A 57671-nucleotide genomic window follows, 5' to 3' on the forward strand; every position below is an offset into this window, starting at 1 on the left:
TCGAAAAGTTGAAGAGGTATTAAAAGAAAAAGTATTTTCTATGAAAAAGCCATATATATTTTCTTCTGCAACTCTTTCAGAAGGGAAATCTTTTGACTTTATCGCAAATAGTTTAGGGATTAATGATTATTTGTCACTATCTGTTGACTCTCCGTTTGATTATGAGGAGCAAATGAGTATTCAACTACTTACTGAAAAACATCAATCAAACAAATTTCTTAAAACCGTAGAAGAAATAAACAAAACAGGTGGACGTGCATTACTGTTATTTGCTAGTAATAAAGAATTAAAATGGTTTAAGAGAAAGTCAGAGGAGATTTCATGGGATTTCCCAATACTTTTTGAAGGTGATAAAGAAATTAGTTCACTAGTTAAAGATTTTCAAAGAAATGAACAGACAGTTCTTTGTGCAGTTCATTTGTGGGAAGGATTAGATATTCCAGGCCCGTCATTGTCCAATGTCATTATTTGGTCACTTCCTTACCCTCCAGATGACCCAGTTTTTGAAGCGAAAAAATCAGACAAACAAAATCCATTTAAAGAAGTGGATATACCTTATATGTTACTGAGGTTAAGGCAAGGGATTGGCAGATTAATACGTACAAACGGAGATAAGGGAATCATAACGATATTTCTTAATGATACCGATAACGATATAATCGAGCAAATTATAACTGTATTGCCTGTAACACCATTAAAAGGATAGCATATTAGCTATCCTTTTCTGATATACTTAAAAGCATTTATATGGTTAAAAAGCGATAAAGTAAGGAGGAGTAAAAATGAAGCAAACAGAACAAGAGTTTATCAATTACATAAAGAAAATGCAAAGTTATGAAGAAGCAATCAATGTTATGTATTGGGATATGCGTACAGGAGCACCAAGAAAGGGAATTGAACAACGTTCTGAAGTAATTGGGATGTTATCTACAGAAGCTTTTCAAATGCTAGTCTCAGACCAAATGAAAGATTACTTAGAAACGTTATCAGAGAAACATACATACGATTCTCTACAGGACATAACAAAAAAGGCTATCGACTTACTCAAGGAAGAATATCACAAGAAAAAAGTTATTCCACCTCAAGAATACAAAGATTATGTTATCCTCTGTTCAAAGGCTGAGTCTGTTTGGGAAGAGGCGAAAAATAAATCAGATTTCCAATTATTCGCTCCATACTTAAAGAAAATCATTGATTATAATAAACGGCTTATTTCATATTGGGGCTATTCAGGAAATAAATATGATGCATTATTAAATGAATATGAACCAGGTATGACTGTTAAGGAGCTAGACAAGGTTTTTGCTCAAGTAAGGGAAAGAATTGTCCCGCTTGTACAAGAGGTTTCGAATTCTACTTATCGGCCAAAAAATGAATTTTTATACGATTACTTTCCAAAAGCAGAGCAAAGAAAAATTAGTGAATACTTTCTGAATGAACTTGGATATGATTTTGAAGCAGGTAGATTAGATGAGACAGTTCACCCTTTCGAAATTACATTAAATCGTGGAGATGTTAGGGTAACGACAAAATATGATGAATATGACTTTCGCTCAGCAATATTTGGTACGATCCATGAAGGCGGTCATGCAATATATGAACAAAATATTTCAGCATTACTTGAAGGAACTTTTTTATGTAGTGGCACATCTATGGGGATTCATGAGTCACAATCGCTTTTTTATGAAAACTTTATAGGCAGAAGTAAACAATTTTGGAATCGTTATTACAAAACTTTACAGGATTCGTCTGTTACACAATTTGAACATGTTGAAACTGAACAATTTTATGAGGCTATAAATGAAGCAAAACCATCCTTAGTCCGGATCGAAGCTGATGAATTAACGTATATTCTGCATATCATTATTCGTTATGAAATCGAAAAAGCGTTGTTTAATGATGAGCTAACAGTTGAAGAATTACCAAAAGTTTGGAATGAGAAATACGAACAATATTTAGGGATTACACCCCCAAATGACGCAAAAGGTGTTTTACAAGATGTTCATTGGGCTGGAGGTAGTTTTGGTTATTTTCCTTCTTATGCATTAGGTTATATGTATGCAGCACAATTTAAACATGCGATGGAAAAGGATATAAATAAATTTACTCAACATATAGAAGAGGGTCGATTCGAAGTTATAAAAAATTGGCTTACAAAAAATATACACCAGTACGGGAAAACGAAAAAGCCATTAGAAATTTTACGAGATGTAACAGGTGAAGGTTTAAATGCTCAATATTTAATTGATTATTTAGAAGAAAAATATCGCCGTATATACAATCTATAATCCATATTAAATCGACTCTTTTAAATGATTATAGGCTAGCTGAGTTGATGCCAGACAACTGGAAGGTGTGACATGAGCAGCAGGATATTACATCGAGAATTATAAATAGCTGACGCACTGCCAATTGTCGTACACTTAGGACTGCACTTTATGGGATATAGAAAACAAGTAAAGCACATCGAATAAATCAATGATGACTTATCGTAGTAAAGGTAGATGACCCTAAGCGTATGAATTTGTCTTATGATTTGTTAGCAATCCAAAATAAATAACTGTCTCATAATATTACATTTCATCTTATTTGATAATATGTTTGCTTTCTTCTTCTTTATCTGTTATGATAAAGAAGAATTATTTTTGTTCGGTCTGTAAGGAAAGAATAAGTATTTAAACTTTTCGCCTTTGATATCTAATTGAGCAAGGATAGTAATACATTGTGGTTTAACCACACAGGAGGATACAAACATGCAACAAGGTACAGTAAAATGGTTTAACGCAGAAAAAGGTTTCGGATTTATCGAAGTAGAAGGTGGAGATGATGTATTCGTACATTTCTCAGCTATCCAAGGCGAAGGTTTTAAATCTTTAGACGAAGGTCAAAAAGTAACATTTGATGTTGAACAAGGTCAACGTGGACCACAAGCAACAAATGTAAACAAAGCATAATTTTTGAAAAAGAACCCTTTTATTGGGTTCTTTTTTTTTGCCTTTTTCTAGAATTTTGTAAATTTAGGCAAATATAAGAGTTATATACTTATTGTAATTTACATCCCATCATCAACTACGTATAATCATAATAGAATTACACATTCTTAAATATGGGAGCAAAGTGGGATGAGAGTAAAAGACGTAACGATAACAGGGGAAATAAATTTAAAAAAACTAATGGAGTTAGCTGAAATAGCTAATCAGTATGAATCAGATATCCACCTTGTTGGTGAGACGTTTAAAATTGATGCTAAAAGTTTAATGGGGTTATTAGCTTCAATTAGAACTGGTTTAAATGTTACGATTATGGTAAAAGGTGAGGATGAAGAATTGGCATTAAAAACAATAAAAACTTTATTAATGGCTTAATATGAAGGTGTTTTCTTATTTGAATCAATTTAACTGATTGGTTGAGCTGATTTCTAGACTCCTGTAACGTTGTAAACTGAGGGGTTAAAATAGCGGGGAGACTTACCCATTGACGTACAAACTATGGTGTAACATTGCAAAGTATAAGAAATCTCAATGAGCACCTGTATAGTCTATAATATGAGGAAGGTAATCTATATATTTGTTAGTCGCAGCGCCGAAGCTATGACTTTTAGCACTCCGACTCCTGCGATGATTAACATATAACTACAACTAAATATAAAGATACATTGTATACGTAAATAAACTGTCTTATGCTTTTAAAGTGAAAAACAGGGTCTAAAAAAAATAGGCCCTGTTAAATCATATATCAACCTTCTAAAATCCGTTCCTTTTGTTCAATATACTCTTCTTCTGAGAGAATCCCTAAATCAGCGAGTTCTTTTAGCTTCTTTAGTTTTTCGAAATTATCAACGGCTGAATTTACACGTTGACCTTTGATAAAATGTATTTGTTCGTCGATAGTCGTTTTTAATTCTAGAGCAATTTCTCTTTCACTTTTAGAGAATTCAATTGTATTGTTTATTTTTTCACGTTTATCTTCATTTTTCCCACAATCAATAATGAGTGAGCCTGTTGTAGCTAAACCAGGTTGTTTTAAAATAATGTCCTCAATGTTTTTATAATGGATTAGTTTTACCTTGTTAAACTTTCCAAACAACCCATGATGAATAACTTCAATACTGCTTTGATATAAATAGATGGTTGTTTTACTTCCTTTTTTAAAAATAAATTCTTTAAATGCTAACTCGGCCATGCTAATCCCCTCTTCTATCAAAAATACTCACGATAATTTGTTTTCCATTTCCTCTTATTTTACATAAAATCCTTAAAAATGTTAAGAAGAGAATAAAAAAATAATCGTTTTTGTCGTATTTTGATTTTTTATTAAAATAATTGTCATGAAAACAATAAACTTATTACACACATATATAGTAGTGATTACGAGTTTATAAAGGATAGTATTTATTTAGAAAGCCATACTAAGATTATAAATTAGGCTGTCCATAAATAAAAAATCGAATAATGAGGTGCATATATGAATATTATTCGCTCAATTAGTAGTTGGAATGCAGGTAGGATTGAAAAAAAAATAAACGAAATGAAAGATATAGGGAACTGTCCTGATTGCAAAGGTAATGGGTTTATCACTACTATCGCCAGTTATTATACTCCGAGTTTTGATTTACTTTATGATTGTCCTGGATGCAATGGTACTGGTCAATATTCAGAGTGGGAAATGCAGCAAAATCCTATGTGAATTTTTCACATCATATTGTTCAATTTTTGGAAAGTTTAGTTGACGGATAATTTAAAACTGCATGTACAGAATAATATTGCTTTATCAAATGTAAGGGGGAGATAAAAATGAAGTGGCAAAAATTTTTACTTTCAAAATTACAGGAACGACAAGATAAAAACATTGCCCTTGCAGTAGATACCTCAACTAATCCAAAGAATATAGAGTTGATTCAAAATATTGTAAAGCTGTTTAATGAGGTATGTCCCGAAGCAATGTTAGTACAAGCGGATTTTAAAATTAGAAGTATTACTTCCATAAAGGAAAACAAAATAAAATACTTTAGCCATGGGAAATCTTCATATACAGATGTATTAGAATGGGCCGAGAATGAGAATATAGATTCTTTATTTTATATTACAGATGTGACGGGCTACTTTTACGATGAGTTAACATTTGATAGAGAAGTTTTTTGGTTGGTCCCTGACGAATTTTTGCCAAAGGTACCATTTGGCAAAGCTATACGTGTAGCATAAAGATTAATGTAAAAGCTGATATTAAATATCAGCTTTTACAAGGGGTCTACTAATGTAATAAAAAGATTGCCTTTATTTTCAATCTTAATAGGAATTGTTAATGGGCATTCGTACTGTTCCACATCCATTGTAACGATCATTGGAGTTGATATATCTGTATTAAGACCATGATTCGATAGCAGAGTGGCAATGTTCCCTGTCAACATATTTGCAAATTCACCAATAAAAGAATCAAGTAATTCGCCTGTTACAGGCATACCAAATAATCCTTCACCAATAAAACTATAGACAGGAAGTTCACCTTGAATTGTTATTGAACCTTTACATGCTCCACTTAAATTAATTTTAACTGCACGTAATGATGCATAATCAGGAACTTTCGCTGTAATTTCCCCGATTGAATAAGGAACATTAAGTATCATTTTTATTGATGTCATTGTTCCGTCTAATAAATACTTTTTCACATCATCTCTCATCGTCTTAACTAGTTCCTCCAGCCTATTGTTGTTACTTAATAATAGCATAAAACGAGTCATATGAAATATTCTTTTTTATAGAAAAGAGTTGGAAATAGGTTAATAAATAAAATAGAACTTTACAAGAATTAGCTATTATGAAGGAGATTCTTCGGTTGGATTAGGATATATATAACTGATGGTAATAGGTTTATAAACCAACTTGTTAATTGTTCCTGTAATATGAGGGCGAGTATTTCCATTATTTATCAATGAATCTATTATTTAAGTAAGGTATAATAAAGGTGCACAACAACAACTCCATAAAAACGTCGGTCTTTCCCCATTTTTAGGGAAAGGCTTTTTCTTTTTGGGGATTATTCATATGAAATGCGGCGATTATTGCTGACTATTTGTATTGATATGACCTGAGGTTTGTCGTTTCGTGCCACTTTAACTTCCATTCACTTCGTTAATAATAAGTCATATAATTGCAAATAAAACAGAAACGACAGTAGAGTTAAGGCTTTGAAATCTCTTTTTGTAAAATAATTGGATAACATTTCTTGATATAGGTCAAATTATCTATAGAGGTGACGATATGGCATTTATTGTTTCAGTTGGTAGAGCTTTGCCGAAGTATGAATATCTTCAAGAAAATGTAAAACAATTTATAAAGGAGAATTTTAGAAGTGGCTTTAAAGATATCGATCGGCTATTACCGGTATTTGATAATGGCGGGATTTTGGAAAGACAATTTGTAAAACCAATTGAATGGTATAAAACAGAACATACATTTGAAGAAAAAAACAATACATATATCGAGGTAGCAACTGAATTAGGAGTTAAAGCAATTGATAATTGTTTAAATAATAGTAACATCTTGAATCAACCTATAGAAATATCTGAAATTGATGCCATTTTTTTTGTTAGTAGTACAGGTGTTTCAACACCTAGTATTGACGCGAAAATTATGAACCGTCTACCGTTTAAGGAAACGACAAAGCGAATCCCAATTTGGGGATTAGGGTGTGCAGGTGGTGCGTCTGGGATATCAAGAGCCTTTGAATATTGTAGAGCATATCCTGAGTCATACGTTCTTATTGTAACTGTTGAACTATGTAGCTTAACTTTTCAATTAAGTGATACTAGTAAAAGCAACCTAATCGGGACATCGTTGTTTTCAGATGGTGTTGCATGTACTTGTATAGCTGGAAAGGATGCGCAATTACATAATAAGTTAAGATTCTCAACTTTGCCACTTGTAAAAAGTACGGGATCATCGTTTATGAAAGATTCGGAAGATATAATGGGATGGAATATAAAAAATGAAGGGTTTCATGTTGTTTTTTCAAGAGATATCCCTTCACTAATTACAAAATGGCTTCGTCCACAAGTGATAAAAATGTTAAAAGAGCAAGGCCTAGAGCTAAATGATATTGGCTATTTTTTAGCACATCCAGGTGGTAAGAAAATTTTAGAAGCATATAAAAATGGATTGGACTTTAAAGATAAACATCTTCAAATTTCTGAAGAGGTGTTAAGAAATCATGGCAATATGTCATCAGTCACTGTTATGTATGTGATACAAGAGTATTTAGAACGAGAGGTAGGTTTAGCTGGAGAATTAGGTATAATCGCGGCCCTTGGTCCCGGATTTTCTTCCGAAATGATTCTGATTGAATGGAGGGCTGTTACTTGATTTTTACAATTGTTTTTATCATTTTATTATTAGAAAGAATATCTGAATTAATGATAGCTAAACGAAATGAGAAGTGGATGTTAAGACATGGAGCTGTAGAATTTGGCACTGAACACTATGGTGTGATTGTCGCTCATCATTGCATGTTTTTAATGTGCTTTGCACTTGAAGTCTTATATTTTGATAAATCAATTTCACAATTTTGGATGATTATTGTACCGATTTTATTAATAGCACAGTTTATCCGTTATTGGGCAATCTTATCACTCGGCAATTACTGGAATACAAAAGTAATAATTATTCCTGGTACATATATTGAGGTGAAAGGTCCGTACAAATTTTTAAAACATCCCAATTATTTAATCGTAATAATTGAGATTTTGTTTATACCATTATTATTTAAAGCATATGCCACGGCAATTGTGTTTTCGATACTAAACTTCATTGTAATCGAGACAAGGATACGGGTAGAGGAAGAGGCGTTAGAGCTGTATCCAAATTATCATGAACTATTTTTTAATAAGTCGAGATTTGTTCCGAAACTTGCCAATCGACTAACAAATCACAGAGATACCGACTGACGTATATGAAACAGACTAAGTACATTGGTGTACCTGATGCTGACTCTCATTTTTGGAAAGTTTACATCAACTCATATGAAATACATAGTGGAGCAATTGATGGAAAGAAGATTTTTGAAAAATCTATTTTCTTTTGTTGAAAATGATTATCATTGATGGTAAACTAAAATCAATGAAAAACATTCTCAACTAATACCATGGAGGGCTACTTCATATGACAATGTTATTTGTAGGGTGTACCGTTGTCACATATAGTATAATAATTGGTTATATTTTAAAGAATATAAATGCTAATAAAGCATAAATGATGTCCACATTGTGGGCTTTTTTTGTGCTGTTTTTTTCCACATTGTCAATCTAGTTATATACCTATAGTATAATACGAATAATTTGTTTGATTTTTCCTGTATTTAACACATACAAATCTGAGAATAAATACAATAAATATGTTTAGGATAGTAAAATTTTAAAAGATTCTGTAAAATGAAACTGTAATAGCAATGAAAAGGGGAGTATTAATGACTGCTACTGTGAAAACAGACATTTTAATACAAAGGTTAATCACACTTCATCAACAGATAAATAACGAAGAAGATAAAGCAAAATTAGTAGAGTTAGTGTTAAAGTATCATCAAGAAAAACTATATATCGCATTTGCTGGCCATTTTTCTGCCGGGAAATCTTCTATGATTAATGCTTTGTTAGATGAACAGGTTTTACCTACAAGTCCAATACCAACTAGTGCAAACCTAGTATTATTAGAAAACGGAAAACCTAAAGTTCAGCTATATTCTACAAATAAGGAAATCATTGAACTTAATGATCACTATTCGATGGAACATATAAAAGAATTTTGTAAACAGGGTGATATTGAAAGAATATCAATCCAAAAGCCGTATGACCATTTAAGTAAAAATGTTGTCGTAATGGATACACCCGGTATAGATTCAACGGATGCAGCTCATAAGCTGTCTACTGAATCAATGCTACATATCGCAGACTTAATTTTTTATGTAACAGATTATAATCATGTCCAATCAGAAGAGAACTTTTCGTTTATTTCTGAAATGAAAGAAAAAAATAAACTTATTTTTCTTATCGTTAATCAAATAGATAAACATAATGAAAGCGAACTTCCATTTCAATCCTTTAAAACAGAAATTATTGAATCTTTTGCGAAAATTGGATTAGATGACGAGGATATATTTTTTACAACTCTTAAAAAGATATCAAATGACGAAAATCAATTGCAAGAGATAAAGGAAATAATAAACCGCTTTATCGATGAAAAAGAACAACACTTAGATAAGAATGTAACATTATCTATGAAGCATGTCGTATTGGATCATTTAGAGCAATACAAAAGTGAATTACAACTTACGGATATTAACAAGTCAGATGTGCAGCTAAATATGAATGACTTGTTAGAGCAGAAAAGAAACGTCATAAGAGAAATTGACGATGAAAAGAAAAGGGCAATAGAATTAGAACAAGGTATAGTAAATAAAGTCTCAGCAATTCTAAAAAGCTCAAATATTATTCCATTTGAAACTAGGGAAAAAGCAAGTTTATTCATCGAAGCTTGTGATCCAACTTATAAAGTGGGCTTTCTTTTTTCAAAAGCAAAAACTGAACAAGAGCGTGAAAGACGAAAACAAGATTTATTTCAATCTTTGCAAAGCAATGTTGAAACACAGATAGTTTGGCATTTAACTCCACTTTTAAAAGAGTATATCGATAATTATGAAATTACAAATGTAACGATTATTCAGAAAGCACAAGAATTTTCATTTCAATTATCTGAAGATATTTTAAATGAGACATTAAAACCTGGAGCATCATTTAATAATCAGTACGTCTTAACGTATTCTTCAGATATTAGTGAGCTAATTAAACGGAAAGTGAAACAGAAAGTAATGGAAATTTTTGAAGAGATTATAGAAGCGATAGTAAGCAAAAAATCGTCTATTCTTCCATTATTAGAGGAGAAACAACAAAAAATCGAACAGGAACTATTAGCAGTGGAATATCTGTCTAACAATATAAGAGAATACGAAGTTTATGAGAAATCTATGTTAAGCGTATTAGAGAGTCAAAAAGAGTTATTTACAATTACAAACGTTAGTGAATGGTTAGAACAAAATCCGTTACATAAGCGACATGTTAATGGTGACGAAATAATAAAGAAATCTAAGAAATTGCCAGAAAAATTAACGGAAACACAGCATGAGAAGCAAGCACAACCATTGTTGAATAATAATCAATTATTTATCAATCAAACAGAGTCTATCATCTCAAGACTTCAGTACTTAAATGGTTTTAAAGATGTGACAAATTCACTAAAAAAGAAAGTCGGGAATTATAATTCTAGAACATATACAGTTGCTTTATTTGGTGCTTTTAGTGCTGGGAAATCATCATTTGCTAACGCGCTAATTGGTCATAAATTGCTTCCATCCTCACCAAATCCAACTACAGCTACAATTAATAAAATCGCTCCACCAAGTCCTGGAAAGAAACATGGGCATGTAGAGGTGAAAATAAAGTCTAAGGAGTTATTAGTAGATGAAGTATGTAACACAATTCCTTTGCTGAAAAATTCAGAAAAAGACTTTACAGTAATCCACAATCAACTTTTACAGTTAGCAGCTGACAGTACTAGTGAGGATGAAACGATTAAGAAATACCAAACTATCTTCTCAGAATACGAAGAAATTACAAGTGATGGTATGGTCATTTATACAGATGTAGAACATTTTCAAGATTATGTTGCTAATGAAAATAAAGCGTGCATCGTAGAAGAAGTGACTGTTTATTATGATTGTGATATTACAAGAGCTGGGATTACATTAGTTGATACACCTGGTGCTGATTCGATGCACACGCGCCATACTGATGTAGCATTTCAATACATTAAAAATGCTGATGCGATTTTATATGTTACCTACTATAATCATCCATTCTCTAAAGGTGACAGGGAGTTTTTACGACAATTAGGACGTGTAAAAGATGCATTTACTTTGGATAAAATGTTTTTTATCATCAATGCAATTGATTTAGCAAAAGATAAACAAGAGGTTCATCTAGTAAAAGGCTACATTGAAGAGCAACTATTACAGCAAGAGATAAGAAATATTAGATTGTACGGAGTTTCTAGTCAACACATATTGAATAATCAACGGGAAATGAATCAAGACTTTGACAAATTCCATAAACAATTTGAATATTTTATTGAGCATGAACTAGCTGAAACAACCATTGCATCCATTTATGAAGATTTACAGCAGTCAAATCAAAGATTATTATCAATGATTGAGATAGCAGAAAAAGACGCTACAGATAAGGAAAAGTTGAAATTACACTATTTAAAAGTTAAGGAAAAAATACAACAGGAATTATCATCGATTACAACGAACCATGTCGTGAAAACTGTTGCTCAAGAAATTGAAGAATTAATTTTTTATGTAAAACAAAGATTATTTTTACGTTTCTCTGATTTCTTTAAGGAAGCATTCCATCCTGGTGCCTTTACTAAGGATAAAAATACACAAGAAATACTTCATAATGCATTACAAAATTTTATAAGAGCAATCGAATTTGAAGTAATACAAGAAATACAGGCTACTTCATTAAGAATTGAAAACTTTTTACAGAAAACAATCGAACAGGAATATTTGCGGATTGTTCAACTTGTAAAAGAGTATACAGAAGATGTTTCATTATCAAAACCTGCTGTTATGAAAATTACTTCTCCGAAAATAAGGGTCGAATCTGCGAAAGAGTGGGAATTGCAATTAAAATCAGCATTAAAATTATTTAGAAATCCAAAATCTTTCTTCGAAAAAAATGAGAAGCAGAAAATGATCGATGATATGCAAGAGAAATTTGATTCACCGCTAACTGGCACACTGTCTGAGATAAAAGATGATTTTTCTTCGTATTATTTTAACGTTCTAGAGGAGTCGATTTTGGACTTAATTAGTAATTTAAAAGATCAGGTTGATGAAGGCTTTAACGCTCTAATGGAAGTTGATTTGATTGATATAAATGAAATCAAAAATATCAATCGAGAGCTGGAAGATGTAATTGATATCCATCATTAAGAATATTAAAATATATGATACAATCATATAGCGATAATTAATGAAAATATACTTGATTTTTTTGTAAGCTTTATATCACTAATTCTACACTCTGTTGATATTGGTGAGGTGTACATTGGGAAATTCTCGGTGTTTTGTTTTAAAGGTGATTGTCTAGATAGGGATTTATAAAGCTTGTATTAAAAGTATTGGTATTTGTGAGGGGTATGTAAATGGATAAAGGGAAATATCAAGTTTGTGCAACTTGTATTCATTTTAAAGTAAACAAGAATAAACATAAGACAAATTATATTTGTAGCAGACTTAATTATGAAACTAAGTCCACTTATTCGTTTTCTTGTTGGAACCCTAAGCAAAAAGTGTTAAAGTTAATGGAAAAAAGAGGTGTTCATATTGGGTAATGTACATGAGGCTATTTCTCAACACAGTAATAAACAGCATCAACATGTTCAATCATTTTTAAAATTAGAGGCTAGACGTGAAGCGTTAATCGAAGAAGCTGTACAACTTTGTCTTAATTCGTTACCGTTTGATGTAGACCAGATTAATCAAGTGACAAAGGATATGAATAAATTAGCTTCTAAGGGGATTGTACCAACAAGAAAGCTTGTAACAACTGATATGGTAAAAGATTATGTAAGTAGAAAGTATAGCAAATAAGCAAAAAACAGTTCCAGTCATTTACATACCGTACTTACACATGATTTTCGTTTGGAAAAGGGATGATAAGAAAGTAAATCAATAGCGACATTGATTTATGAAATCATTACGTTTGTGAAGAGGTGTGCTAAATGGGTAGAGTGAAACTGGGTAATGCGAATGCACAGCGCAATAACAACAAGAAAAAAAAGAATGGCTTTAATACAGAGTTTGAATCATATGCTCAACATGAAGCAATGAAATTAAGTAGTCAAAAGAAGGAAGACTAAGCCCAATGGCTTAGTCTTTTGCTTTGACTGTTTGGGTAAGTCTTTTTTCAGATAGATAGTGTTTTTTGCACTAATTTGTAAAGGGTTTGTTGAAGTGAAAGTGCGAGACTCCTGTGACACAGCTTTACGCCAAGGAGGCTTACCACCTAGCCTGCGGAAAGAGAGAACATACGGAGACAAACCATTAAGAAAACCAGTAAAAAGCAACGATGTTAACGAAAACAGTCTTTCGTATAGAGACATCAACCTTCTTTTATGTAGTGGTTAAAATTAATTTATGAAATGGTGCGATGTACCAAATATAATTTGGACTAGGTATGTTATGATTACATATAGATTGTAATGTGAGAGGAGCCTAAAATGGGTAAAGAGAATCATTTATTAATTGTTGATGGGATGGCATTACTTTTCCGTTCATTTTTTGCGACATCAGTTTACGGACATTATATGGTTAATAGTAAGGGTATTCCAACAAATGCAGTAAATGGGTTGTTAAAACATCTATTTGCTGCAATTGAATATGTGAAACCAAGTCATGTAGTTGTTTGCTGGGATATGGGGAGTAAGACTTATCGTAATGAACTTTTTCAAGAATATAAGTCAAATCGACCAGAAGCACCATTGGAAATGCAACCACAATTTCAGTTAGCAAAAGAGGCAATTACAGCTTTGGATATCCCGAATATTGGACTTGAAGGGTATGAAGCTGACGACTGCATTGGAACATTAACAAAAAAATTTGCGGATGAGACTAAAATGACGATTATAACTGGTGATAGGGATATATTACAACTGCTAAATGACCAAGTAGATGTCCTTATCTTTCAAAAAGGAATCGGGAATTATAAGCACTATAAACAAAACGTATTTGTTGAAGAATTTGGCATAGACCCTCAAATGCTCATTGATGTAAAAGCGTTAATGGGAGATAGTAGTGACAACTATCCTGGTGTTAAAGGAATAGGGGAAAAGACAGCATATAAACTAATTGGACAATATAAGTCTATACAATCACTTTTAGAAAATTTAACAGAATTAACTAAAGGACAGAAAGCGAAAATAGAAAATGATTTAGAGATGCTGCATTTATCTAGACAGTTAGCAGAGATAAATTGTAAAGTACCTGTTGAATGCTCTTTACATGAGATGAAACTTTCTATCGATGAAGAAAAGGCATTTTCTATGATACAAGACTATGAATTAAAAGGCATACGGAATTTACTTAGTAATATAACGAATGTAAAAGAGGCAATGTAAAGCCTCTTTTTTTATTTTGTGTTTTTTTTCTTTGCAGCATTTTCTAATTTACTTTTAGGTTCTGTAGAGAATTCAACATCCTCACCGTGACCTTGAGGATTTACACTAGGTGCTATCTTTCCACGATTGTTTCCTTTCTTTTTACTACTCATTTCTCATCACCACCTCACATATATTATGTCCAGTAAATGAAGATTACATGAATTGTGACCCTACACCAAAAACTGTTTGATTGAATGAAAAAATGATGGAATTTGTCGAAGAACTTCGATATGATAGTAATTGAATCCTATCAAGTTAGGTGGAAAAAATATTGAATTCAATCAACAAAATTACCGATTATATCGATTACTTAACAAATAAAGGTTTCACGTTAGGTGAAGAAGCAGTTGGATTTATTAATTTTGGCAAACAGTATACTAGTACTGAGGATAAGTTAGTTATCATTGCCATTGAATTAACGTTGAAAATCCAAAAAGAGTTTGATGGGGCTTTTTTTATTTCACTTCTCGAAATGTTTCATAATGAAAGGGTTAGAAATAAAAAGCAAGCATTAATTTTATTGCATAGCTTAAATCTTATATAGCGCTATATTTCCTTTCTTCTTATTGGTAATTCTGTGATTATCATCGCAATAAATATGAACAGACACCCAATTACGCCACTAAAGACTAGCCTTTCTTCATTAAAGAGATAGGCTGTAATCGCAGCAAATACAGGTTCCATAGTGAAAATAAGCGCAACTTTTGTAGCAGAAGTATATCGTTGGTACGTAGTCTGAATGTAAAAAGCTGCGGCAGTTGCAAAAATTGATGTTATCATAAAGGCAAATAAAATATTTGGATTTAATATAATTAGATAATTAATTGCTTCAATTTCTTCAAATAACCATGAACTTGCAAAGCTAAGTATAGAGACAGTAAATAGCTGTATAATCGTCAATGGAAGAGCTTGAAAGTGTTTCGAAAATAAATCCGTAAAGATAATTTGTAAAGCAAAAGCAACTGCACAAAGTAAAACGAATAAATCACCAATGTTCATATTAGACATGTCCCCAAGTGTAAGTAGATATAGTCCAGTTGTACCTAATAAACAGCTTAGAAAGATGATTGGTCGGGGTCTTTCCTTCAAAATGACCATGGCTAATAGAGGGACAGCCATAACACTAAGACCCGTAATAAAACCAGCTTTTGAAGAGGTAGTGTAGAGTAATCCTACTGTTTGAAAAGCGTAACCTAAAAAAAGAAAAAAACCTAAAAATACTCCTGAAACAATTAACCGCTTTGTGAATATACGATTATCTCTTCTTAAAAAGGTTATTAAACATAACGTTGCAATTAAAAATCTAATGCCGTTAAATAAATGGGGCGGAATAAATTGTATTGCATTTTGCACGATAACAAAAGTTACTCCCCATACAAATGCTACAAATAATAAACTAATATCTGCAATTACTGTTTTTTTCATATGTAAACACTTCTTTTCTACATGTTAACTATGTTTTATTGATTCTATCCTGAGGGATAATATAACGACAATAGATAAGAGCTATTGTTTTAGGATTGCACTCCTCGCAAGCTTATCTGCGACTTTATTTTCACTACTTGGTATCCATTTGATAAAGAACAAATCAAATAATTCAACTAACTCAAGAACTTTTTTTAACATGGGAGCATATAGAGTATTTTTTACGAATTGTTTATCAACAGCATGTTCTACCAACTGTGAATCCGTTCGAATGGAAATAATTTTAAAATCTTTATGTAGACATACTTCTAGTGCTTTTATTAATGCATGAAATTCTGCCTCATGATTTGTCATCACCCCAAGTGGAAATGATAATTGTTCATTTTGGCCATTCCCTTTAATAAAAACACCTGCACCAGATTTGCCAGGGTCACCTGCGCTTGCACCGTCAATATATACTTCAATCATACATATACCTCCCGATATAAAATATTTAATAAAAGTAAAATAGGTGTTAAAATAAAAAATGTCGTCTAATTTTTAAGTAAACAGATAAAATAAAATGAAATCGAATATGATTATAGCATAATGAAAACATTACGTAATAGAAAGTAATCATATAGTTCATGATTATTTGTGTAAGTTGTGTATGAAAATTACGATAAAGGTCTTACATTGATACGTAATCGTCAACATAATTAATTCTATTCAGGAGTGACGTCATTGAAATATAGAATGGAATGGACCTACCAAACAAAAAAGAAAAAACAGACAGTTCTTTCAACAGAGTATTTACCTATAGAAGATGTAATAACATTTGCAGATGATTTTATTCAAACAGGAAGAGTGAAAAATTTAGAAATACTGTCAGAAGACGATGTAACATGGACATTAAAGGAAATTAAGAAATTAAACGAAATCGTAAAAGACGAACCTCATGAAATTTATGCTTATTTTGATGGTGGATATCATAAAGCAACAAAGTTAGCAGGTTTTGGAGCTGTTATTTATTATACTCAGAGTAATAAAAAGTATCGAATTAGAGTGAATGCAAGTGTTGATGGAATTACTTCGAATAATGAAGCTGAATACGCGGCATGTTTATTTCTTGTAAATTTATTTGAGGAATATGGAATCTCTAAACAAAGTGTCACAATTAAAGGTGATTCCCAAGTTGTTCTTAATCAGTTAGCAGGTGAATGGCCATGTTACGAGGAAGAATTCACGGTTTGGTTAGACCGCATAGAAGCTACCTTAAAAAGCTGTCAGCTCAAACCAGTATATGAACATATTACAAGAAAAGAGAACCACGAGGCAGATAAACTAGCAACACAAGCGTTAAATGGTATAGAAATTAAAAGCAAACTGTTGGTGAGTGAGGAATTGAATGAAAATGAGTAAAAGACAAATGTTACAGGAATTAAGTGAAATTATGGATACGTATTGTGTTGATTGTTTACTAAAAAAACATTTCCGGGAAGAAGTTGGAAAAAGTTATGCCCATTCATTTTGTATTAATAAATGTACTGTGGGTCAAAAAATAAAAGAAATAGGTGGGAAATTAACTTAATTATAAATTATGATAATGGAACATTAGATTTATATATAATATAGGCAATAACCAAAAGCTATAAATAGGGGTCAGCAGCACTTGACATTGTGTAAAGTGCTGCTGACCCTTTTCTTGTAGTGCAAATATTTTATATGGTTTTGAAAATGGATGTTTTTAACTAGTCTAGTTTTTTCATTTTAGGCATATCGCAGTTTTAAAAACTTAGTCCATCGTTTTGTTTAGTTCTATAGTACCTAATGGATTCTAAATAATTCTATTATGCTTCTGTGTACATATTGACTTATTTATTTACTGTTGTGCTTCTGATAACTGGTGTTCACATTGCTGAAGTAATGAAGACTGCTCTTGGATAAAGTCTTCATCATAACCTGTATGTTGCGAGCGATTCATGATATTACGTGCATCTTGGATTGCTTCCTCAGCGCGTTGAATTGCTTCAGGATCTAACTGCATTGTTGCAGATCCAACCATTTTTTGTGCAGCTTTTACAGACATTTTAATCTGTTGAATATCATTTAAACCGCTTATTAATCCTGTGTGGTTAATATGGTCCATAATAACACCTCCAATATTACTATTTGAAGTTTTAAAATTAATATTCGTTAAAAAAAACAGCAAAAAAATTATATCGGAAAGACTAATGGCATGGTAAAATGGAGAAAGACATAATTTATGTAAAATAATAACACTAATGTGAAACTTTTTAACTAGATTAATCGTCAAATAATAGAAGGAAGGAGTGAAATTGATGCTAAAAAATGAACCGTTGGATTCTACAATAAAAGAAGCATTCTTAGAAATATACAATGATCTAGATAAGTTAGTCTTTATAGCGAACAATGCTAATATATTTAATCAGCATGAAGTGTCAAGAATTGAAAAAAGCATCAAACAAAATGTAAAAGCGATAGAGTATTTACTTGTCAGTAATAAATAATGTTCCTACTATTTACATATTATGAAACTATTAATATAGCAAAAAAGAGGCGGAAAATGTTCCTGCCTCTTTTGTACAAGTTGTATGTTAAATTACAATGATTCTTTAATTATAACTTCGTTACATTAGCAGCTTGTGGTCCGCGGTTTCCTTCAACAATTTCAAAAGAAACTTCTTGACCTTCTTCTAATGATTTATAACCTTCACCTTGAATAGCTGTGAAATGTACGAATACGTCATCTCCACCTTCAACTTCGATAAATCCAAACCCTTTTTCGTTGTTAAACCATTTTACTTTACCGTTTTGCATAGTACTTAATCCTCCTAATACTGTAGCACAGGTGGTGCTAAAAAAGTTTTTATCAAAAGCAGAATATATGTATGAGAAATATTTTATAAAAACGCTATCATATATATTCAGCTTAATGATGCTTTTACTATACAACAGTTTAACAATAACCGTCAAGAAGCTAGAGCATATTTTACCAAACCTTCTGATATTTACAAATTTTTAATAATACCTCTACTTACAGCTGCATATATTTGTTAAAAAAATGGAGTGATAAAATGTATAGGCTTCAACTTAGTGGACAAGTTATTATTATGGTTAAGAGCAGAAGTTTAAGCGACCATGAATTTCATGATGCTTACGAATATGTCAAGAAGCTTGGTAATGAGTTGTTACACTTGAAACGTGAGGACTGTCTGATTATACAAGATAGTAATCAACATTCCATCGTACTTAAAAGGTTAAATACTGATACATTTACGATTAAAGTCTTGCATAAAATTAATGGTCATAAAGTCTACCAAATTTAAAACTAGTAGTTCCCTTTTTTTAAAAAAAGGTTATAATAATGATAATAACTAAAGTAGCTTTTCACTACAAAAGATGGATGAAGGTATGATACATAATCATCGTATACAATCATGATGAAAGCTACATTGGCTAATATGGAAGGAGAATGTCAATATGGTTGAAAAAACGTTTACGATTACAAATGATGCTGGGTTGCATGCTCGACCTGCAACTGCACTAGTTAACGCTGTTAATTCTTTTACATCTGAAGTGAATTTAGAAGCAAATGGAAGAACAGTGAACTTAAAATCTATTATGGGCGTAATGTCTTTAGGTATTTCAAAAGGTGCACAAGTAAAGATTACTGCGAATGGTTCCGATGAGAACGAAGCATTAGATGCAGTAGAACGTGCAATTAAAACAGAAGGATTGGGTAGCTAATTATCTAAAGAAAAAGTGCAGATGCCTTTATGGTCATCTAGCACTTTTTGTTTTTAAAGCGGTTACATAACAATTTTTCGAATAAATCGATAATACTTCATTAATTGTCTCCGGTTTTATCCTGCTGTTGTTTATTTCGTTTATTACCCTTGCTATTGTCACCTGCAACATGCTCCTTAGCGAGTTCCATTTGATGTAATCCATTTTGTGGTGAGTTTTGGTTCATACTTCCTTTATTTGCTTTTTTCGTCATGATACTCATCCTTTCGTCATTCGTTTTAATGGCTCCAATATAAATATTGAAGAAGTGAGCCAATAGGTTAGTTACGTGTAAGTACTATACCCTAAATATTGCCCAAGCATACAGTTCAGTTTTAGATTATGTACATATTCGATATGTATATACGTAAATAAGGCTGCAAAGTTGTAGCCTTATTACGCTAAAAAGGAGAATTTATAAATAAACACTTTGATTTTTTGACAATTTACTCTCGATTTGTCTAGTATGGTGAATCCATCCTGTATATGATGAACTAATTTTTCCCTCTTTGTTAAACTTAACAATAGCCATGTATGGAAAATGATTATTTGTGTGGAATCGAAGGTCAATCCATCGAACCTCTGTCCCTGTTATTGTCGGATATGAAATCGCGTATGTATGCTTTGAGTTTTTTAAAAAATGCAGCACGTTTTTATCATTTCTTGAAGCGGATATAAACTCACATTTCATGTCTTGCTTCTTATAATTATATAACCAATTCACTTGCAGACCTGAAATGATACCAACTCGATAATCTGCTTCTGACTCAACGACAACATTCCAACTGTTAAGATTCATTTTTGGCACTAATGTTACTGTACAGTTTAGTAGTGATATTTTTTTCAAAATGAATTGTCTTTTTAAGTAATGAACAATTAATCTAATAATGATATAAATAGAAATTATTAGGTATGCGAAGGTAAAGACTGTGCCAGGTGGATAATTAAAAGACCATAGTATGAAACAAACAAGATGTATAACGAAGATAATTGGATCAAATAAGGGAAGGGTATTTAATGAAAGCCAACGTTTAGTTAAAGGTCTACCAGCCTGTGTTCCATAAACATTTAATAAATCAAACCCAACATGTAGAACTACAGCAATGAAAGTCCAATAGAAAATAGGGGAAAATGAAGAACCTCCTCCAAATAGAAAACATAGGCAACTAATGAATGCTGTCCAGATAAAAAGTGCAGGTATAGAATGTGATAAACCGCGATGATGTTCAATATACATACCGTTCCCCTTAACTAACTTAACAGCATAATCAAAATCAGGGGCATTTGAACCAAGAATAGTCGCAAACATAATAGTTTGGGCTAATTCGGGATTTGAAGCAACAGCAGGGTCTATATAAGCTAGACCTGCTAATCCAAATCCCATAATGATATGCGTACTTGTATCCATGTTAACCTCCAGGTAAAAGAATTACCCGCTTCATCCTAGGAGAGATTAATAGTTTACAGAATCTATCATCGTATGTTTTTCTCTAATATAAGATGCTTCCTTCATTATATCTTCAACAATCAAATCTGCTGAATGATACACATGGAGTTTCTTTATATTATTCTTCATATTTTCTAATTTTTTTGGATTAGATAGCAACTTATCGACTTCAGATGTCATATCTTCTAATTGGTTAACGACGATGGCAGCTTGTTTCTCTGCGAAAAAAAGTGCATTTTCTTTCTCTTGACCAGGTACCGGTTTGAATAGGATAACAGGAACTCCGATAGCTGTTGCTTCGGTCAATGTAATACCGCCTGGTTTTGTAATCATGCACGATGCGATTCTATATAGTTCATCGACTCTTTCAACATAACTCAACACTTTAAAATGCTCTGGATACACTTGAGCAAGTGGGTCAAGACTCTCTTTTAATAGATGATTATTACCACAAACGACAACGGTTTGGATGTCCTCTCGATTTGTTAAAAATGTCAGACACAATTCCTTTACATTTTTTAATACCCCGTGTGCGCCTGCCATTATTAACAATGTTTTCTTGTTAGGATCTAATTCATACTTTTCGTACAGGTCTAAAGTGTTGTATTCGACTTCGAATTGTGGCCTAATCGGAATACCGGTTACTTTTATTGATGAAGAAGGGACTCCTATTTCGTTTAGCTTACCTTTTACATGGTCTGTAGCAACATAATATTTATCGATATTTTCGTGAACCCATATCCTATGGAGACAAAAATCTGTTAATACATTAAATGTTGGAATCACAGTGCCTGTTTTACGTCTGTATTCCGGAACAACGATCATTGGAAAGGTATTAATGATTATATCAGGTTGTTCAGCTGTAACTATTTGGTGTAAACGCTTATGACCCATTTTAAAATAAAGGTTCATCATCCGTTTATTATAAATTTTATCAACACCATAATAAAATAACCGATAAAATTGCTTGCCAATTGAAAAACTTTTTAAATATAAGTATTGGGTAATTTCAGAAAACACAGGAAACGATTCAGAGTATAGATTGCAGATTGTAACTTTTTTTACACCTAATTCTTTATATTTGTTTTCTAATGTTTTGGCTACTTGAACGTGCCCGTTACCATATTTAGCTGTTAAAATCAGTATTTTTAAATCGCTATTCAACATTTTCACCTCTATCTATTCAGAACGGTTAGAATTAATAAATTATTAATTAAAGTATAATATTTAAAGTATATAAACCTATTATTTCTTTGTGTAAAGGCCAAATAAAGTTTCCTACCAATTGGAATGAACTATTGTATCCAATTACAGGTGGTAACACGATAGTCTAGTAATTAAAGTATCCTCTATTACCTGAAGAGAATAGATGACTTGTTTATAAACAGAAGCTTGTTAACTTTAATTATTATCACAGACTATCCGTTTAAAGAGTACCATATAAATATTACTTTTTTATAAAGCAATTATTAATAATTTCTTAAGATGTAAAATATTGAGAAATGTTTAGTCGGAAATAAAGGTAGAGTGGGGATCTCTACCTGGAATGCAATTTAAGCTTTTTATTAGAAATAATCTTACCCTTTCAATCCCAAATGTAAGGAGTTTCTTGATATACATAATAATTTAGCCAGTTTACAAACAATAGGTTTGCGTGAGAACGCCAACAATGGATTGGAGTTTTTGTAGGGTCATTATCTTTAAAATAGTTTTTTGGAACATCAATAGCTAACCCCTTTGCTATATCCCGATCATATTCGTCTTTTAATGATGTCCGTTCATACTCTGGATGACCCGTTAAAAAGATTTGTTTTCCATCTTCAGACATTACTAAACAAACTCCAGCTTCTTCTGAGTAGGATAGGATTTGAAGTCCTGGTACACGCTCAATCTCCTCTTTTAAGACATCTGTATGCCTAGAATGTGGGACATAATAATAGTCATCAAATCCTCTTAATAATTTTATAGTAGGATGTAAGATTTCATGCTTAAAAATTCCAAAGCATTTTTTTTCAAGAGGATATTTTTTAACTCCGTAATGATGAAAAAGACCCGCTTGTGCACCCCAACAAATATGTAATGTCGATGTAACATTTGTTTTAGTCCACTCCATAATTGTTTGTAATTCTGGCCAATAAGAGACTTCTTCAAACTCTAAGTGTTCGATGGGAGCACCTGTTATAATCATGCCATCATATTTTTTATGACGAATATGCTTGAAAGTTGTATAGAACTCCTCTAGATGTTCAATTGCGGTAGTTTTTGATGTATGTGTTTCCGGCCGCAAAAATGTAATATTTAGTTGTAGTGGAGAGTTTCCTAATAATCTTAATAATTGAGTTTCTGTTTTTTCTTTTTTAGGCATAATATTTAAGATAATGATATTAAGAGGGCGTATATCTTGAGAATAAGCTCTCTGTTCATCCATAATAAATATATTTTCTTGTTCTAATATTTCTTTCGCTGGTAAATGACTCGGTATATTAATAGGCAAAACAAGCACCTCCATATTTATCTTTCATCATCTGATGATTATTAGTTTTTATCATAATATAATTCACATATTTGCTATAAACGTTGTGAGTGTTTTTATACTCATCTTGAGAAGGGTAGATTTCTCCAATATGAATTATCTTTTCAACTATTACGTTTAAATTAAGGCACTTTTCTATACGATATGGCTTTTTGCTTTAATTTAAATGGGGTGGCTTGAGCTAAATGGGACCCCACAGTGTTTACGTTTATAACCGCCGAAGCTAAGACAGACTCACCGCCTACCCCTGAGAAACAAGTATTGCAAGAGGAGGACTACCCATAATGATAAATTAGTTGGAAGAAACATGTTACGAAAACAGTCAAAAATTTTAATGAAACGGTAAAAAACATTAGATTAATTAAATGAAGAGTTCTAATTCTTTATTATAAAAACTTTAGAAAAATAATTCAATTCATAATTGTTTGCATTTAACAATATAAGATGGATGAAGAAAAATCAATTACTATATTTCTTTTTCCAAAATTGTTTTGTATAAATACAGTGATTTACGATTTAATAATAACAGAGCAAAGTCATATTGGGAGGTAGTAAGTTAAAATGTTTGACCCAACAGTATTTGATAATTTAAAAGTTATTATAGAAGGATACATATATGATTTAGAGGCAGAGGGGTCTGTTGTATTAAATGGCAGAAGTGATGTAATCGATATTGCAACGATGTCAAGACATTATTCAATAACGTATGCTAAAGGTACAAACAATAAACAACTGGCGACGCTTGAGTTGTCAATGAACCAACGGCAACTAGCAGGTGAACTATTGAGACAACTCAAAAGTCCTGGTTGTCATATTAAACTAGTATTTTATGAACAGCTACAATATGAAGGTCAGGATGAAATTCTTATGAAGAAAATAAATAAATTGTGGGGACTTCATGAGATAAAACATTCTACAACGAAAGAAATCTCTTCTAACATTGAATCGTACCATTTCCGATATGAAGTGAACTTTTCAACATTGTTTCGAGAAGGTGAAGAGGAGATAGAGGGATTACTCAACTTAATTGATACTTCAGTTTCGTTATTAAAATGAGGTAGTGAATATTGGGCTGGGACATAACAAAAACACCTAGTTAAACACGAACATTGTTTATTAGAGGTTTTATGTGCAGCTTTTATAAAGGTTGATTGGATCTGATTGCGAGACTTCCTGCTGGATGCGTGGGAGAGGCGAGCCTCATGCAGCCGCCCATCGACGTACAAACTAGAGACGGCATCGACTAAAATCAATGGAATATCACGATGAGCCTTACTGCGAATCGATGATGAATTACGTATTGAGTTAACCTGAAGTTTGCTTGTTCGTGCCGCCGAAGCTATGAGGCTCACCATCCACCCGCGGTAAGCGAGTCCAGAACGTCTATCTCTTAAAAAGCAATAATGCTTACCCGATTTTTAAGAGTATAGAGGAAATTAAATCAAAAACCTATATTTTGATCGGATTTGTCTATTGATAACAACATCTTGTTTTAATATCCATATTTTTACACAATGTAGAAATTCTTTTGAAATTGTCATTAAGTATTTTATACTTTTTTAGCTCCTAAATAACGTTCTTTCCAATATGGACCTGACAGGTTGCTTATCGTAACGCCTTTAGAGGAACTTGCATGTATAAATTGGTTGTTACCAATATAAACTCCCACATGTGATGGTCCAGGCTTATACGTTTCAAAGAAGACTAAATCACCAACACCTACTTTTTGTACTTCTTTTGCATAATTCCACAGTTCATTAACTGTCCTTGGTAAAAGGATATTTTCCTTTTCAAAAATATATTTAATAAATCCACTGCAATCGAAACCAGAAGGAGTATTTCCGCCCCAAACGTATCTGGATCCTAATAAATTTTTGGCATTCACGACAATATTATTATTATTAATTTCTTGAACGTTTTGAACTTTGATTTTTGTTAATGTTTTACCTTTTTTATTTCGATTTGAAAGGAGATGAATTTGTGTAGCGGTATTTAAAGTACCTGATAGTTCTAATTTATTTTTCTCTTGGTATTCTTGTACTGCTTTTAATGTGAGAGGACCGAAAATACCATCAATATGTCCTGTGTAATAGTGTAAAGCTTTCAATTTAGTTTGAAAGGATTTTACTTCTTCGTTTTTATCACCTAGCTGGTATGTCTTTTGTTCATTTTGTATTGCGGAGAGAGTTGTTAATGTTCTCTTCCCGACAATTCCATCTACCTTTAAATGATGTAGTTGCTGGAATTGCTTTACTGAATGTTCAGTTGCTTTACCGAAGATGCCGTCAATAGCACCATTGTACAATGTGAGTGAGGTTAACTTCTTTTGGATATTTGATACATAACTACCAGTATGTCCATACCTGACTACTTGCGAGTAATCGTATGAATTCAACTTATTCGAAGTGGCAGGACTTTCATGTGCAAGTACAAGTGTAGGGCCTCCAAACAGCACGCCAGCAGCAACCGAAGAAATGACAATAGCTTCTTTACGTAATGTTACACCTTTCATATTTAAATCACTCCTAACATTAGAAATATGAGTTTTGTTAAACAAAATGTTGAATTAGAAGGGGAATTGTTTATCTGTCAGAATAAAGTTGTCTAAGTGCTTATTGTGAATCTTTTAAAAAGTGACAACAGAGTTAACAACCAAAAAATAAAATAAATATAATATCAATGAAGGATACGATAGAAAGCGGTAATATATGACAGGAAAGGTGTTGTTTTTATAAATATAGACAAGTTCAAACCCTATAAATAGCCCTTGTTGAAGAGGCTATGTTACAATATTATTACGAATGAAAGGAGTGCTCAGAATGAAAATTAAAGCGATTGAACCTACTCCTAGTCCTAATACGATGAAGGTGCTTCTAACGAGCGAATTACCTTCTGGTAAAAGTAATAACTATAAAAAGGAACAGGTAGAAGAAGCGCCTAGTATTATCCGCGATATTTTGTTAATCGACGGTGTAAAAGGTGTTTATCATGTAGCGGATTTTCTAGCAGTAGAAAGAAACGCAAAGTATGATTGGAAAGAGATATTAGCGCAGGTTCGTCAAGCATTTGGTGAAAGTGTGCAGGATGATATGAACGCTAAAAATGACACAGATGAAGCATTTGGTGAAGTTAAAGTGTTTGTGCAAATGTTTCATTCTATTCCGATGCAACTTAAATTAACGGATGGGATAACGGAAGAGCGTGTAGGATTACCAGAACGATTCAAAGAGGCTGTTCTTAAAGCACAGCAAGCTAATGAGAATATTGTTTTTGATAGAAAATGGGTAGAACATGGAGTCCGCTACGGTGATTTATCAGATATTGGACGTGATGTTGTTGCTGAATTAAATGCCTCTTACTCCAATGAGAGGCTGGAGAGATTAATAAACGCTTCCTCCTCAGAAGTAAGTCAAACAACAAAAAATCAAACTAGAAATTCTTATAAAGTTACATTGGAAATGCTAGAAGATGATGACTGGTCTGTCAGGTTTTCACACCTTGACCAAATGGACCCGACTGAAGAAGATATTCCTGTATTAGAAAAAGCATTAAAGGATGAAAAGGCATCGATTAGAAGGCTGGCTACCGTTTATTTAGGGATGATTGAAAAACCAATCGTGCTGCCATTATTGTATAAAGCACTAAAGGATAAATCTGTGACAGTTAGAAGAACAGCAGGTGATTGTCTTTCAGATATTGGAGATCCTCAAGCAATGGAGCCAATGATGGAAGCTTTGCAGGATAAAAATAAACTGGTCAGATGGAGAGCAGCGATGTTTTTATACGAGGTTGGAGATGAACAAGCACTGCCAGCGTTAAAGGCGGCAGAAAATGATCCGGAATTTGAAGTAAGTATGCAAATTAAAATGGCTATTGAAAGAATTGAAGGTGGAGAAGAAGCGAAAGGTTCTGTATGGAAGCAAATGACGGAAAGTAGAAAAGGTTAGAACAGACACTTGTATTTGCAAACAAAAAACCCATATAGTATGCTAAGGTTGATTTCAATGAATGGAGTGATGTTTAATGTCAATGGCATATGAAGAATATATGAAACAAATCGTAAAACCAATGAGAGCAGAGTTAACAAATGCAGGTTTTCAAGAATTGACAACTGCTGAAGATGTAGAAACGTTTCTTTCAAATGTAGAAGGTACGACCCTTGTAGTCGTTAACTCTGTATGTGGATGTGCAGCAGGGTTAGCGAGACCGGCTGCAACACAAGCTGTTTTACAATCAGATAAAAAACCAAATCACTTAGTAACGGTGTTTGCTGGCCAAGATAAAGAAGCAACAAGTAAAATGCGTGAGTACTTTAAAGGCTATGAGCCTTCATCTCCATCAATGGCACTTCTAAAAGGTGATGAAGTTGTTCATTTTATTCCGCGTCACGAAATTGAAGGAAATGCAATAGAAGAAATAATTGCAAATTTAGATAAATCATTTCAAGAACATTGCGAATGAAGGATGCTTATGAAGCATCCTTTTGTTATGCAACGTGAAAGGTAGAATCTGTATGATTGTTACAACTTCAGGAAGAGCAGATCAATATATTATTCATATGGCTCAAGAAATTGCACATGACCTTAATATGAAATATGTCAAAAGAAATAAACAATCTGTTCAAGAATTAAAGCACAACTATCAAGATGATTTATTTGTTGTTGGGAAAAATCGAATTGAGTATCACTTGCTTTTTCAAGAAAGTCCGCTTTTTTTTCATCCGAATTCAGCGATGTTTCGTGTCAAAAGATTAATGAAAGGTGATGAAGACCCTTTCTGTTCAGCATGTAATCTCAAAAAAGGTACTACCTTATTAGATTGTACATTAGGGTTAGGCTCAGATAGTATCGTTGCGAGCTTTTTCACCGGTAGTCAAGGCGTTATAAAAGGAATCGAGGCAAATGAGGTTTTAGCTTACATTGTTAGAAAAGGGTTAAAGCAATGGGAGACAGGCGTACTTGAGCTTGATTATGCAATGAAACGTATAGAGGTGGTACATAATGACCATTTTACCTTTTTACAAATGTGTTCAGACAATACATATGATGTCGTATATTTTGACCCAATGTTTGAAGAAGCTATTGAAAGTTCAGAAGGACTAAATCCTTTAAGAGGGGTAGCAAGTTATAACCCACTAAGTATAGAAATAATAAGTGAAGCAAAACGCGTAGCGAAAAAAAGAGTTGTATTAAAGGACCATTGGAAAAGTGAACGTTTCGAACAATTAGGCTTTGAAGTGTTCAAAAGAAAATCAGCAAAATTCCATTATGGCGTTATAGAAATATCAAATTAGTGGAAAATCTTTAATGGAGGTGTTTCAATATGGCAAAAAGAAAAGCTGACCCATCAAAAACGGGATTAAGTTCTCCTGATTTCGAAGGGCAAGGGTTAATAAAGGAAAAACAAAGTATCGGTAAACAAGAAGAAAAAAGGAAAAAAGACTAAATAACGTAAAAAGGGTATTCCATTTGGATGTGAATACCCTTTTTCTATCAGTAAACTAAAACATACGTTATTTTGTATCTTGTTTCATCTGTTATCTCGAGCACATTTTTTTCATGTGCTTTTTAAAAATACAAATACTCAAGTTAACCACAAAATAAATACTTAGAATACATGAATAATTACGATTAAAAGTATGTATTAATCAGTAATTTCTACATAAATAAAGTACGCTAACGTAATAAAGGACAAAATAATGAAAATTGTTGAATAGCTCATGTATATACCTCCCTCTGATAAAGTGTAGTTTACAGTACTATCTATTGTAAACGTTTTTGTATAGTATTAAAAGTGTTACTGAATTTATTTGAATGTAATATAATTGATATATTCATAGACTAAAGTTTATGATAAAATTAACGTAACAATTGTAATTGGAAGGAAGACAGGATATGAACAAATGGCTTAGGAAATCACTTGTCATTTTATTCTCCATTGCAACCTTTGGACTTGTGACACCACCTGCTTCTTTAGCAATTGCTGACAAACCATCTGAGGACTCTACTGAAAAAGCAGATTTAACGAATAAACCATTTGAAGAGGTTACTACCACATTCTCTGCTGAACCAGAAGAATCTTACCAGATTAAAGACCAAATATTGTCTAATATTATTACTGAAGCAGAACAAAAAGCATACCTTAAGTTTGGCGAAAAAATTGGTGGGAGAATTGAAGATGAATTTAAAGATGTCATCTTTCCGAAAATCGAAGAGATCATTACATATTATCTAAATGAAGAGTCTGATGAACTGTTTGAACAGCTAGAGGTTTCAAAACCTACTGGTGGAACAGGAGAAAAGATTTTTCATATATATAATACGAAAACAGGTCAAGATGTACTTCGATTTCATGTTCGTAGAGAAAACAAACCATTAGAAGGATACTGGTTTAATTTCCACTATCACAGTTACCATGATTCTTTTCAATCTCACAAAGATCTTGGTAGTATTTATTGGGACAAGAATACACCACCAAATTGGATGAACTAAATTGACTAATTCTAAAAAAGCACATTTATGTGCTTTTTTATTTATGCTCTTATCTAAAAGATTGTGGCTTTTTGTACTAACCTTTTTAAGGGTTTGTTGGAGCTGACCTGAGATACTCCTGCGGGATGCGTGGGAGAGGTGAGACGTGAGCAGGCGTTTACGCTGAGGAGTACGAAAAGATTAGGCGGCTTGCCCATCGACGTACAAACTAGAGACGGGCATCGACTAAGACCAAAGGAATCACGATGAGTCGAATGGCGAATCGATGATGACTTATCGTAGGGAGGTGACCTGAAGTTTGATAACGGATAGCCGCAAGGAGCTATGAGGCTCACCACCCACCCCGCTATTGCGGAGTACTGTAGCGGAAATAAACCGTAAACGACAACTCGGTTAAAAGCAACAATGTTTACGAAAACAGCCTTTATTTATTGATATAGTTATTCAAGATTATAGTGATTTCATCATAGGGTTTATTTTTAGGGACTTGCTGAAATCTCTCGTTACAACTTCATATAACTCCATTCCGTCACCCTCCCTGTCTCCTAGCAAAAATCTTTGCAAACTTTATTAATTGAAACAGAATGTTTCTGTTGTAATAAAATGTAAAGGTGTTTTTAATGAATGAGACCACTCTAATCTATTAATATATGTTAATATAATGATAGTTATATATACTCACATTATGATTACACAATCCTTAATCTTACATCATTGAAAGGAAGTTCACCATGAGGAAAGGATTCTTCATTTTCTTTTGTTTTTTCATAACTATTCCGATTTTCTTTCTTATAGGTGCATCACAATTACAAGGGATAAAGCTTTCGACTTATACATTTCAAAAAGTAGCATTTTCTTTATCAAAGCCTGTATTAGGTGAAATTGTATTCTTGCCTGAAAGCGCTTTTAACGAAGAAGAAGTTATAACGATGTTAAATAATTTAGAAAAAATTGATAATAATATTTTAAATCTAGCTGAAAAAAAAGATATAAAAATAAAATTATTCAAAGGCTCATTAACCGAACAAGATGGTCTACAACGACTAAAAAGCGATAAGCCAAGAGGCTATACAAACAATGACCCTAATTGGGAATCAGTACCCGGAATGAGTGAAGAGAGCACTGTTTATGTGAAAATTGGTCATAGTGAATACGGAAAAGGACATAGTTCTGTAGCTCTAGAACTACATGAGTTTGCACATGCAATTGATAGACAAGTGTTTTTCTATGTTCGCAAGGACCCTATGTTTATTTCGATTTGGAAACAAGAAGCAGACCGGTTATTTCCTTCCCAGCATTATTTTGTCAACTTTGCTGAGGAGTATTTTGCCGAGGCCTTTGCAATGTACTATTACAATTCTAAAACAAACGAGGCACTATTCAAAACAGCTCCACTCACATATTCGTTTCTTCAATCATTGGAGATGAAAGCAGCAGAGTTAGTGAAATAATCTTGTAAATATGATTAAATATAATGATAGAATAGAACTTGTATTAAATAGTAAGGGGAACTGATAACATGAAGCAATATTTAGATTTATGTAAACATGTACTTGAGAATGGTGTTAAAAAAGAAGATCGGACAGGAACAGGGACAATTAGTACGTTTGGTTACCAAATGAGATATAATTTGCAAGATGGTTTTCCGTTGATGACGACAAAAAAACTCCACACGAAATCGATATTTCATGAACTGCTTTGGTTTCTATCAGGAGATACAAATATAAAATATCTTCAAGAAAATGGTGTGAAAATTTGGAATGAATGGGCAGATGAAAATGGTGAATTAGGACCAGTATATGGTCACCAATGGCGGTCTTGGCCAGCAAAAGATGGAGCAACGATCGATCAAATTTCAAATGTCATTAACCAGATTAAAAACAATCCAGATTCTAGAAGATTAATTGTATCAGCGTGGAATGTTGCGGATGTTGACCATATGGCATTGCCCCCGTTGTGTTAGATATAAAATTGGGAAAAACTATTAAACTATTGAAAAATATATGATGTTTTCGTTTCTCCCAAAAAATAATGGGGGAAAATAAGCGATAATTTATAATTATGAGCAACAGTGAATATATATACTGCGCTTATATAAATACATATTTGGCAATAGTGAAAGACTGTTAACTGACAGCAGGTTCAATTAAAAATACTTCCTTTTAGCCTTAATTGCAAGTGAATTTTTTTGGTTTATAATAAAGTGAAACAAATAGACAAAGGTGAGAACATCAGACATTTAGAACATCGAATAAGCTGACAATCTTTGTTATAACAACTTAGGGAAAGTGAAAAAGGTTGATTAACCAAACGTAGTGTATTTGATTCACTCTAAGGAAGGTGAATCCATAATAGAATTTAATGAACGTTTTTTGTTTTTCTTAAACAAAATGTCTTTAATTTGAAAATATAGAAGCAAGTTAGATTTATACTTTAAAGGACCAAAACACAAATTCAAAGGTTAATATTGTAGGAGGCTATCAAATTGAATAATGCAGATAAACAATATTTAGATTTAGGAAGAAAAATTTTAGACAAGGGTGTACAAAAAGGAGACCGAACAGGAACAGGAACAATTTCGATTACAGGTGCAGAAATGCGTTTTGATTTAAGTGAAGGTTTTCCACTTCTAACTACAAAACGAGTTCCGTTTCGACTTATAGCAAGTGAAATGCTGTGGTTTATTAAAGGAATGACAAATATACGCTACTTACTCCAAAATAACAATAATATCTGGAACGAATGGGCTTTCAAAAAATGGGTGGAAAGCGATGAATACACAGGACCTGATATGACTGATTTTGGAATTCGTTCTCAACAAGATGAAGAATTCAATAAATTGTATGAAGACCAAATGGACAAATTTAAAAAGCTTGTATTAGAAAATGATGATTTTGCTGAAAAGTTTGGGGAACTTGGAAGAGTATATGGTTCACAATGGAGGAATGCTTTTTATGTGAATCCAGATACAATGGAAGTAAAAACAATAGATCCGTTAAAAGAAGCGATTCAACAAATAAAAGAAAATCCTACTTCAAGACGGATTTTAGTTAGTAGTTGGAATCCTGACAACTACAAAGGACACGCTGGATTGCCTTGCTGCCATCATCAATTTCAATTTATTGTAAGAGAAGATAAATTAGATTTAGTATTTGATATGAGGTCAAATGATTACTTGTTAGGTTTGCCATTTAACATTGCAGGTTATGCTCTTTTAAACCATTTGGTTGCACACGAAACGGGTTATCAACCTGGTGAGGTGATTTATCACGGTAAAGATGTTCACATATATCAAAATCACCTCGACCAAGTAAAAGAACAGTTATCGAGAAAGCCTAAAATTCTTCCAACCTTAAAATTAAATTTAGAAAAACAATCTGTATTTGACTTTGAAATGGAAGATTTAACAATTGAGGGATATTACCCACACCCATCCATTAAAGCACCCGTTGCTGTTTAGGAGAAAATTTATGAAGATATCAATAATAGTTGCAATGGATAACAATAGGGTTATTGGAATAGATAATAAACTTCCTTGGAGATTGCCAGCGGATTTGAAAAATGTAAAAAGAATAACAATGGGACATCCCATCATAATGGGAAGAAAAAACTATGAATCCATTGGAAAACCGTTGCCTGGAAGAAGAAATATCATTCTGACAAGGGATAAAGACTATTCGGCAGCTGGGTGTGAAATCGTTCATTCCGTATCAGAAATATACAAGGTTTGCGGAGGAGAAGAAGAAATCTTTATTTTTGGTGGAGAGCAAATTTACAAGTTGTTTTTACCATTTACCCAAAAGATTTACCTTACAAGAATACACTCCCAATTTGAAGGGGATACCTTCTTTCCAGAAGTAGATTTTAATGATTGGGAAGAGATAATATTTGAAAAAGGGATAACAGATGAACATAATCCTTATTCTTATTCCTTTCACGTATACAAAAAAATATAATGTTAATTAATAATATTCACTACAATTTGGGGTTATCTCAAAAGTCGTATTTTTGGCTTTGAGATACCCCTTTTGTATTTTTTATAGAACTTATCTCAAAACAAAGGTAAAATATTACTAAATGTAGAATTATGTCAAATAAAGCTAATCGAATTGAGTTGAGTATATGGATTTAAAACAAAGAATATCTGAACAACGCCCCCGTGAAAATAGTGGTTCTAGGTCTGCAAATCGATTTGATTATCAAAAAGATTGGGCTATATTAAAACTGATTGAATTGCATAAGACGGGAGAAGATTATCTATTGGTGATGGATTATTACGATGATATCGTGATATTTGATTCCGAATCTGACCCGAAAAATATGGAATTCTTTCAGATAAAGACAAGTGGAGGCAATTGGACACTAAATAAATTGTTAAAAAGAAAAAAAGGGGAGAGTGGTCTTCTTCCTTCAATTATTGGTAAAATGTATGGTTGTAAATTACAATTCCCAAACCATACATTATCATTGAATTTTGTGTCAAATTCTTTCCTGAGTATTGACCTAAAAGATAAAAAAACAAAGAGTCTTACAAAAAGGGATATTCCTTTTTCTGAAATTTGTGATAAAAAATTAGCTATTATCATAAATCAGATAAAGGAAGAACATTCTCTCACAGAAGTACCAGACTTTTTGGAACTAACATTTTTTAAGGTTTCAGACTTAATACTTAACGATAGAGAAATATATGTAAGAGGAAAACTTAGTGATTTCCTTGAGGAGCTAAATCCAAAAGGAACATTCAAGATAAGCTTGGTGTATAACACATTATTTGACGAAGTTAAGCGAAAGAACAACTTTGAAGGTAATATTGCCAACTTTGATGAATTATCACAACGAAAAGGGATTGGTCGCAGCCACTTTTCATCAATTATTAAGAATTTCACTAATGATGATAGTAAATTAGAAAAAATGTGGTCATTAACCGAGAACAGATTAAATGCTGAAGGAGTTCCGTTAGTGGAAATTATGGAACTTCAAGAAGCTTGGGATACCTATAAAGTGGAAAAAATGGATTTAACCAATCAATACTTGCAGGATATACGCAAAACAATTAACAAAATCGTTTTGAACTACCGAGCTAATAAATCGTTGTATAAAGATATTATTCAACCTGCCTTTAAAGATTTTGTTGCTAAGAAACAAGTCGATATATACCCTGAACATTATATAAAGGCAATTATTCTAATGGAGTTATATGGAATATGAATGAAAACTTTAGAAAGTTAATCAGAAATTTGAGGTTAAAAAATGATGAAAAAATTAATATTAAACGAGATCAAGCTAGTTTCGTTATTGGAGAAAAAGGCAAGGAAGTTTCACTTCCATCCAAAGATAACGATAATAAAGGGTGAAAACCATACAGGGAAATCATCCTTAATCAAAAGTATTTATTGGACCTTTGGGGCAACGCCCAAAAACCTACACCCAAACTGGCAAAAGGCAGATGTTATATCATTAATTGATTTTTCAATAGATGATATTCCATACTCTATTCTCCGAAAAGGAGACTTTTTTGCCATATTTGACGAGCAGAAAAATGTATTAGGAACGTTTGATAAAATAACAAGTGGGCTGGGTCCGTTTCTATCCAAATTGTTAGATTATAAAATTAAGCTAAATAATAGAGAAAAGGAGCTTATTACGCCACCGCCAGCGTATTTCTTTTTACCATTTTACATAGACCAAGATGTAAGTTGGAAAGAAAATTGGACAGCATTTACTAATCTTAGTCAACTAAGTAATTGGAAGCCCAACATTATTAATTATCATACAGGCATTAAGCCGAATGAGTATTATGAAATAAAAGCGAATATAGAGTCTATCCAAAATAAAATTGACGAGTTGGAAAGCAAAAAGTCAGTCTCGCAAAATGTTTTAAAGAAACTGTTAGACCAATTTCAAAATGCTGTTGTCGATATTGATATTAAGGTTTTTAAACAAGAAATTGACGAATTAATGGAAAGGTATAAGACCTTAAAGACAAAAGGTGAAATAGCTAGGGATAAAATTGTAAAACTTAAAAGCCAAAAACTTCAGGTGGAAAAACAGGCGACAATTGTTCATAAAACAATGCAGGAATTGCGGAAGGATTATGAATACGCATTGGAAATTGCTGATTCGGTTGATTGTCCAACTTGTGGGCATACTTACGAAAATTCATTCGCCGAGAGATTTTCCATTGCAAAAGACGAAGATAAATGCCAGGATTTACTTATCAAACTAAAAGAAGAATCAAAAGCAATTGATGAAAAGATTGCAAAGGAATACGAGGAATACAATAAAAATAATAAAGATACATCTCAAATCAAGGTATTATTGGAGAAAAGACAAGGCGAGATAAAACTAAAAGATGTTATTCAACACGAAGGCAAAAAGGAGCTAAGGCAACTTTTGGATACGGAAATAACTGACCTTCGTAATGACATAGCTGGATTTGAAGATGAAATAAAGGATTATAAAGAAGATTTAAAAACGATTGAAGATAAAAAAAGGCAAAAAGATATTAAGGACAAATATTACAGTTTAATGAAAAGCTTTTTATTAAAATTGGATGTTCATACAATGTCGGAAAAGAGTTATAAATCAATATTATCTTCAATAAGTGAAAGTGGTAGTGGATTGCCTCGAGCATTGTTGGCTTACTATTATAGCATTTTACATACTATGAAAAAATATAGCACTTCTACTTTTTGCCCCATCATAATTGATTCACCTAATCAGCAGGATCAAGATGAGGAGAATTTAAAGAAAATGATGGAATTCATTTTTAATGAACAACCAGAAGGCTCTCAGTTAATATTAGGTTTAGTTGAGCTAGGGGAATTTGATTTTGAAGGTGAAGTAATTGAATTAACTGAAAAATATCATCTTCTTCAAGGCGAGCACTACGAAAAGATTTCGAAAGAAATAAGGAGATTATTGGATAAAAGTCTACTATAATAAAAAAATAGATTCTTCCTTTTTTAGATAGGATAGAATAATAATTTCTTAGTCAACTATTTAGCAGTTTAAGAGGTAGTTTTTTGACAATTTTAATAATATGGTATACAATTTTTAGAAATATTCATATATAAAAAGCGCTGATGAGAAGAGTAGTTAGGATTGGGTATTTACAGAGAGCTCCTTTTTGCTGAAATGGAGTAATGTTCGTCTTAATGAATAAAGCCTCGGAGCTTCTTGCCAATTTAATTGAAATTAGGGATAGCAAGACGGGTTCTGCCGATAAAAGGATAGAGTATGAAAGTACTTGAAGAGGTTGGTATGGTGATATATCAACAAACTGAGGTGGTACCACGAAGTTAAAACTCTCGTCCTCAAGAATTATTATTTCTTGAGGACGAGAGTTTTTTTATTGCACTTATTTATGTGAAAATTTCCGAAATTCAAGGGGGAAAATAGATGAATCCTTTATTATTAGACGTCCCATTAAAATTAGAAACTGAGAGATTAATACTTCGAGCACCATTACAAACTGGAGACGGAAATATTGTAAACCAAGCTATTAGAGATTCTTTAGATGAATTAAAAATGTGGTTGCCATTTGCCCAAGAGCTTCCGACTATTGAAGAGACAGAGATTAACTTGAGAAATGCCTATGTAAATTTTTTGAAAAGGGAAAGCTTTCGTTTTCTTATCTTTCGTAAAGATACCGATGATTTTATAGGAATAACAAGCCTTCAAGGAATTGACTGGGACATTCCTAAATGTGAAATCGGATATTGGATTAATACAAAATTTAGTGGTAATGGATATATGATGGAAGCTGTAAAAGAGTTAACTAAATTAGGATTAAACCAAATCAAATTTAGAAGAATTGAAATAAGGTGTGAATCAACTAACATTAAAAGCCGTTCTATTGCAGAAAAGCTTGGTTTTGTTTTTGAAGGTACTTTAAGGAATGATGATTTATCTGCAGATGGTAGTAGACTAACCGACACCTGCTTATATTCTATAGTTAATTAAAACTGTTAACTCAGATAAACAAAATAAACAAATCAAGAGTAGGGTAAGTCGTTGATGACTTGTCAAATCCTCTATTTTGTTTAGAAAAGTGGGTTAATAAATATAAAACTAAAATACATAGATAATACAAAATAGGGAGAATGCTTATGAGAATTTGTTTTATTGGGGGAGGTAATCCTCTAGGTGGAGAACTTGATGATGTAATGAATTATTTAACAAAATACGTTGGATTAAAAAGTAAAATATTAATAATACCTTTTGCGACGGATGAATCTAGACTTGATAGATGGTTTAATTCTGTAAAAACTTCTTTTGAGGATATTGGTGTAAATCATATTAGACTTCTTGACTATGGACTTACAAATCAAGAGATGCAAAATGAAATTAAGGAACATAATGTTCTTTATTTCACTGGAGGAAGACCAGAAAAGTTGATGGCTAACTTGAAAGAAAAAGAATTAGTCCAAGCCATAAAAGACTTTTCAGGATTATTGGTAGGTGTAAGTGCAGGTGCATTAGCTTTCAGTAATGACTGTATCATTACAAAAGATGAGGATTATCCTGAAACTTTGGTAATAAAAGGTTTAGGTTTAGTAGATTTTAGTGTAGAAGTTCATTATGATGGAACGGTGGATGTAGAGTTAATCCCTTTATCAGACCAAAGAGATATATATGGTATACCAAATGGGTGTGCATTGTTTTGGGAAGCGGAAGTAATTACACCTATTAATAGTGTATTTCATTTTCATAGAAGAAGTAGAGAGATTATTGAATAGAATTATGGGGAGTAATTACTTCTCTTCAGCTAACGTGCAGCACTAGTCTAAGAAGGACTTTCTTGCTAGTCTTTTAATCAAGGAGTGTTCAGATTAGTTTTTTTGTGGAAATAGGCACTTGAAGCTTTCCATTGTTCTTGAGTGAAAATAGGTGAATAATCATTATGGCTTGAAATAGGACCATACGCCACCCTCCAGGAGAAGAAGATTGACAAGCTACACATTAAGAAAAGAAAAAAAAGCTATGGCTTCTCAAACAAATAGTGAATTCTCGCCTTTTATTAAATAGTTAGTTGCTCTAAGTATTCCAACTTATAAAAGATGTAATCTAAATTTATCTTTCTTTTTATCATTATGATTGTATAAGAAATTGGATAAATATATGTGAATGAAATTGGAACAACTTAAAGTGTAAAATAGAAATAAAAGCTAGTTTAATAGTATTGGGGGGATTCATTTGAATAATAGTGATCAGAAGAAACTAATAGAACTCGAAAATAAGCAAGAGAAAGGAATGGGTGGGGATGGCTCCAACCTAGAATTGATTTTTAAACAGTTTTTGGATTGGTATAAGGATAGTAATTTAAGCAACAACGAGAAAACACTTTGGGTAAAAAATCGATTGAACCAAATTAAAAAGGCACGACAGCAAGAGGAACAAATACCCTTACTTGTTGTTCATATCCTTCCAAAAAATGCTTTTGAAACGAATACTACTAATATAAACTTAGAGGATTATACTGTAATACTTCTTCCGATGTTAGACGGACACACTGGAGATTCACGCAGGATAAATTATCACGGAATTCTATATAGTGAAACATACTCCAATTCCTACACACAATTATATAGAAATGGGATTGTTGAATCAGTTTGTGATAACGTATCAGAAAATAAAAGACTATATGTACACCAAATCGAAATTGGCATTATACGAATGGTTGGGGATTATTTAAATGCGATGCAAAATGTTCCAGACACTTCTTTTGATCTGCATATTACTATCCTAAATGTAGAAGGATTTTATTTTTCACTACCTAGAATGTTAACAAAAAACAATGTGATTGACCAAAAGGACTTATATTTGCCTTGTATTACAATTAAAATGTCAAGTGAAACGAACATAGAAGATGCTATTAAACCAGCTATAGATGTATTGTGGAATGCAGGTGGTTTCCCTAAATCTCTGCCTATTAATGCTTTTTACTAAATCAATTTACGAGGGGTTATTTCATTGCAAAAGAAAAGAGTTTTTATTAGCTACAGTTGGGATTCAAAAGAACACCAGGAATGGGTTTTATATTTGGCAAACCAATTAAGAAAAAATGGTTTCGAAGCAGAAACAGACATCTTTGAAACACAGCAAAAGACAGTTAATCTCTACAAAATGATGGTGGAAAAAGTCCGAGATAGCGATTATATTGTTGTAGTCTTAACAGAAAATTATGCTGGAAAGGCAGACAGCTTTGAGGGCGGTGTAGGGTTTGAATCACAACTAACTCTTCCACTGTTGATGGAAAATCCAAATAAGTTGGTTCCCATTATGAGGCATCGAGGAGATTTTAATAAAGTGTTCCCATTCCATTTTAAAGGACAGTATGCTATTGACTTCAGTAAAGATTCTGAATTTGATGATAAGTTGGAGGAACTGATATATAAACTCTATCAAAAGCCACGCTACTTTGTAGAGCCAGTGGGTGAAGCACCAACGCTTCAACCTAAAATACCTTCTAGAATCAGTCAAACTAGCGCAATGGACAGAAAGGAAACAAATGTATGGGACCTGTCCGATATAGAAATCCCAAACTTAAAACGTCTAACTGACAGGGATATTGATAAATTTATGAAGGAAAGTTATCAGCAGATAATTGAGTTGCTTCATTCCTTACTTAATAAGGTGCAGGAATCCAATCCAAATTTTGAATTTGAACAAGAAGACATCCACAACCTTAAAACAGTATTTAATTTATATATTGACGGTAATAGTGTGGATGGGGTCAAAATTTGGTATGGTGGTTCTTTTGGGAGAAACTCTATCAATCTCTTATACGGTAGACATATGAATATAATGTCTGATAACTCAATGAATGAAATGATATCGTATGAAGTGAATGATAAAAATCAAATTCGCTTAAAAATGACTATGAATATGTTTGGAAATAAAGATGCTTCAACTCCAGAAGAAATTGTTAAAGAAATATGGAAAAATCATTTATCTCGATCCTTCTTATAATACAAAAAAGACAAAGACTGTACTTTTAGTCTTTGTCTTTTTATTGACTATTACATTCGATGAAAGATTAAGGATTGGCTATCTTGGAACTCTGGTTATAAATCAAAGTATAGAGTTTATTCTGTGTGTAATAAGATTTCTTTTAGTGTCTTTATATTTTTTGGGAGTTCTTTCTCATCTTGCTTTATGCTTAATTCTTTCCCTGGTGTTTTGATTAGCTTCCAAGCATCTTCTCTTGGATATCCATTTGAATATTTTACAAAAGAGGTGTCTAAAATTTTTTTGCTAAAATTCAAGACCAACATATGATATTGCCCATACAGCCTAGAAGTTTCCTTTTCTGTTAAAGGTTCTTAGTTTACATAAATAGGATTATTTACTGTCTTATCTAGGGTGAGTTGGATTGCAGTATCAAGAAATTTATTATTAATTAAATGCTGAGTGTATAAAATCATATAAAGATATATCAAAACCTATATTTGTCTATCGAAAAATTTAAGTTAAAATGAAAATATACTTTTATGATAAATAGAGGGGAAACAGAATGAGTGAAACATTACAATACATTGGGACACAAGTAAAAAAGTTAAGAATAAAGAAAGGTTTATCTAGGGAGGACTTGGCAGCAAAAAGTAAAATCACCTCTAATTACTTAGCACAGTTAGAAAGAGCAGAAGTAAATGTAAGTATCAATAAATTGGATTCATTATGCCAAGGGTTGGGGTTGGCAGTTGGCGATCTGTTTCCAACTTCAAACGATGTTGAAACAAAAATAAACTCCTCAATATATAAGGAGTCTATTGAAGAAATTGTAAATATCGTTTGCCAGTTAGAAAGTGAACGAGATATTAGCTTAATTCTCGTTCTTCTAAAAGAAATGAATAAAAATAAAAAGTAATTTTTCTTCGTCTTATTTCTTTATATAAGAGGAAAATAAACTCTTGGTCCAAAGACAATTCTTTGGCATTTAAATAGCATTCTAGTAGTTGGGTATTATTGAGCTTGTAAATCATTGATATGCCCCCTTATAATGCGAGAGAATAGGCTTTCATTGTATGAGTTAATGACTCGATTAGTTTGGTTCTATGAGAGTGAAATTCTTGGTCGTTTTGATTGTAAAGAGAGGTGAATGAAATAAAGAAATAATCAAAAACAAGAGAAGCTTTTTTATCTCCATCATATTCAATAAATTTTTTTAAGATGAGGGTAGCAATGGTGATATAATCTTCTATATTTAATGAGGATACATATAAGGTTTCTTTTTCGGAAAAGTAATCAATTTTTGCTTGAACTTCCAAAACACTAATAAGAGTCAAATAGTAGTTTGCATTATGGTATTCAGATGGATGGTTCAAAGAGAAAAAGCTATTGTGAATAAATTTTCGTTTGGTTTCAAGTAAGAAATTAATATTCATAAGACCTAATAACCTTTTTCCATCGAGTAAAAGGGATTGTGGTTGACTTAAACAATCTTGTAGGATGTGCATTTTCAATTTTTCGTCAATAACTGCTTCCAAGGAACCTTTAATCTTTTTTCTTACTATGGGGTCGTGAAATAGATGAATTAAAGTATTTGTTTTATCTTTGTAATAGTTTTGGTAATTCACTACTTTTGAAGGAGCTCCTTTCATAACAACAAATGGAAACACTGACTTTTCTACTCGTAGCTGATTGAGTAAGTGCTGTGTGAGTTTTAGTTCTTCATTTAATTCTTGAGTAATAACAGGAATCATACGCACTCTCCTTATAGATATATTGTTTATTTTTATATTATTTATAAATATATCTATAATTTACCATATAGACTAGGGTGGCGCAATACTGTTTTGGGGATTTGTAGCATATTTTAGGATTGTAAATGAGGGTAATCTTCAAGTGAGTAGACAATTACTTTAGTATGGAAAAGGGTCTAGAATGAAAAGAGCAAGCTCTTAATAAAGAACTTGCTTGAGTGAAAGTTTGAATGTTTACAGATAGCCAAATTGATCAGAGGCAGATTGTTTATTCTTCAACTTTACAACATTTTGATTATTTCTTTCAGCTGCTTTTTCATTTTGATATTGGTCAAATTGGTATCCATCAAGTGGATTATCGGCAAAAATTTGCTCTAAAATCATTTGCACAGGCTGGGTTCTTGTTTTTCCCGTGTTAATTAGATTATCAACAGGAAACCCTTGTGATGCACTATGCTCCATTATTTGAAACAAAATGGTTTGGAGTGCATCTGCTTGTTGTTTATATTTGTTTTTTTGTTCTTTTTCTTCTTCCAATTGTTTCTCTAATTTATGCATTCTCTTAAAATACTTTTTGGCTTTCACTTCGTTTATTCTTAAACTATTAATCAACTTTTGCTTGTCTTTTTTGTTGCCAGTATATAATTTATGCACTGCATCTTCTGTATCAATCAACTCTCCTGAATCTTCTGTTTCATCATTTTTCAAAACAGGCTCTGTGTTAATGGAGTTCACTTTTTCAATAAGTTTTTTACCTTGATAATCCCACTTTCTCCAATAATCGTAGCTTGGTTTCTTCGGAAGAAAAGGGTATTTCCCCAAATCATAATTTTCAGCAACATATTCAAACACTTGACGTGGTTTCACTTTCCCTTTGACTTTCATATCTTTTTTAAATTGATGGATAATCTCCAAGATTTTATCTTCATCAAACTCATTTTCAAACCCTCTAGGCATTGTAATCAACCTTTCTTTGTTCAATAGTGGCAAGTTCAAGGTATTCTTGAACGGCTTGTTTGAATTGTTTCGCTTGAATCGTTAAATCTCGATTTAAATCAATATTTAAATCATCCACATCTTCGGCTTTGTTGTATTGGCTAATAATATATTTGTGAATTTCAATAATGGTAGAAACAACATCTTTAATATGGTTGTAGGCATTTTCAACTTTTTTAATAATCACTTCTCGCTTCTCACGATACTCATTAATCGATATCCCCCAGTCATCACACAAAGGACAATCATTTACTTTACATCGTTGTAAAGGGTCTTTACAAAAGCCAAGGTCTAGTTTTTTATTCTTTGTTTGACCAGAAGAAGAGGTGGCACGAACAAACTTATCTTTGATGAGCTGTTCTAACCCAAAATGTTCCGTAAAAGCATTTCTCATATTATGATTTTTAGTCTCATCCTCGTCTTTAAAGGTAGAAAAGCTTTTTTTATAAGAAAATTTATTCATTAGCTGTAAGATTTCGATATCAATTAAAAACTGTTCGTGGCTATGATAATGGTATTGGCTATTTAATTTTAGGTGTCCACCTAATCGGGCAATTTCAACAGGATTATAGCCCAATTTCATTAGGTTAATGAAAGCAAAATGGCGTGTGTCACCTGGTCTAATTTTATAAGTGAAGTCATAATGATCGTTCAAGATTTGAGTACTCTCATCGAAAGTTTCCCTAGGTCGTACGGTCAAGCCAAACTTTTTTTCTATGACAAGTTCATAAAAACGGTCAATATCTTGATAAAGATTGACCAGGCTATATTTAGAATCATTAAGCTTTACTTTGGCATTTGTCCGATTAAAAACCGCTTCATACGTTTGTTTATTGGCTTTAGAAGATAATAGGGTTTCTGACTCTCCATATTTCTTTGTGTTATCAATATAAGCTTGGATGGCTTTCCCTAAATCATTCGAGATTTTAACAGTATCAATCAACTGTATGCGATTCACATTTCTTTTTTTGCTTCCTTTTTTATTGGAACGTGGTAGTTTGATATGAAATTGGTTATTTTTCTCCTTCAACCCATCTCTTTTGATTCCACATAACTCAAAAGGGCGAAGCGGGATTTTATTGCTTAAGTTCCACCATAAATAAATGGGAAAAAAGTAAAGATATTCTGGAGAATTTGGTGATAACGCTCCAAAATATTCATCTAGTTTTTGATTAAAGAGAAATACATCTTTCGGATTTGGTAAGGTACGAACATTAAACTGCAAACCCATTTCTTCTTTTAGTTCTAATAATAAATTTGAATATACATTATTGGAATCGAGGTCTTGATAGTAGTCCAAGAAATTGAGAGCGCCAATACAAGTAATAAAAGCGTTATGTTTTGTTTTTTCATTGAGTTGATTAATTTTTTCCTTCGCTTCTGTTAACACTTTTTGATCAGGGTTAAAGCATTGGGAATACTCAATAAAGCGGTGTAAACATCGAAAATACCGAACAACACTATACAATTCTACCCGTTGTAATAAATGAGCAATCCAACATTTCACGACTTGAACAAACTCAAATTTCTCCTCTTTGTTCAAATGAGGTACAAATTGTATGCTTGTCTTTATTTTTTCAAATTTAAAAAACGTGCGATTTACTCCATCTAGATAAGCAACTCCCCAAATATCCGAATCAAATTGGCAGTGATTTAGAGGCTGCTTATTGAGTTCTTCAAGGAATATTTTAGCGCTTTCGATACTTTCGTCTAAATCAAAGGATAAGTCAGCATACTCGTTTAATAAGACAATATCTTCGTCTCTTAATGCGATACTCATTGGAAAACATCCCTTTCTTCTATGGTTAAATATTCCTTAAAGCCTGGTATTCGAGAGAATCTTTGGTTGATGCCATCAATGCCTCCAGTAATAAATCGGTCAACTCGTTCACGTCCAAACTTTTGAATGGCAAACTTTAATAATTCCCTCTCAATAAACAATTGATTAGCTAACCTTGTTTTCTCACCTTCAAGAGGGGTTGTCTCAAAAAATCGTTCAAACTCACTTAATTTATAATGAATTCGGTGATTGATAGAAGAAAGGGTATGAATGTTCGGTACATTTAAAGCACACCCCTCACAGGCTCTGGTTCCAAATGGACAATTTTCTTCTCCCACCAAACACTGAAAATCTTCTGATTTGGAAGGGGAAAGCCCCAATTTTAGCAAGGTATGTTTTAATTTTAATTCTTCTATCGGCATTTCATTGATAATATCGGAAACGATATTTCTTTCTTCGTAAATGCAGTTTAAAAATCCAGCCAAACCTTCTAATTTTTCGATAGTATATTGTTCTTTTAGCAATGCCACTTGATGTAGTTGTTTGGACTTATCTTCTTTATCTTTTTGGAATAATAGGGTTGTAGCTGAATCATAAACAAACCCAAAATTGTCAAGACTAAATAAATGCTCTGAAATCTCATCCACTTTATCTGGTGGAACTTCTAAATAAATATTGGTAATTTCAATATCAGAGTGGCTTCGTAAAAATTTCACCAATTCAACAGGATTTCGCTTGGTTAACTGCCCCACAACAGAAACCATATAAGACATTAGAGTACGATTGGTTTTAAGACCCCTAAAAATAAAATTCCCTTCAGAATCAAAAGATTGGAAGAAAGCATTATGATTGTAGGTATAAATACTATGCTTATGCACAAGTGCAAATAAACGATCACTTAATGGATGCATTTCTCTTTGTATCACGGTAGAAATTAAGACAGCATAAGCGAACGGTTGCATTAACTCATCTGAAATCGTAAAATAGCGCTTGGCATTCGTTTTTCCGTGTCGATAGGGAAGACCACGATAATAATCAGCAATGAAAATGGTATCATCTTGGCTTAATTCATTTTCTTTTAGCCATTCTAAACTTATATGAGGGAAGAAACTCTCAGGAAGTTTTGGAAAGGCAAGTACGTCATCACTTCGCCAAGCGTTGTTTAATAAAATCGTGGCATAAGTCCACATATTGGCATAATTAATGATGGGCTTTTCTCCACGCATTTCTTTTTGAGCTGCTTCAATGGCTTTTTCTTTGTGTAAAGGTATATTTTTAACAAAGTCTAATAATTGAAAGAATTCATCAATGGTGTAAATCGTTTTATCTTGAACACCGATTTTGTGTTTAGGATTTGGGATGTCTTTTATGTCATAGCCTAGTTTTGAAATTCCAGCTTGACGACAAACTTCAGTAAGGTTAAATATAAAGCTAAACAATCTTAATTGCCAACCTAAAGGAACAGCTTCTTCAAATAACCCCAAAAGAATGGCTTTTGTCGAAAATTTAAATATATCTTTTTGGTGACAAAATTTCGAAAGTAGGTCGGTTATGTTAACAAAAAGAATTATGGTAGATTTAAATTTCTTTTCTTCTTGATTCGCTTTATTAATAGACCTCCGAACAAAATCCATCCAATGAAAACGGGTGAATTCACTTGTATCAGAAAATTTGATTCCGAAATAATCAATGAGTTCTAAATAAGCTTGGTAGGGATTGCTGTGCAGATACTTATCAAAGGTTTCAGCTTTTTTCATATCATCTTTTATTTTTTGAATCCAATCTTGAACTGGTTGTTTGGAAATAAGGGTTTCATTATAAGTGTAATCATAATCTTCGCCCTTTATTTTACAAATAACAGGGAAGGGGTAAAGTATCTCGTCTTGGTCCTCCATTAATTTTGGTGTTAGTTGTCTTCTTCCCCCTGTTAATTCTTTTATATCAGCATACGTATAATAATGTTGTTTGATTTTATGAAGTAAATCTTGCTGAATCTTTTTTAAATAAAGAAGTTGTTCTTCGTGAAAGTATTTGTCTATCTTCAGCGTGATAAAGGGTACGATATTATATTCTTCAAATAGCTTTTCTTTTTTATCTCGACCTAAACCAAGTTCCTGAACGATTTCATCGCCTGTATATAGTTTATTCGGTTGCTTGTTTACACGTTTAATATATTCTAGTAGTATATCGACATCATTCTTTAATAGAAAGGTATAGTTTAACCTATTTCCAAAAGATACATAATTTATCCCGATAAGATTACATTTTTCCTTAATGGCATTAATCTTTTTATTTCGTTCAGATGCAAAGTCTTTAATCAATTCAACAAATTGTTCAAAAGAAATATGTTCTTCCAAAAAAGTGTCTATCTTTTTCTTGGAATATAGTATTTCCCCATTCACTTCTTCTCCAAAATAATGTTTAAAGTCTATTACTTCTTGTTTATGAGGGTTTTTTCTTGAAGTCAAAGCCCAAGATAAAGTACAATTTTCTACGTTAAACAAATACATAACGGCTCTAGTTAAAGGCATATCATTATGCTCCATAAATATCACCCCTCCATTTACTCAATTGTGTATCAGAAAATTCCGATGTGATTTTTCTGTTTGGTGCTTTGTCAAAAGCAACTCTTACAACGTTTAAAGCATCCGTTAATGTTTCTTGTACAGTTCTTTCTTCAATATAGTCGAGTAAAGAATTTAAGTTTGAATCCCCACGAGCAAGTGCGACTTCTGAAATGCTTAGTCCTGCATCAAAGCAAAAATGTGTAAATACCCCTCTTGTCAAATGAGTGGACCAATCAATATCAGATAATTTTTGGTAGGTGCTAATTCTACCTTCATCCAAAATTTTCTTTAAAAAGGCTTGTTTTACTTTATTGAACTGATACCAATAGCTATTGCCTGAAATAGGTTGTCCTGTTCGGGAAGACAAAAGTAGTGCGTGTTTATTTTTTAGTTTGCCTTTTTGTTCAAGTAATTTTAGTTTGGCTATTTGTTCTTTATACGCATATTCAAGTGTTGAATTCCAAAAAAGTGATTGATATCTTCGTATTTTCACTTGTTCACTTTTGGAGTTTTTCTTGTGTAGAAAGAGCAATTCCTGATTATCATCCACATCTAGATATTTTCCTTGTGGTCTTGTTAGAAGTGAATGTCTGGTTAAGTTTACAACTTCACCTCTTCTTAGTCCTCCAAAAAACTGAAAGCAGATTCCTAAGTAAATATCTTCTGCTACGTCCATTGCTACATCTAAGAATTCTTTGACTAATTTTGCTCTGTCTTTCCCAAAATCTGATAGTTTTTCTGTTATTTTATCTTGGGTAGGGGGATAGATAGTATCAAGTTCCCCATTATCAAACATATCTCCAAGTATTGTAAGTTCTTTTTCGTATCGGTTCCCATCAATATAAGAAGAATATTTATTAACTTGATAAAATACTTTGATATCTTCTTCTAATAAGTTTTCTTCTTTTAGCCAAGCATAGAATTTATTAAGATGTTTTACTTTTGACATAACATAGGACCCTTTCAATTCTCCTTCTCTTGATTGAATGGAAAGGTCTGATATAAAGAGGGAACCGTGTTTCAAAGTTAATCCTTTTATTCCTTTCTCTTTTAATGGAAGAAACTCGTCAATTTCTTCCTCCACCATATCCCTACAATAGTTTAAAAATTGACATATAGTGTAGGCTGGATTTGATTGTGAACTAACACTTCCACTTTTTTTTCTTCTATAATTACTTCGTATAAAATTGGTTAGAGGGGAGGGGAAAACTATATTTCTTTCTATGTCCTCCACCCCAATGCCAACACTATCTATTGTATAAATTTTATTATTTATGACTTGGTAGGTGGGGTATTCTCTAACTACATATCTATAATTATTCATTTGTCATTTCCCCCTAATTCAATAAAAGTGTATAATGTATAAAGATTGTATATTGTATAAATAGTGAAATATCTTGTTTTTCCCATATTAATACGTAATTGGGATTAACGTCAATCATTATTTTTATTAGTGTTGAGAGGTGTTTTTATAGTTGAATTTATATTTATTCCTAAAGTATCGAATACAACCACCTTGTCATTGTTTCTTCCAATTTTATGTAGCTGACGGAAAATTATCATGTCAATTATATCAACGTTCCGCTGATATTTTTCTTGGTGTGCCTTTTAATATTGCTTCATATGCATTACTAGTTCATATGGTTGCACAAGTAACAAACCTTGAAGTAGGGGACTTTGTTCATACACTAGGTGATGCACATATTTATTCGAATCATATCGAACAAGTGAAGGAGCAATTAACTCGAGAGCCGAGAAAATTACCGAAGCTTGTCATGAATAAGGAAATTAAAAATATTTTTGATTTTAAATTTGAAGATTTTACAATTGAGGATTATCAACCACACCCACACATTAAAGGAGCTGTTAGCGTTTGATTTCTTTACTTGTCGCAATGGATAATCATCGGCTAATAGGGCGGGATAACAAACTTCCTTGGCACCTTCCTAAAGATTTAGCTTACTTTAAAAGAGTGACAATGAACCGTAAAATTGTCATGGGAAGAAAAACATTCGAATCAATTGGTAAACCTTTACCTGGCAGAGACAATTATGTTTTAACAAGAGATAAAAGTCTTGTGATAGAAGGGTGTACTATACTCCATTCTATAAGCGAAATATGCGAGCTATCTGCAGGAACAGATGAAGAAATTTTTGTCATTGGAGGCGCAGAAATTTTTGAAGAAATCCTCCCAATAAGTGAGCGGCTATATATAACACATATCTATCATCAATTCGAGGGGGATACGTTCTTCCCAAAGGTAAACGATGATGAATGGGAACTCATATCACGTGAACACGGTCAACGTGATGAAAAAAACCCTTACGATTTCGATTTTGTTGTGTACGAAAGAAGAAATAATATAAACGCTTAAATAGAGTAAATGAAAAATAAACCGGGTGACCAAAAGGTGTATCAGAGCCTTTTGAGTCACCCGGTTTACGTTAGAGATAGCACTATATATTAATTAAGGAAGTAAATAGAAAAATACTGAAAAGAAATGTAAGATACTACCTGCTAATACAAACATATGCCATATTGCATGGTGGTATTTAAATCCCCTCCATACATAAAAGACAGCTCCGATCGTATATAGTAATCCGCCGATGACTAATAAGACAACACCTGGAGTAGGGACATTTTCAATAATGTGATTCCAGGCAAATACTATTAACCATCCCATAATGACATACATAATCGTTGAGAAGAATAGATATTTTTTTACAAAGAAGGCTTTAAAGACTGTACCTCCTATTGCTAGAGTCCATACGATACCAAACAGTGTCCAGCCTACCCATCCATTAACAGCAATAAATAAAAAAGGTGTATATGTGCCTGCAATAAAGAAGTAAATTGCTGAATGGTCGAGTATTTCAAAAAAGTCTTTCGCCTTCCCAGCAGGAAAGCTATGAACGAGTGTTGATGCTGTATATAATAAAAGCATTGTTATCCCGAATACTGTAAAGCTTACTACATGCCATACAGTACCATATAGTGAAGAATAAACTACTAACATCACTAATGCGACTAAACTTAAAATTCCTCCAATTCCATGTGTCACGGAATTAGCTATTTCTTCACCTTTAGAAAATGTATGTGTGTTTGCCATGGTATACTCCTTTCGTTTTTAAAAATAACTTATTTAATTTTATCTTTTAGTGATAATAGAAAATCAAGACCTTCTAGAGTAATTTTAGTGCCTGCTCTACCTCTTCCTTTTGTCACATATTGATGTTTTTCGAGGAAATCAAGACGATGCCTCACTTGTTGTGTTGTTAACGGTGTAGGTAGTGATTTACTGTTTTCAGAGATTGATCGTCTACTAGCAGGTTCTCCTTTTTCATTTTGTTGTTTAATTTCATTTAGGATAAAGGCATATTCTAGTTTATCCATCATTGTTAATTGTATAGGAGCAATATTTACATTTTTCTTCTTTTTATGCTGGTCTACTGGCAGCTTTTCGTTCATCCATTGAGGTAAGTCGTGTATTTGGATTGACCGTCCATCACTTACTGTTACCATATAGTGAACAACATTTTTTATTTCGCGAATGTTACCTGGCCAATCATATTCACATAAGCTTTCTTCAACCGCTGGGTCTAGACGAAGAGTAGGATTTAATTTGTTAAGGAATTGATGTACATATAATGGTATGTCTTCTTTCATATCCTTGATTTCTGGTAATTGGATCGAAAGTACATTTAACCTATAATGTAAATCGCTTCTGAAACGTTCATCTAACTCAAGGGGTTTTGTTGTAGAAGAGATAATTCGAACATTTGAAGAAATAGTAGGGCTATGCTCACTTTTTCTCCAAAACTTATTATCAATCAGATTGACAAGTCTTGATTGTATTCGACTTGGTAATTCTCCAACGTTATTTAAGTAAAGTGTACCGTTATTTGCTTGTTCTAGAAGACAAGGAGCGGTATCATCTGGTTTTCCAAACAGTGATTGCTCTAATAAATTCACATCCTGTTCATGGCAATCAACTGTTACAAATGAACTGTTTCGTCGATTTGATTCATGATGAATTGCAATTGCAAATAAATTTTTTCCTGTACCTGTAGCACCTTGTATTAATATAGGAAATTCTGTATGAGAAATTTTCTTTGCGATCCGTTTATTTTCTATTATTAAATGATGGTTCCCAATGATATCATCAAAATGACTAGAAGTTTCTTTGTTTATTTGCTTTTGTAGTTCATTACTATAGCTCGTCAAAGCCAGACCCCCTCTTATTCCATAATTTATTATAACACCCAATTGGAACTAATAACAACCAATTAAGAAAAATAGTTATAAATCTGCGAATATTAAATTTTTATTAAAGTTTTTGAGTATTCCTTTATATTTTGAATATTCATGATATAATTTTCTATTAACAAGCAATTGAAAGGGTCGTGACCATGAAACAAACTATCGATGAAGTAAAAAATGTACATGTAGAGGATATTCTAAAAGCACATCATTTGTTAAAAGATGTTGTAACACATACACCGCTTCAAAAGAACGAACAGTTGTCAGAGAAGTATAATTGCAATGTTTATTTAAAAAGAGAAGACCTGCAGATTGTACGCTCCTTTAAAATACGCGGAGCTTTTAATAAGGTTAAACAGCTTACAGAAACTCAAACGAAGAATGGTATTGTTTGTGCGAGTGCTGGTAATCATGCTCAAGGTGTTGCATATTCTTGTAGGCAGCTTAAAATCCACGGTAAGATTTTTATGCCATCAACTACACCGCGACAAAAGGTAACACAAGTAGAACTTTTCGGTAAAGAGTTCGTTGATATTATCTTAATTGGAGATACTTTCGATGATGCATACCAAAAAGCTGTTGAATGTTGTGAGGCTGAAGGGCGTACATTTATCCACCCATTTGATGATGTTGATGTCATTGCGGGACAAGGAACTGTTGCTGTAGAAGTCATGAATGATACGGACGTGAAGATTGACTATGTTATAGCAAGTGTAGGTGGTGGCGGTCTTATTTCTGGACTAGGTGTATACTTTAATAGCATATCTCCGGATACAAAAGTAATCGGTGTAGAACCTGAAGGTGCACCATCATTATATAAATCAAAGATTGAAGATAGTGTCGTTGAATTAGATGAAATTGATAAATTTGTAGATGGTGCAGCGGTTAAAAGAGTTGGTGACAAGACATTCTCTATTTGTAAAGATGTCGTTGATGAGGTTCACCTAATACCTGAAGGGAAAGTATGTACAACGATACTGGAGTTGTATAATGAAAACGCCATTGTTGTCGAACCAGCTGGTGCATTGAGCATTGCTTCATTAGATTTTCTTAAAGGTCAAATTAAAGGGAAAAATGTTGTTTGTATAGTAAGCGGAGGAAATAACGATATTGGCAGAATGCAAGAAATTAAAGAACGTTCAATGATTTATGAAGGTTTACAACATTATTTCATCGTTAATTTCCCCCAAAGAGCCGGTGCATTGAGAGAGTTTTTAGATGAGGTGCTTGGACCAAATGATGATATAAATCGTTTTGAGTATACAAAAAAGAATAACAAAGATAACGGTCCTGCACTCGTTGGGATCGAATTAAAGCACAAAAATGATTATGATCCGTTACTCGAAAGAATGAAGAAAAAAGGTTTCTTTTATACAGAAGTGAATAAAGATAGCAACCTTTTCCATTTGTTAATTTAGCTTTTGTTACAACAATGGAAACAATTTATGGGACTATTTCCTTCTAGGAACAACCGTTTAGAATGCTACCTTCTAAACGGTTGTTCCTTTTATGTGTTACTAAAATGTGTACTACTTACTAATTGGAACTGATATGATTTGAACTTTACATGTTCCTTAAAACTAGACATGCTCAGCACTTATTTGGCTACCCGTGAGGCTCGTGCGGCAAAATGCCCTAGAGAAATAATTAAGTTGTAGTGGGTAAAGAGTTTACAAAAGCGGCTAAATTTGATACAAAAAGGTGTATTTTATTGTATTAAAAGACGTTTTGTAATTGAAAATAATAACGTGTTCACAAACAAGTGCGTATTTTCATCTTATTTTTGATTGAAACGTAAAGAATAGACGGTATAATTAAGGGTAATATTTTAGGGATGTGATTAACCTGGGTAATGTAAAAATAGTAACAGATTCAACAATTGATATGAAACAGGATTATATTGATAAATATGGTATTACTGTAGTTCCGTTATCTATCACAATCGATAATCAAACTTTTACGGATGGAATTGATATCAAACCGGATGAGTTTCTACGGTTAATGAAAAACTCAGAAGAACTTCCAAAAAGTTCACAACCTTCCACTGGAAAGTTCCTTGAAGTATATGATGAACTAGGGAAAAATGGTGACTCGGTCATTTCAATACATATGACTAGTGGTATGAGTGGTACAGTTCAATCAGCAGAAGGTGCTTCACAGATGACAAAGACAGATGTATCAGTTGTCGATTCGATGTTTATCTCGAAAGCATTAGGATTTCAAGTACTTGAAGCGGCAAAAATGGCGCAACAGGGATTTGATAAGGAAACAATATTAAACAGAATAGAAGAAATTCGTAAGAACACAAACTTATATATAATGGTGGACACACTTGAGAATTTAGCAAAGGGCGGAAGAATTGGCAAAGGAAAGGCGTTAATTGGTTCTTTACTTAACGTAAAACCAATAGCGAGCCTACAAGGTGGAGTGTATACACCAGTGGGTAAAGTCAGAAGTCATGCACAGGGTGTAAAATATTTAGCGAAGCAATTTGCTGAGGATATAAAAGGAAAGACAGTGAAAGCCGTAGGGATAGCTCATGCTGATGCATTCGAATTAGCATCAAAGCTAAAACATGCGATACAAGATACAACACCTCATTGCCAAATTGATATATCATTTACAACCCCTGTTATTTCGACACATACAGGACCAGGTGCAATTGGTTTTATGTTTTTTGCAGAATAAGAAAAATAAGAACAGTTATGAGTTTGTTAAAATGGTTAACTATTTTTACTCATGAGATTAAAAATGGGTAAGGCTAGTTAACCTTTTCATGTGTAGATGATGTGATGGCACATAAAAATAGGGAATTTGATGCAATGATTGGATAGTTTTTACATATAATGCATGTAAGGAAATGATATTTTGCTGACATGTTTTTTCTAATCAATTGTTTATTCAACTATCATCTATTTGCATTACCTTTCTTTCTTTTGTTCTATATATTTGATAAAATTTTTACTAATATATTGTAGAGTTATAACAAGCAAAGGGTGAATACTTCTTGATGAGTATAAAGAAAAATAAGTTATTTATATTTATAATGATTATCACAATGGTTGGATTAACTGCATGTAGCACCTCCGCGCCAATTTCTAATCCTCTTAACTACGAAGTACAATCTTTTCAATATAATAATCAAGATGGTGAGACTGTTTCCTTAAGTGAGTTAAAGGGTACCGTTTGGTTAGCAAATTTTGTTTTTACAAATTGTGAAACCGTATGTCCTCCTATGACAGCTCACATGAAGGAGCTGCAAAATAAAATGAAAGCTGAAGGCTTAAATGCTAAAATTATTTCATTTAGTGTCGACCCGGAGGTTGATACACCAGAAAAGATTAAGGAATTTACAAAGACCTATGATATTTCTTTTGATGATTGGGAGTTTCTAACAGGATATACTCAAGAGGAGATTGAAAACTTCGCAAAAAAAAGTTTTAAAGCATTAGTGAAAAAGCCAAATAATCATGACCAAGTCATGCACAAAACAAGTTTTTATTTAGTTGATCAAAATGGAGTAGTAATGAGAGATTATAGTGGAGCAGTTGAAACTCCATACGATGAGATTATCTCGGATATTAAATTATTATTGAAATGATTTTTACCTAAAGAGATTCCAAATTGGAATCTTTTTTACTAACAAATTATGAACTTATAATGATATAATTTGTCCTTACACTATTGATAGGGTGATGTTATGTTCAGAAAGCTTACGTCAATTGTAGTCCTTTGTTTACTTGTTACTGGATGTATGGCGGATCACACATCTAATGTTTCTTCTAAATCGCTCACAAAGCTTGAGAAGGAACAACCAGCAGAGACTTTTATCCCTAAAACATTACATGTTGTGGCGATTGGTGATTCACTTACAAAAGGTGTTGGTGATGAGACAAACCAAGGTGGATATATTGGAAAGTTAATAAACCAAATGGATGAACGTAAAGAAATAAAAGATATTGTATTAAACAATTATGGGATTAAAGGACATAAAACTAGTAATCTACAAAAAAAATTAAAGGAAAATCAAGTTGTAAATCATTTAAAAAAAGCAGATTTAATCTTTGTGACGATTGGTGGTAATGATTTAATGAATGTCGTCAAAAAGAATATATTCTCCTTAGATTATGGACCTTTTCGAGAGGGCCAAAAAACGTATGAGAATAACTTAAAAGATATCATCAATACAATTAGAGAAAATAATACAGAAGCTAACATTGTGTTAATAGGTCTCTATAATCCTTTTAAGTACATGCTGCCAGAATTATCTGAGATAGATACGATAATCTCTGAATGGAATACTGCTTCACAACAAATAATAAATCATGATGGTCATAGCGTATTTGTATCCGTTGAGGATATTTTCACTACAACTGATGAAATATTGTTATCTGATGACCAATTTCATCCAAATAGAAAAGGATATGAATTAATAGCTGATAGAGTATTAGAGGAATTGGAAAACGAACAAGTAATTACTGCTATACCGTAAGAAAGAGGGATGTTTATTGAAAAAATGGAAATACGCATTTTGGATTATTGTCTCACTTAATTTCCTAGTGGTAATATTACTGGGAGGATTTCTGCTTTTACCGTCTGACCGCCAAACAAAAAGTATGGATATTTCTCATCAAAAAAATGAAGAGGAATCTGTACCATTTCTTATTAGTAGTAACAAAGAGTCCTTAACTACCCTTATAAATCATTATTTAACAAAGGAAACTGACCAAGAAAACTTAAAGTATTATGTTGAGTTAGATGAACATGTGAATGTATACGGTACAATTCAAGCATTTAGTAAAGAAATCAATATGCAGTTAATCTTGAATCCTATTGTCAGTAAAGAAGGTAATATAAAATTAAAAGTTATAGAACTTTCAATTGGTCAATTAAAACTACCATTATCATATGTTTTGAAATATATGCAGTCTCATTATGATTTACCTGAATATGTAATCATTAAACCAAATGATAAAGAGATTGATATCCAACTTGATGAATTACAACTTAAAAATGGATTTAGAGCTAAGGCAGAGCGTTTTCAACTAGAAACAGATGATATAATGTTTACCTTATATGTACCTTTACCATAATGTAAAGAGAACGGACGAAAAATTCTGAATAAAGGCGAATATTGTAGTGCTAGTCAATAAATTGAAAAGATAAACAATATATAGAGTTGACGGTTCGGTGAATATAGGTAAAAATATAGTAATAACAACTACTAATTATATTGGATATTGTTTCTCATTTTTGATTTAGGATTGTTATACAGATTAATATTGTTCGAAATGAAGTAGTAATTTCTATTGGTGTCATCTTTTTTGAAGATTTATTTCAATTTCATTATTCAAATTAATATTCATGATTTGAATTAAGTCAATTTGGAATACAGCTATATACATG

General features: G+C 32.5%; 60 protein-coding genes, 2 pseudogenes and 1 other annotated feature (1 of these 63 only partly in view). Of the genes and pseudogenes, 42 read left to right on the top strand and 20 right to left on the bottom strand.

Annotated elements, in window-relative coordinates; genetic code table 11:
• From J2S19_RS00310 to J2S19_RS00325, 4 genes are all read left to right on the top strand, one after another.
• Positions 1 to 706: the 3' end of an ATP-dependent DNA helicase gene (locus J2S19_RS00310; protein ID WP_307335506.1), read on the top strand. The gene continues 1217 nt to the left of window position 1, outside the view; only the last 706 of its 1923 coding nucleotides appear in the window; the start codon falls outside the window, past its left edge; the stop codon is at positions 704 to 706.
• A 76-nt stretch (positions 707 to 782) separates the two neighbouring features.
• The gene (locus J2S19_RS00315) at positions 783 to 2288 is read left to right on the top strand and encodes a carboxypeptidase M32 (protein WP_307335510.1); all 1506 of its coding nucleotides are present in this window, start codon (positions 783 to 785) and stop codon (positions 2286 to 2288) included.
• Between the two features lie 465 nt (positions 2289 to 2753).
• Positions 2754 to 2954: a cold-shock protein gene (locus J2S19_RS00320; RefSeq protein ID WP_072579812.1), complete on the top strand. Its 201-nt coding sequence runs from the start codon at positions 2754 to 2756 to the stop codon at positions 2952 to 2954.
• Between the two features lie 168 nt (positions 2955 to 3122).
• Positions 3123 to 3365 (top strand): HPr family phosphocarrier protein, encoded by a 243-nt coding sequence (locus J2S19_RS00325; RefSeq protein ID WP_307335515.1) that lies wholly within the window; start codon positions 3123 to 3125, stop codon positions 3363 to 3365.
• Between the two features lie 370 nt (positions 3366 to 3735).
• On the opposite strand, the gene J2S19_RS00330 is transcribed toward J2S19_RS00325, so the two are convergent.
• Positions 3736 to 4182: an SHOCT domain-containing protein gene (locus J2S19_RS00330; protein WP_307335518.1), complete on the bottom strand. Its 447-nt coding sequence runs from the start codon at positions 4180 to 4182 to the stop codon at positions 3736 to 3738.
• Between the two features lie 282 nt (positions 4183 to 4464).
• On the opposite strand from J2S19_RS00330, the gene J2S19_RS00335 reads away from it, so the two are divergent.
• Both J2S19_RS00335 and J2S19_RS00340 read left to right on the top strand, forming a co-directional pair.
• Positions 4465 to 4686 (top strand): methionine aminopeptidase, encoded by a 222-nt coding sequence (locus tag J2S19_RS00335; RefSeq protein WP_307335521.1) that lies wholly within the window; start codon positions 4465 to 4467, stop codon positions 4684 to 4686.
• Between the two features lie 107 nt (positions 4687 to 4793).
• A complete protein-coding gene (locus J2S19_RS00340) occupies positions 4794 to 5201 on the top strand; it encodes a VWA-like domain-containing protein (protein ID WP_307335524.1) in 408 nt (135 codons plus the stop codon).
• Positions 5202 to 5236: 35 nt separating this feature from the next.
• Here the strand turns inward: J2S19_RS00340 and J2S19_RS00345 are convergent, their stop codons facing one another.
• On the bottom strand, positions 5237 to 5677 hold the full coding sequence (locus tag J2S19_RS00345) for a chemotaxis protein CheX (protein ID WP_307335527.1): 441 nt from the start codon (positions 5675 to 5677) through the stop codon (positions 5237 to 5239).
• Positions 5678 to 6257: 580 nt separating this feature from the next.
• Here J2S19_RS00345 and J2S19_RS00350 point away from each other — a divergent pair.
• The 6 genes from J2S19_RS00350 (at position 6258) to J2S19_RS00375 (ending at position 14228) form a co-directional block, all read left to right on the top strand.
• Positions 6258 to 7358, top strand: a complete 1101-nt coding sequence (locus tag J2S19_RS00350) for a type III polyketide synthase (protein WP_307335530.1) — start codon at positions 6258 to 6260, stop codon at positions 7356 to 7358.
• The gene (locus J2S19_RS00355) at positions 7355 to 7939 is read left to right on the top strand and encodes an isoprenylcysteine carboxyl methyltransferase family protein (RefSeq protein ID WP_307335533.1); all 585 of its coding nucleotides are present in this window, start codon (positions 7355 to 7357) and stop codon (positions 7937 to 7939) included. Before J2S19_RS00350 ends, J2S19_RS00355 begins: the two co-directional genes overlap by 4 nt.
• A 518-nt stretch (positions 7940 to 8457) precedes the next feature.
• Complete coding sequence (locus J2S19_RS00360; protein ID WP_307335536.1) at positions 8458 to 12042, top strand: dynamin family protein; 3585 nt, start codon at positions 8458 to 8460, stop codon at positions 12040 to 12042.
• A 393-nt stretch (positions 12043 to 12435) separates the two neighbouring features.
• Positions 12436 to 12702 (top strand): YpbS family protein, encoded by a 267-nt coding sequence (locus J2S19_RS00365; protein ID WP_307335539.1) that lies wholly within the window; start codon positions 12436 to 12438, stop codon positions 12700 to 12702.
• A 131-nt stretch (positions 12703 to 12833) separates the two neighbouring features.
• Entirely contained in the window at positions 12834 to 12971 is a 138-nt protein-coding gene (gene ypzF, locus J2S19_RS00370; RefSeq protein ID WP_307335542.1) for a protein YpzF, read from the top strand.
• A 360-nt stretch (positions 12972 to 13331) separates the two neighbouring features.
• Positions 13332 to 14228 carry a 5'-3' exonuclease gene (locus J2S19_RS00375; protein WP_307335544.1) on the top strand — a complete coding sequence of 299 codons (897 nt, stop codon included), beginning with the start codon at positions 13332 to 13334 and terminating at the stop codon, positions 14226 to 14228.
• Positions 14229 to 14239: 11 nt separating this feature from the next.
• On the opposite strand, the gene sspL is transcribed toward J2S19_RS00375, so the two are convergent.
• A complete protein-coding gene (gene sspL, locus J2S19_RS00380; protein WP_307335547.1) occupies positions 14240 to 14380 on the bottom strand; it encodes a small, acid-soluble spore protein L in 141 nt (46 codons plus the stop codon).
• A gap of 161 nt (positions 14381 to 14541) precedes the next feature.
• Between sspL and J2S19_RS00385 the strand changes: the two genes are divergently transcribed.
• Positions 14542 to 14814, top strand: coding sequence for a DUF6123 family protein (locus J2S19_RS00385; protein ID WP_307335550.1), 273 nt, complete (start codon positions 14542 to 14544; stop codon positions 14812 to 14814).
• A 2-nt stretch (positions 14815 to 14816) separates the two neighbouring features.
• Here the strand turns inward: J2S19_RS00385 and J2S19_RS00390 are convergent, their stop codons facing one another.
• Complete coding sequence (locus tag J2S19_RS00390) at positions 14817 to 15695, bottom strand: DMT family transporter (RefSeq protein ID WP_307335552.1); 879 nt, start codon at positions 15693 to 15695, stop codon at positions 14817 to 14819.
• 81 nt (positions 15696 to 15776) lie between these two features.
• The gene (locus J2S19_RS00395) at positions 15777 to 16163 is read right to left on the bottom strand and encodes a reverse transcriptase-like protein (RefSeq protein WP_307335554.1); all 387 of its coding nucleotides are present in this window, start codon (positions 16161 to 16163) and stop codon (positions 15777 to 15779) included.
• Positions 16164 to 16418: 255 nt separating this feature from the next.
• On the opposite strand from J2S19_RS00395, the gene J2S19_RS00400 reads away from it, so the two are divergent.
• Both J2S19_RS00400 and J2S19_RS00405 read left to right on the top strand, forming a co-directional pair.
• A complete protein-coding gene (locus J2S19_RS00400; RefSeq protein WP_307335557.1) occupies positions 16419 to 17096 on the top strand; it encodes a reverse transcriptase-like protein in 678 nt (225 codons plus the stop codon).
• Positions 17089 to 17265, top strand: coding sequence for a zinc-finger domain-containing protein (locus tag J2S19_RS00405; RefSeq protein WP_307335559.1), 177 nt, complete (start codon positions 17089 to 17091; stop codon positions 17263 to 17265). Before J2S19_RS00400 ends, J2S19_RS00405 begins: the two co-directional genes overlap by 8 nt.
• A 291-nt stretch (positions 17266 to 17556) precedes the next feature.
• Here J2S19_RS00405 and J2S19_RS00410 read toward each other — a convergent pair whose 3' ends face one another.
• A complete protein-coding gene (locus J2S19_RS00410; protein WP_307335561.1) occupies positions 17557 to 17823 on the bottom strand; it encodes a DUF2564 family protein in 267 nt (88 codons plus the stop codon).
• A gap of 193 nt (positions 17824 to 18016) precedes the next feature.
• Between J2S19_RS00410 and J2S19_RS00415 the strand changes: the two genes are divergently transcribed.
• On the top strand, positions 18017 to 18205 hold the full coding sequence (locus J2S19_RS00415; RefSeq protein ID WP_307335564.1) for a hypothetical protein: 189 nt from the start codon (positions 18017 to 18019) through the stop codon (positions 18203 to 18205).
• A 109-nt stretch (positions 18206 to 18314) separates the two neighbouring features.
• Here the strand turns inward: J2S19_RS00415 and cspD are convergent, their stop codons facing one another.
• On the bottom strand, positions 18315 to 18515 hold the full coding sequence (gene cspD, locus J2S19_RS00420; protein ID WP_026562601.1) for a cold-shock protein CspD: 201 nt from the start codon (positions 18513 to 18515) through the stop codon (positions 18315 to 18317).
• A gap of 257 nt (positions 18516 to 18772) precedes the next feature.
• Between cspD and J2S19_RS00425 the strand changes: the two genes are divergently transcribed.
• Positions 18773 to 19024 carry a hypothetical protein gene (locus J2S19_RS00425; RefSeq protein WP_307335567.1) on the top strand — a complete coding sequence of 84 codons (252 nt, stop codon included), beginning with the start codon at positions 18773 to 18775 and terminating at the stop codon, positions 19022 to 19024.
• Between the two features lie 154 nt (positions 19025 to 19178).
• Positions 19179 to 19445: a phosphocarrier protein HPr gene (locus J2S19_RS00430; RefSeq protein WP_307335570.1), complete on the top strand. Its 267-nt coding sequence runs from the start codon at positions 19179 to 19181 to the stop codon at positions 19443 to 19445.
• Between the two features lie 100 nt (positions 19446 to 19545).
• Here the strand turns inward: J2S19_RS00430 and J2S19_RS00435 are convergent, their stop codons facing one another.
• The 4 genes from J2S19_RS00435 to metA all read right to left on the bottom strand — a co-directional run bounded on the left by J2S19_RS00435 (position 19546) and on the right by metA (position 23425).
• On the bottom strand, positions 19546 to 19698 hold the full coding sequence (locus J2S19_RS00435) for a hypothetical protein (protein WP_307335573.1): 153 nt from the start codon (positions 19696 to 19698) through the stop codon (positions 19546 to 19548).
• A 201-nt stretch (positions 19699 to 19899) separates the two neighbouring features.
• Positions 19900 to 20892, bottom strand: coding sequence for a metal-dependent hydrolase (locus J2S19_RS00440; protein WP_307335577.1), 993 nt, complete (start codon positions 20890 to 20892; stop codon positions 19900 to 19902).
• 45 nt (positions 20893 to 20937) lie between these two features.
• Positions 20938 to 22095 carry a diglucosyl diacylglycerol synthase gene (locus J2S19_RS00445; RefSeq protein WP_307335580.1) on the bottom strand — a complete coding sequence of 386 codons (1158 nt, stop codon included), beginning with the start codon at positions 22093 to 22095 and terminating at the stop codon, positions 20938 to 20940.
• A gap of 421 nt (positions 22096 to 22516) precedes the next feature.
• A complete protein-coding gene (gene metA, locus J2S19_RS00450) occupies positions 22517 to 23425 on the bottom strand; it encodes a homoserine O-acetyltransferase MetA (RefSeq protein ID WP_307335583.1) in 909 nt (302 codons plus the stop codon).
• 600 nt (positions 23426 to 24025) lie between these two features.
• On the opposite strand from metA, the gene J2S19_RS00455 reads away from it, so the two are divergent.
• Positions 24026 to 24520: a hypothetical protein gene (locus J2S19_RS00455; protein ID WP_307335585.1), complete on the top strand. Its 495-nt coding sequence runs from the start codon at positions 24026 to 24028 to the stop codon at positions 24518 to 24520.
• 493 nt (positions 24521 to 25013) lie between these two features.
• On the opposite strand, the gene J2S19_RS00460 is transcribed toward J2S19_RS00455, so the two are convergent.
• Positions 25014 to 25976: a C40 family peptidase gene (locus J2S19_RS00460; RefSeq protein WP_307335587.1), complete on the bottom strand. Its 963-nt coding sequence runs from the start codon at positions 25974 to 25976 to the stop codon at positions 25014 to 25016.
• A gap of 307 nt (positions 25977 to 26283) precedes the next feature.
• Here J2S19_RS00460 and J2S19_RS00465 point away from each other — a divergent pair, with 307 nt between their 5' ends.
• From J2S19_RS00465 to J2S19_RS00540, 16 genes and pseudogenes are all read left to right on the top strand, one after another.
• On the top strand, positions 26284 to 27411 hold the full coding sequence (locus J2S19_RS00465; RefSeq protein WP_307335590.1) for a conserved virulence factor C family protein: 1128 nt from the start codon (positions 26284 to 26286) through the stop codon (positions 27409 to 27411).
• Positions 27412 to 27487: 76 nt separating this feature from the next.
• Positions 27488 to 27925: a BrxA/BrxB family bacilliredoxin gene (locus tag J2S19_RS00470; protein WP_307335591.1), complete on the top strand. Its 438-nt coding sequence runs from the start codon at positions 27488 to 27490 to the stop codon at positions 27923 to 27925.
• A 52-nt stretch (positions 27926 to 27977) separates the two neighbouring features.
• Positions 27978 to 28757 carry a class I SAM-dependent methyltransferase gene (locus J2S19_RS00475; RefSeq protein WP_307335592.1) on the top strand — a complete coding sequence of 260 codons (780 nt, stop codon included), beginning with the start codon at positions 27978 to 27980 and terminating at the stop codon, positions 28755 to 28757.
• 29 nt (positions 28758 to 28786) lie between these two features.
• Positions 28787 to 28909 carry a YuzL family protein gene (locus J2S19_RS00480; RefSeq protein ID WP_307335593.1) on the top strand — a complete coding sequence of 41 codons (123 nt, stop codon included), beginning with the start codon at positions 28787 to 28789 and terminating at the stop codon, positions 28907 to 28909.
• A gap of 449 nt (positions 28910 to 29358) precedes the next feature.
• Positions 29359 to 29955 carry a YpjP family protein gene (locus J2S19_RS00485; RefSeq protein ID WP_307335594.1) on the top strand — a complete coding sequence of 199 codons (597 nt, stop codon included), beginning with the start codon at positions 29359 to 29361 and terminating at the stop codon, positions 29953 to 29955.
• Between the two features lie 731 nt (positions 29956 to 30686).
• The gene (locus tag J2S19_RS00490) at positions 30687 to 31406 is read left to right on the top strand and encodes an anthrax toxin lethal factor-related metalloendopeptidase (RefSeq protein ID WP_307335595.1); all 720 of its coding nucleotides are present in this window, start codon (positions 30687 to 30689) and stop codon (positions 31404 to 31406) included.
• 68 nt (positions 31407 to 31474) lie between these two features.
• Positions 31475 to 31909, top strand: a pseudogene (gene thyA, locus J2S19_RS00495) (thymidylate synthase); the annotation flags it as partial.
• Between the two features lie 531 nt (positions 31910 to 32440).
• Complete coding sequence (locus J2S19_RS00500; RefSeq protein WP_307335596.1) at positions 32441 to 33415, top strand: thymidylate synthase; 975 nt, start codon at positions 32441 to 32443, stop codon at positions 33413 to 33415.
• 10 nt (positions 33416 to 33425) lie between these two features.
• Positions 33426 to 33911 carry a dihydrofolate reductase gene (locus tag J2S19_RS00505; protein WP_307335597.1) on the top strand — a complete coding sequence of 162 codons (486 nt, stop codon included), beginning with the start codon at positions 33426 to 33428 and terminating at the stop codon, positions 33909 to 33911.
• A 166-nt stretch (positions 33912 to 34077) separates the two neighbouring features.
• Entirely contained in the window at positions 34078 to 35163 is a 1086-nt protein-coding gene (locus J2S19_RS00510; protein WP_307335598.1) for a DUF4297 domain-containing protein, read from the top strand.
• Positions 35164 to 35205: 42 nt separating this feature from the next.
• The gene (locus J2S19_RS00515) at positions 35206 to 36897 is read left to right on the top strand and encodes a hypothetical protein (protein ID WP_307335599.1); all 1692 of its coding nucleotides are present in this window, start codon (positions 35206 to 35208) and stop codon (positions 36895 to 36897) included.
• 131 nt (positions 36898 to 37028) lie between these two features.
• Positions 37029 to 37276, top strand: a binding site (T-box leader).
• 80 nt (positions 37277 to 37356) lie between these two features.
• Entirely contained in the window at positions 37357 to 37920 is a 564-nt protein-coding gene (locus J2S19_RS00520; RefSeq protein WP_307335600.1) for a GNAT family N-acetyltransferase, read from the top strand.
• Between the two features lie 146 nt (positions 37921 to 38066).
• Positions 38067 to 38696: a Type 1 glutamine amidotransferase-like domain-containing protein gene (locus J2S19_RS00525; RefSeq protein WP_307335601.1), complete on the top strand. Its 630-nt coding sequence runs from the start codon at positions 38067 to 38069 to the stop codon at positions 38694 to 38696.
• 457 nt (positions 38697 to 39153) lie between these two features.
• Entirely contained in the window at positions 39154 to 39906 is a 753-nt protein-coding gene (locus J2S19_RS00530) for a hypothetical protein (protein ID WP_307335602.1), read from the top strand.
• Positions 39907 to 39930: 24 nt separating this feature from the next.
• A complete protein-coding gene (locus tag J2S19_RS00535; protein ID WP_307335603.1) occupies positions 39931 to 40929 on the top strand; it encodes a toll/interleukin-1 receptor domain-containing protein in 999 nt (332 codons plus the stop codon).
• 544 nt (positions 40930 to 41473) lie between these two features.
• On the top strand, positions 41474 to 41827 hold the full coding sequence (locus tag J2S19_RS00540; protein WP_307335604.1) for a helix-turn-helix domain-containing protein: 354 nt from the start codon (positions 41474 to 41476) through the stop codon (positions 41825 to 41827).
• Here the strand turns inward: J2S19_RS00540 and sda are convergent.
• The 6 genes from sda to J2S19_RS00565 form a co-directional block, all read right to left on the bottom strand.
• Positions 41778 to 41942 carry a sporulation histidine kinase inhibitor Sda gene (gene sda, locus J2S19_RS23635; protein ID WP_370874998.1) on the bottom strand — a complete coding sequence of 55 codons (165 nt, stop codon included), beginning with the start codon at positions 41940 to 41942 and terminating at the stop codon, positions 41778 to 41780. The genes J2S19_RS00540 and sda overlap by 50 nt on opposite strands.
• A 12-nt stretch (positions 41943 to 41954) precedes the next feature.
• Complete coding sequence (locus J2S19_RS00545; RefSeq protein WP_307335605.1) at positions 41955 to 42662, bottom strand: hypothetical protein; 708 nt, start codon at positions 42660 to 42662, stop codon at positions 41955 to 41957.
• Positions 42663 to 42896: 234 nt separating this feature from the next.
• Positions 42897 to 43619 carry a hypothetical protein gene (locus J2S19_RS00550; RefSeq protein WP_307335606.1) on the bottom strand — a complete coding sequence of 241 codons (723 nt, stop codon included), beginning with the start codon at positions 43617 to 43619 and terminating at the stop codon, positions 42897 to 42899.
• Complete coding sequence (locus J2S19_RS00555; protein ID WP_307335607.1) at positions 43612 to 45438, bottom strand: site-specific integrase; 1827 nt, start codon at positions 45436 to 45438, stop codon at positions 43612 to 43614. The genes J2S19_RS00550 and J2S19_RS00555 overlap by 8 nt, the downstream gene beginning before the upstream one ends.
• Complete coding sequence (locus tag J2S19_RS00560; RefSeq protein ID WP_307335608.1) at positions 45435 to 47984, bottom strand: hypothetical protein; 2550 nt, start codon at positions 47982 to 47984, stop codon at positions 45435 to 45437. The genes J2S19_RS00555 and J2S19_RS00560 overlap by 4 nt, the downstream gene beginning before the upstream one ends.
• Positions 47974 to 49329, bottom strand: a complete 1356-nt coding sequence (locus J2S19_RS00565; RefSeq protein ID WP_307335609.1) for a site-specific integrase — start codon at positions 49327 to 49329, stop codon at positions 47974 to 47976. Before J2S19_RS00565 ends, J2S19_RS00560 begins: the two co-directional genes overlap by 11 nt.
• A gap of 187 nt (positions 49330 to 49516) precedes the next feature.
• On the opposite strand from J2S19_RS00565, the pseudogene thyA (J2S19_RS00570) reads away from it, so the two are divergent.
• Positions 49517 to 49882, top strand: a pseudogene (gene thyA / locus J2S19_RS00570) (thymidylate synthase); the annotation flags it as partial.
• On the top strand, positions 49879 to 50379 hold the full coding sequence (locus J2S19_RS00575; RefSeq protein WP_307335611.1) for a dihydrofolate reductase: 501 nt from the start codon (positions 49879 to 49881) through the stop codon (positions 50377 to 50379). The pseudogene thyA (J2S19_RS00570) and the gene J2S19_RS00575, both read left to right, overlap by 4 nt.
• Before the next feature lie 93 nt (positions 50380 to 50472).
• On the opposite strand, the gene trhA is transcribed toward J2S19_RS00575, so the two are convergent.
• Positions 50473 to 51114 (bottom strand): PAQR family membrane homeostasis protein TrhA, encoded by a 642-nt coding sequence (trhA, locus tag J2S19_RS00580; protein WP_307335613.1) that lies wholly within the window; start codon positions 51112 to 51114, stop codon positions 50473 to 50475.
• A gap of 29 nt (positions 51115 to 51143) precedes the next feature.
• Positions 51144 to 52229 (bottom strand): sigma 54-interacting transcriptional regulator, encoded by a 1086-nt coding sequence (locus tag J2S19_RS00585; protein ID WP_307335615.1) that lies wholly within the window; start codon positions 52227 to 52229, stop codon positions 51144 to 51146.
• Between the two features lie 185 nt (positions 52230 to 52414).
• Between J2S19_RS00585 and ilvA the strand changes: the two genes are divergently transcribed.
• The 5 genes from ilvA (at position 52415) to J2S19_RS00610 (ending at position 57358) form a co-directional block, all read left to right on the top strand.
• Entirely contained in the window at positions 52415 to 53683 is a 1269-nt protein-coding gene (ilvA, locus tag J2S19_RS00590) for a threonine ammonia-lyase IlvA (protein WP_307335617.1), read from the top strand.
• Positions 53684 to 54110: 427 nt separating this feature from the next.
• Positions 54111 to 54953: a DegV family protein gene (locus tag J2S19_RS00595; protein ID WP_307336562.1), complete on the top strand. Its 843-nt coding sequence runs from the start codon at positions 54111 to 54113 to the stop codon at positions 54951 to 54953.
• A 322-nt stretch (positions 54954 to 55275) separates the two neighbouring features.
• Positions 55276 to 55866, top strand: a complete 591-nt coding sequence (locus J2S19_RS00600; RefSeq protein ID WP_307335619.1) for an SCO family protein — start codon at positions 55276 to 55278, stop codon at positions 55864 to 55866.
• A gap of 99 nt (positions 55867 to 55965) precedes the next feature.
• Positions 55966 to 56757, top strand: a complete 792-nt coding sequence (locus J2S19_RS00605; RefSeq protein WP_307335621.1) for an SGNH/GDSL hydrolase family protein — start codon at positions 55966 to 55968, stop codon at positions 56755 to 56757.
• A 16-nt stretch (positions 56758 to 56773) separates the two neighbouring features.
• The gene (locus tag J2S19_RS00610; RefSeq protein WP_307335622.1) at positions 56774 to 57358 is read left to right on the top strand and encodes a YpmS family protein; all 585 of its coding nucleotides are present in this window, start codon (positions 56774 to 56776) and stop codon (positions 57356 to 57358) included.
• The last annotated feature ends 313 nt before the right edge of the window (positions 57359 to 57671 follow it).

Origin of the sequence: Metabacillus malikii (genome assembly GCF_030813355.1) — a bacterium.
Lineage (GTDB): Bacteria > Bacillota > Bacilli > Bacillales > Bacillaceae > Metabacillus > Metabacillus malikii.

Coding starts and splice junctions, on each gene's coding strand:
- J2S19_RS00315 (WP_307335510.1), top strand. CDS start 783: ATGAAGCAAACAGAACAAGAGTTTATCAATTACATAAAGAAAATGCAA.
- J2S19_RS00320 (WP_072579812.1), top strand. CDS start 2,754: ATGCAACAAGGTACAGTAAAATGGTTTAACGCAGAAAAAGGTTTCGGA.
- J2S19_RS00325 (WP_307335515.1), top strand. CDS start 3,123: ATGAGAGTAAAAGACGTAACGATAACAGGGGAAATAAATTTAAAAAAA.
- J2S19_RS00330 (WP_307335518.1), bottom strand. CDS start 4,182: ATGGCCGAGTTAGCATTTAAAGAATTTATTTTTAAAAAAGGAAGTAAA.
- J2S19_RS00335 (WP_307335521.1), top strand. CDS start 4,465: ATGAATATTATTCGCTCAATTAGTAGTTGGAATGCAGGTAGGATTGAA.
- J2S19_RS00340 (WP_307335524.1), top strand. CDS start 4,794: ATGAAGTGGCAAAAATTTTTACTTTCAAAATTACAGGAACGACAAGAT.
- J2S19_RS00345 (WP_307335527.1), bottom strand. CDS start 5,677: ATGAGAGATGATGTGAAAAAGTATTTATTAGACGGAACAATGACATCA.
- J2S19_RS00350 (WP_307335530.1), top strand. CDS start 6,258: ATGGCATTTATTGTTTCAGTTGGTAGAGCTTTGCCGAAGTATGAATAT.
- J2S19_RS00360 (WP_307335536.1), top strand. CDS start 8,458: ATGACTGCTACTGTGAAAACAGACATTTTAATACAAAGGTTAATCACA.
- ypzF (WP_307335542.1), top strand. CDS start 12,834: ATGGGTAGAGTGAAACTGGGTAATGCGAATGCACAGCGCAATAACAAC.
- J2S19_RS00375 (WP_307335544.1), top strand. CDS start 13,332: ATGGGTAAAGAGAATCATTTATTAATTGTTGATGGGATGGCATTACTT.
- sspL (WP_307335547.1), bottom strand. CDS start 14,380: ATGAGTAGTAAAAAGAAAGGAAACAATCGTGGAAAGATAGCACCTAGT.
- J2S19_RS00390 (WP_307335552.1), bottom strand. CDS start 15,695: ATGAAAAAAACAGTAATTGCAGATATTAGTTTATTATTTGTAGCATTT.
- J2S19_RS00395 (WP_307335554.1), bottom strand. CDS start 16,163: ATGATTGAAGTATATATTGACGGTGCAAGCGCAGGTGACCCTGGCAAA.
- J2S19_RS00405 (WP_307335559.1), top strand. CDS start 17,089: ATGAGTAAAAGACAAATGTTACAGGAATTAAGTGAAATTATGGATACG.
- J2S19_RS00410 (WP_307335561.1), bottom strand. CDS start 17,823: ATGGACCATATTAACCACACAGGATTAATAAGCGGTTTAAATGATATT.
- J2S19_RS00415 (WP_307335564.1), top strand. CDS start 18,017: ATGCTAAAAAATGAACCGTTGGATTCTACAATAAAAGAAGCATTCTTA.
- cspD (WP_026562601.1), bottom strand. CDS start 18,515: ATGCAAAACGGTAAAGTAAAATGGTTTAACAACGAAAAAGGGTTTGGA.
- J2S19_RS00425 (WP_307335567.1), top strand. CDS start 18,773: ATGTATAGGCTTCAACTTAGTGGACAAGTTATTATTATGGTTAAGAGC.
- J2S19_RS00430 (WP_307335570.1), top strand. CDS start 19,179: ATGGTTGAAAAAACGTTTACGATTACAAATGATGCTGGGTTGCATGCT.
- J2S19_RS00435 (WP_307335573.1), bottom strand. CDS start 19,698: ATGACGAAAAAAGCAAATAAAGGAAGTATGAACCAAAACTCACCACAA.
- J2S19_RS00440 (WP_307335577.1), bottom strand. CDS start 20,892: ATGGATACAAGTACGCATATCATTATGGGATTTGGATTAGCAGGTCTA.
- J2S19_RS00455 (WP_307335585.1), top strand. CDS start 24,026: ATGTTTGACCCAACAGTATTTGATAATTTAAAAGTTATTATAGAAGGA.
- J2S19_RS00460 (WP_307335587.1), bottom strand. CDS start 25,976: ATGAAAGGTGTAACATTACGTAAAGAAGCTATTGTCATTTCTTCGGTT.
- J2S19_RS00465 (WP_307335590.1), top strand. CDS start 26,284: ATGAAAATTAAAGCGATTGAACCTACTCCTAGTCCTAATACGATGAAG.
- J2S19_RS00470 (WP_307335591.1), top strand. CDS start 27,488: ATGTCAATGGCATATGAAGAATATATGAAACAAATCGTAAAACCAATG.
- J2S19_RS00475 (WP_307335592.1), top strand. CDS start 27,978: ATGATTGTTACAACTTCAGGAAGAGCAGATCAATATATTATTCATATG.
- J2S19_RS00480 (WP_307335593.1), top strand. CDS start 28,787: ATGGCAAAAAGAAAAGCTGACCCATCAAAAACGGGATTAAGTTCTCCT.
- J2S19_RS00485 (WP_307335594.1), top strand. CDS start 29,359: ATGAACAAATGGCTTAGGAAATCACTTGTCATTTTATTCTCCATTGCA.
- J2S19_RS00490 (WP_307335595.1), top strand. CDS start 30,687: ATGAGGAAAGGATTCTTCATTTTCTTTTGTTTTTTCATAACTATTCCG.
- J2S19_RS00505 (WP_307335597.1), top strand. CDS start 33,426: ATGAAGATATCAATAATAGTTGCAATGGATAACAATAGGGTTATTGGA.
- J2S19_RS00510 (WP_307335598.1), top strand. CDS start 34,078: ATGGATTTAAAACAAAGAATATCTGAACAACGCCCCCGTGAAAATAGT.
- J2S19_RS00515 (WP_307335599.1), top strand. CDS start 35,206: ATGATGAAAAAATTAATATTAAACGAGATCAAGCTAGTTTCGTTATTG.
- J2S19_RS00520 (WP_307335600.1), top strand. CDS start 37,357: ATGAATCCTTTATTATTAGACGTCCCATTAAAATTAGAAACTGAGAGA.
- J2S19_RS00525 (WP_307335601.1), top strand. CDS start 38,067: ATGAGAATTTGTTTTATTGGGGGAGGTAATCCTCTAGGTGGAGAACTT.
- J2S19_RS00540 (WP_307335604.1), top strand. CDS start 41,474: ATGAGTGAAACATTACAATACATTGGGACACAAGTAAAAAAGTTAAGA.
- sda (WP_370874998.1), bottom strand. CDS start 41,942: ATGATTTACAAGCTCAATAATACCCAACTACTAGAATGCTATTTAAAT.
- J2S19_RS00545 (WP_307335605.1), bottom strand. CDS start 42,662: ATGATTCCTGTTATTACTCAAGAATTAAATGAAGAACTAAAACTCACA.
- J2S19_RS00550 (WP_307335606.1), bottom strand. CDS start 43,619: ATGCCTAGAGGGTTTGAAAATGAGTTTGATGAAGATAAAATCTTGGAG.
- J2S19_RS00555 (WP_307335607.1), bottom strand. CDS start 45,438: ATGAGTATCGCATTAAGAGACGAAGATATTGTCTTATTAAACGAGTAT.
- J2S19_RS00560 (WP_307335608.1), bottom strand. CDS start 47,984: ATGGAGCATAATGATATGCCTTTAACTAGAGCCGTTATGTATTTGTTT.
- J2S19_RS00565 (WP_307335609.1), bottom strand. CDS start 49,329: ATGAATAATTATAGATATGTAGTTAGAGAATACCCCACCTACCAAGTC.
- trhA (WP_307335613.1), bottom strand. CDS start 51,114: ATGGCAAACACACATACATTTTCTAAAGGTGAAGAAATAGCTAATTCC.
- ilvA (WP_307335617.1), top strand. CDS start 52,415: ATGAAACAAACTATCGATGAAGTAAAAAATGTACATGTAGAGGATATT.
- J2S19_RS00600 (WP_307335619.1), top strand. CDS start 55,276: ATGAGTATAAAGAAAAATAAGTTATTTATATTTATAATGATTATCACA.
- J2S19_RS00605 (WP_307335621.1), top strand. CDS start 55,966: ATGTTCAGAAAGCTTACGTCAATTGTAGTCCTTTGTTTACTTGTTACT.